The following is a 57,671-nucleotide window of genomic DNA, read 5'->3' on the forward strand; positions in this document are numbered from 1 at the left end:
TTGGAACACTTAGAAGAACTTTGGGCTAAAGTTCTCTCTGAAGTAGAAAAGAAAACATCTAAACCAAGTTTTGAAACTTGGCTGAAGTCGACCAAACTACTTTCATATAAAGGAGAAACTGTTACGATAGCTGCACCTAACTCATTTGCTAGAGATTGGTTAGAAAATCATTATGTTCACCTAATAGCTGGCATATTAACCGAGTTAACTGGAAACGAACTATTAATATCTTTCGTTGTCCCGAAAAATCTAGACATGGATGATTTCGACATGCCTAAACCAAAAATCTCTGCAAATAATGGAGATCAACCAGATTTTTCACCTGGAATGTTAAATTCCAAGAATACATTTGACACGTTTGTCATTGGATCTGGGAATCGCTTCGCCCATGCAGCCTCTTTAGCTGTTGCCGAGGCCCCTGCTAAAGCTTACAATCCACTTTTCATATATGGAGGAGTTGGACTAGGAAAAACCCACTTAATGCATGCGATTGGTCATTATGTACAAGAACACAATCCAAATGCTAAAGTGGTTTATTTATCTTCTGAAAAGTTTACAAATGAGTTTATCAACTCTATAAGAGATAATAAAGCAGTCAATTTCCGCAATAAGTATAGAAATGTAGATGTGTTATTAATAGATGATATTCAGTTCCTTGCAGGAAAAGAATCAACTCAAGAAGAATTTTTTCATACATTTAATGCTCTGCATGAAGAATCTAAGCAAATTGTCATTTCAAGTGACCGTCCGCCAAAAGAAATTCCTACTTTAGAGGATCGTTTGCGTTCTCGCTTTGAATGGGGATTAATCACGGATATTGCACCACCAGATTTAGAAACTCGTATTGCTATTTTACGCAAAAAAGCTCGTGCTGATGGATTAGATATCTCAGATGACGTGATGGCATATATAGCAAACCAAATAGACTCTAATATTCGTGAGTTAGAAGGTGCTCTCATCCGAGTAGTAGCCTATTCTTCTCTTATAAATAAGGATATTAATATCGACTTGGCAGCAGAAGCTCTTAAAGATATCTTGCCCAATGCTCGTCCAAGAATTATCACGATTTTAGATATTCAAAAGGTTGTTGGGGAGCATTTTCATATTAGATTAGAAGATTTTGTTGCAAAAAAACGTACAAAGTCCATAGCATTCCCACGCCAAGTAGCTATGTATCTTTCACGAGAGCTGACTGATTTTTCGTTGCCTAAAATTGGAGAAGAATTTGGTGGACGTGATCATACGACCGTTATTCATGCACACGAAAAAATATCCAGAATGCTAAAAGATGATGCAAATCTTCAAGACGATGTAAAACAAATCAAATCTATTTTAGGTAGGTAAAAAAGATTTTGTGGATAAATGCATAGTTTACTAGATTACTTAGACACAACTTATGCACATGTGGACAAGTAGGTATACGTTAAGAAAAAGATACTTATCAACATATCCACAAGCCCTAGTACTATATCTATTATTCTTTTAAATAAATATAATTATATAAGTGAGGTATAAAAATGAAATTCGAAGTAATGAGAGATAGTTTATTAGAGGGATTAAGCGATGTTATAAAAGCAGTAAGTTCCAAAACAACAATTCCAATTCTGACTGGATTGAAATTAGAAATTACTAATAAAGGACTTTATATTACTGGTAGTGATTCAGATATTACTATTCAAACTTTTATACCTGTTGAAAAAAATGGAGAACAAGTTATTAGTATTACAGAACCTGGCTCTATCGTCCTACAAGCAAGAGTATTCAATGAAATTGTACGGAAGTTGCCTACCAATAATGTAGAAATTGAAGTTACCAATCAATTTCAAACACATATTAGATCAGGAAAATCAGAATTTAATCTTATTGGATTAGATGCATCGGAATATCCAATGCTTCCTGAAATAGAAGAAGAAAGACAATTCTTCATTCCATCTGATTTACTTAAGTCAATTATTAAAGAAACAGTATTTGCAGTATCGACTTCAGAAAGTCGTCCAGTCCTTACTGGTGTCAATTGGCAAGTTAAGGATGGGGAACTTCACTGTATAGCTACTGATAGTCATAGATTAGCTAAGAGAAAAACAGCTATTAAAGATTTACCAGAGGAAGAATATAGTATCGTTATTCCTGGGAAAAGCTTAAATGAATTAAATAAAATTTTAGAGGAAACATCATCAGAAGTTGCGATTGTGATGACTCAACAACAAGTTTTATTTAAAACAGGAAACGTGCTATTTTACTCTCGATTATTAGAAGGTAATTATCCGGATACTTCAAGATTAATCCCAAATGAAAGTAAAACAACTATCTTGGTTAACAGTAAATCTTTACTGCAAGCAATTGATAGAGCTTCTTTACTTGCACGTGAAGAAAGAAACAATGTTGTTCGTTTTTCCACTTTAGGAAATGGATTTATAGAAGTTTCTTCTAACTCACCAGAAATAGGTAATGTCGAAGAACAAATTCAAGCTGAAGAAATAGATGGCGAAGAATTGAAGATTTCATTTAGCGCCAAATATATGATGGATGCTTTAAAAGCTATTGATGGTCAAGATGTTAAGATCTTATTCACAGGGGCTATGAGACCATTTATATTGAAATCTGTGCATGATGATTCCATACTACAACTAATTTTGCCAGTTAGAACTTACTAATATTCATGAGGTAGTCACATTTGTGGCTACCTTTTTTTTTAGGGATTTTTTCCTTACATATTGTCCGCGTTGGTTGGGTAGATGCTTGAGTTACTTCAAGATATCGATAAAAGCTAAGGCGACCTTTTCCTAGAATTCTTCCAGCAATTGATACTCTGATAAGCTCAACGAGGAAGACCATTGTCGGAGCATATATAGGGGCTCACGCTTTTCTTTGCTTATTTCGGTATTTGAGGTAAAATGAAGGGATAATGAAAATGAGAAGAGGTTGAGTTATTGATGGAAGAAATTCGATTTGACTCAGAATATATAACACTTGGGCAATTATTAAAAATGACAGATACAATTAGCTCTGGCGGAATGGCCAAATGGTTTTTAAGTGAGCATGAAGTATTTGTTAACGGAGAAGTAGATCAACGAAGAGGTCGTAAATTACGTCATAATGACGTCGTAAATATTCCGGAAGTAGGAAGATATAAATTGGTTGGACCTGAGAACGGGGCTTGACATGTATATTGAACGTTTAGAGTTAAAAGATTTCCGTAATTATGATTCAATTGAAATGAATTTTTCCTCTAAGATCAATGTATTAATAGGTGAAAATGCGCAAGGTAAAACAAATTTGATGGAGTCTCTCTATGTATTATCCATGGCCAAGTCTCATAGGACCTCAAACGATAAAGAATTGATACGTTGGGACGCAGACTATGGTAAAATAAAAGGGGATATTCAAAAAAAATATGGACACTTACCTTTGGAATTAATTCTTTCCAAAAAAGGGAAAAAGGCCAAGGTGAACCATTTAGAACAAACACGGTTAAGCGATTATATAGGTCAGCTTAATGTCGTAATGTTTGCTCCAGAAGATTTATATTTAGTAAAAGGTAGTCCACAAGTGAGAAGACGATTTCTTGATATGGAAATCGGTCAAATTTCCCCTATTTATTTACATGATTTACTTCAATTCCAAAAAATAATGAAACAGCGAAATCATATTTTAAAACAACATCAAGGGAAGTCGATGTTAAATGATGTGATGTTCGATGTTTATACAGAACAATATATAGAATCCGCTGTAAAAGTGATTCAAAAGAGATTTCACTTTATGCAATTGCTACAACAATGGGCAGAACCCATTCACTTTGGGATTTCTAGAGGTTTAGAAAAATTGCGAATTACCTATAACTCTTCAACTGGGATTCAACCAGAATGGTCAACAAATGAAATGAAAAATCATCTCGAAAAAAAAATAGCAGAAAGTCAGAGTAGAGAACTCTACCGTGGTGTATCCTTAATCGGACCACATCGTGATGATTTACAATTTTTTGTAAATGACTATGACGTTCAAACTTATGGATCTCAAGGACAGCAGCGAACAACAGCATTATCTTTAAAACTTGCTGAAATTGAATTAATAAAACAGGAGGTTGGTGAATCTCCTGTTTTATTACTGGATGATGTTCTATCTGAACTAGATGATTACCGACAATCTCACTTGTTGAATACAATTCAAGGAGATGTACAAACATTTGTAACGACTACAAGTGTAGAAGGAATTGCACATGAAACGATTCAGCAGGCCGAGTTGTTTCATGTGGAACAAGGGACAATAGTAGACCCGTAAAAATTAGTGACGAATATAAATGGTAAACAAAATAATTATTAAATGATTCACCATTATTGAAGGAATGAAAGAGTGGGTGAGCAAGTTGGCTATGGAAGAAAAAGACCTAGAGCAATCTTATGATGCTGATCAGATACAAGTATTAGAAGGATTAGAAGCTGTTCGAAAGCGTCCAGGAATGTATATTGGTACAACAAGTTCAAGAGGGCTTCATCATCTTGTTTGGGAAATTGTTGATAATAGTATTGATGAAGCATTAGCAGGACACTGTGATCATATTATTGTCACTATCGAAAAAGATGATTGGATACGAGTAGAAGACAATGGTCGTGGTATACCAGTCGATAATCAAGAAAAAATGGGTAAACCAGCAGTAGAAGTAATTATGACAATTCTACATGCAGGTGGTAAATTTGGCGGTGGCGGATATAAAGTATCCGGAGGACTACATGGTGTAGGTGCCTCAGTAGTAAACGCCCTATCCGAATATACAGAAGTATATGTTAAACGTGATGAAAAAATTCATCTTATCAAATTTGAACGTGGAGCAGTTTCCGCTCCTTTAGAAGTTATTGGAGAAACAGATGTTACTGGAACAACTACAAGATTCAAAGCTGATAGCGAGATATTCACAGAAACTACAGTATATGAATACGAGATACTTGAACATCGTGTTCGTGAACTTGCGTATTTAAACCGTGGGTTGTCTATAACACTTGCTGATGAAAGAGAAGGAAAAGAAAAAACGATTAAGTATTACTACGAGGGTGGTATTAAATCATACGTAGAAGATTTGAACGAGTCCAAAGAACCTATAACAGAAGAGGCTATCTTCGTTGAAGGCGAAAAGGATGGAATCTCTGTAGAAATTGCAATGCAATACAATTCAGGATACTCTTCTAACATTTTATCTTTTGCTAATAACATAAGTACCTACGAAGGTGGTACGCATGAATCAGGCTTCAAGACAGCATTAACTCGTGTCATAAATGACTATGCAAGAAAAAATGGTTTGTTAAAAGAGGCAGACACCAACTTATCAGGGGATGATGTGCGAGAAGGCTTAACTGCAATTGTGTCCATCAAACATCCAAACCCTCAATTTGAAGGACAAACAAAAACAAAGTTAGGTAACTCCGAAGTAAGTACTATTACTAATAGTCTTTTCTCCGAAGGATTTGATCGATTTTTATTAGAAAATCCTCAAATTTCAAGAAAAGTAGTGGAAAAAGGATTGATGGCTGCTAGAGCTCGGGTTGCTGCTAAGAAAGCTCGTGAATTTACACGACGAAAATCTGCATTAGAGGTTTCTAGCTTACCAGGTAAGTTAGCAGACTGTTCTTCACGTGTTCCCGCAGAAAGTGAACTATATATCGTAGAGGGTGACTCTGCCGGTGGTTCTGCTAAATCTGGCCGAGATCGTCATTTCCAAGCAATATTACCTTTACGTGGGAAAATCCTGAATGTGGAAAAAGCACGTTTAGATAGAATTTTAGGAAATGCTGAGATTCGTGCAATGATCACTGCACTTGGAACTGGTATTGGAGAAGAGTTTACATTAGAAAAAGCTCGTTACCATAAAATTATCATTATGACAGATGCTGACGTAGATGGAGCGCATATTCGGACATTGTTACTTACTTTCTTCTTCCGTTTCATGAGACCATTAATAGAAGCTGGCTATGTATATGCAGCCCAACCACCATTGTATCAAGTGAAACAAGGAAAGCATGTAGAGTATTGTTACAACGATGAACAATTAAAAGAAATATTAGATCGTTTACCTAAAACCTCAAAACCAAATATTCAACGTTATAAAGGGTTAGGAGAAATGGATGCAGATCAACTTTGGGATACTACTATGGATCCTGAAGAACGTACATTACTACAAGTAAATTTAGATAATGCAATGGAAGCAGATAAAGTCTTTGAGCAATTAATGGGCGAAGAAGTAGAACCAAGACGTCTTTTTATTGAAGAGAATGCTGTATACGTGAAAAACTTAGATATATAAGAAAGTGTGTGACTGGAGGTCTTTAGGATGTCAGAAATACCGAATAAAGGCGTTAAAGGGATTAATATTAGTACAGAAATGAGAACCTCATTTCTAGACTATGCAATGAGTGTTATTGTATCCCGTGCCTTACCAGACGTTCGTGACGGGCTAAAACCTGTACATCGTCGAATTTTATATGGTATGCAAGAGTTGGGGAATACGCCTGATAAACCTCATAAGAAATCGGCTCGTATTGTAGGAGACGTAATGGGGAAATATCATCCACATGGTGACTCATCTATTTATGATGCAATGGTCCGTATGGCGCAAGATTTTAGTTATCGTTATATGCTAGTAGATGGTCATGGAAACTTTGGTTCTGTAGATGGTGACGGAGCAGCGGCAATGCGTTATACAGAATCACGTATGTCTAAAATTGCTTTAGAATTATTGCGAGATATCAATAAAAACACCATCGATTATAAAGATAACTATGACGGACAAGAAAAAGAACCAGTTGTATTACCTAGTAGATATCCTAACTTACTTGTAAATGGTGCTTCTGGAATTGCTGTTGGGATGGCTACGAACATTCCATCACATAATCTAGGAGAAGTAATTGACGGAGTGTTAGCTCTAGCTGAAAATCCTGCTATTACGATTGAAGAGTTAATGTCGATTATACCTGGACCAGATTTTCCAACGGGTGGTATTATTTTAGGCCGAAGTGGAATTCGTCGAGCTTATGAAACAGGTAGAGGCTCTATATTAATACGTGCAAAAGTGGAAATTGAAGTAAAATCAAGTGGTAAAGAAGTTATTCTTGTTAAAGAATTACCATATCAAGTAAACAAAGCTCGTTTAATAGAAAAAATCGCAGAATTAGTACGCGATAAAAAAATCGATGGAATTACGCATTTAGCAGATGAATCTGATCGTAATGGAATGCGAATTGTCATTGAAGTACGGAAGGATGCAAATTCTCACGTATTATTAAATAATTTATATAAACAAACTGCATTACAGTCAAGCTTTGGGGTTAATATGCTTGCATTAGTAGATAACCAACCAAAAGTTTTGAATATAAAAGAAATGCTTTATCATTACTTAGAACATCAAAAAGTAGTAATACGTCGTCGCACACAGTTTGAACTGAACAAGGCTCAAGACCGAGCACATATTTTAGAGGGACTTCGAATTGCTTTAGACCATATCGACGAAATTATTAAGTTAATCCGTGCTTCACAAACAGGCGAAGAAGCCAAAAATGGATTGATAGAGACTTTCAATTTATCAGAAAGACAAGCACAAGCTATATTAGATATGCGTTTACAACGTCTAACTGGTTTAGAACGTGATAAAATTGAAGAAGAATATAAAAACTTAATGACACTAATTGAAGAACTAAAATTCATTTTGGCAAATGAGTATCGTGTAGTGGAAATAATTAAAGAAGAAATCTCTGAGATTAGAGATCGCTACGCAGACAAACGCCGAACTGAAATTGTTGCTGGAGGAGCAGAAGTTTTAGAGGATGAAGATTTAATCCCTGTAGAAAATTCTGTGCTTACTTTAACAAACAAAGGATATATTAAACGACTACCTGCTAATACGTATAAGAGCCAAAAAAGAGGTGGACGTGGTGTACAAGGAATGGGTACAAATGAAGATGACTTTGTAGAACATTTATTGTACACATCAACACATGACACAATTCTCTTCTTTACAAACAAAGGGAAAGTTTATCGAGCTCGAGGATTTGAAATTCCAGAATACGGTCGTACAGCTAAAGGCTTGCCAATTATAAACCTATTAGGTGTAGAAAAAGACGAACAGGTTACTGCTATGATTCCAATGGCATCATTTGAAGAGGAAAATTACTTTATCTTCACAACGAAGTATGGGATAACAAAACGTTCTCCTGTTACTGGATTTGCACATATTCGTGCAAATGGGTTGATTGCTATTTCATTGCGTGAGGAAGATGAACTTATTGCTGTACGCTTAACTAATGGTGAGAAACAAATCATTATTGGGACAAGACAAGGTAAATTAGTTCGATTCGAAGAAACCGATATACGTTCGATGGGTAGAACTGCCGGAGGAGTAAGAGGGATTCGTCTGAAAGACGATGACTATGTAGTTGGTATGGAAATTATCGAACCTGAGCAAGAGATTTTAGTTGTTACAGAAAATGGATACGGCAAACGAACTCCAGAGTCGGAATATCGCCTGCAAAGTCGCGGTGGTATGGGTGTTAAAACTTGCCAAATCACCGACAAAAATGGTCCTTTATCAGCTGTTAAGGCGGTTAACGGAACAGAAGACTTAATGCTAATTACGATTAATGGAATGCTTATCCGTATGGATGTAAAAGACATTTCTAAAACAGGCCGTAGTACACAGGGCGTTCGCTTAATGAGGTTATCAGGAGATGAATTAATTTCTACTGTAGCTAAAGTTGAAAAAGAAGATGATGACGAAGATATTTTAGAAAATTTAGAAGAAGATTCTACATTGGAAGAAATTGAAACACCATCAACGGAAGAACAATCTGAATAAAAAGTAAAAACACACCCTTAAATAATTTTATTTAAGGGTGTGTTTTTGTATCTAGTTTAAATTCCATATACTTTCATGATGAATATTTAGTATAATAAATGAAATATTAGGAAAGAAGGAATACTTTATGAACCAAAGCCTCATTAACTTAGAGGAATTAAAATTAGGTACGATAATTGCAGAAGATATATTAGTAAACACTAATTCACCTATCATTCATAAAGAGGCAAAGGTAACTAGAGAACTTATTCAAGTGTTGCGAGCTTTTAATATAACTAAAGTACCCGTTGTTCTAGAAAATGTTTTTAATAGATCAGATGAAGAGATTAAAAAGTTAAATGAGGATAGAGTAGAATCTCTTCCAATAGATGAAAAACCGATAGTGACTACGAGTTTTGTTCAATTATATAAAGATGCTGTAGATAGCTTCTATAAAGAATTCATGGGCTGGGAATCAGGCATGAAAGTAGATGTAGCAAAACTAAGGAACATTATTATGCCTTTAGTTGAAAAAGCAATGGTAGAAAAACAAGTATTTTCTCTCTTAAATATGTATTCTAAAATGGATAAATATATAGCACATCATTCTATAGCAGTTGGAATTATTTCAGGAGCAATAGCGAAAAAGTTGAATTACTCTTCTGGTCAAATAACGCAAATGGCTACGGCCGGTCTAATGGCTGATATAGGTATGGCAAAAGTAGATTCCAAAATAAGAGATAAAAAGTCTGCCCTAACTGAATTCGACTTTTCGGAGATAAAAAAACATACCATTTATAGTTTTCAAATGATAAAAGATAGTCCTTTATTAAAACCTGAAATGAAGTTAGCAATTTTCCAACATCATGAACGTTTAGACGGAAGTGGATATCCGAAAAGTGATAAATTGGATAATGTTTCTGTTTACTCACAAATAATAGCAGTAGCTGATGTCTATCATGCGATGACTTCAGAACGAGTTTACCGTGCCAAGAGTTCCTCTTTTAAAGTATTAGAAATGATTCGAGAAGAAGGATTTGGAAAGTATAATATAGAAGTCGTAAACAAATTAATAGAATTAGTAGGGTCTTTACCAATTTCAACGCGGGTTCTTCTATCAAATGGAGAAAAAGGAGAAGTAATTTTCTTACATAGAGATTCTCCTATGCGCCCAATGATTCGATTATCTGATAGTGGACAAATAATAGATTTAGCTGCTAAAAGAACTCTTCATATAGAAAGTGTTATTAGTTAAAGTAACCTAAACTCTTTCTTCTATTGTTAGGAGAGGAAAGAGTTTAATATTATTTTACAATAAAGTGTTGACATACTTCCGAAAGCTTGATATTATATAGAAGTCGCCAAAACGACATTACAACAACATGAACATTGAAAACTGAACATGCAAAACGTTAAGAAACATAGCTTTCAACTAACTTGTTAGGATGATAGCAAAACAATTTTGGACATCATTTAATGATGATGCCAGCAAAACAAAATGAGCTTTTAAACTAGTTCTAATTTGTTCGCTTTCAATGTGCTCTGCATACTGGAAGTGAACTATTATGGAGAGTTTGATCCTGGCTCAGGACGAACGCTGGCGGCATGCCTAATACATGCAAGTCGAGCGAATGACGAAGAAGCTTGCTTCTTCTGATTTAGCGGCGGACGGGTGAGTAACACGTGGGCAACCTGCCCTGTAGATTGGGATAACTCCGGGAAACCGGGGCTAATACCGAATAATCCATTTCCTCTCATGGGGAGATGTTAAAAGACGGTTTCGGCTGTCACTACAGGATGGGCCCGCGGCGCATTAGCTAGTTGGTGAGGTAACGGCTCACCAAGGCGACGATGCGTAGCCGACCTGAGAGGGTGATCGGCCACACTGGGACTGAGACACGGCCCAGACTCCTACGGGAGGCAGCAGTAGGGAATCTTCCACAATGGACGAAAGTCTGATGGAGCAATGCCGCGTGAGTGAAGAAGGTTTTCGGATCGTAAAACTCTGTTGTGAGGGAAGAACAAGTATGAGAGTAACTGCTCGTACCTTGACGGTACCTCATTAGAAAGCCACGGCTAACTACGTGCCAGCAGCCGCGGTAATACGTAGGTGGCAAGCGTTGTCCGGAATTATTGGGCGTAAAGCGCGCGCAGGCGGTCCTTTAAGTCTGATGTGAAATCCCACGGCTCAACCGTGGAAGGTCATTGGAAACTGGGGGACTTGAGTACAGAAGAGGAAAGCGGAATTCCAAGTGTAGCGGTGAAATGCGTAGAGATTTGGAGGAACACCAGTGGCGAAGGCGGCTTTCTGGTCTGTAACTGACGCTGAGGCGCGAAAGCGTGGGGAGCAAACAGGATTAGATACCCTGGTAGTCCACGCCGTAAACGATGAGTGCTAAGTGTTAGGGGGTTTCCGCCCCTTAGTGCTGCAGCTAACGCATTAAGCACTCCGCCTGGGGAGTACGGTCGCAAGACTGAAACTCAAAGGAATTGACGGGGGCCCGCACAAGCGGTGGAGCATGTGGTTTAATTCGAAGCAACGCGAAGAACCTTACCAGGTCTTGACATCCCGCTGACCGGCCTAGAGATAGGCTTTTCCCTTCGGGGACAGCGGTGACAGGTGGTGCATGGTTGTCGTCAGCTCGTGTCGTGAGATGTTGGGTTAAGTCCCGCAACGAGCGCAACCCTTGATCTTAGTTGCCAGCATTCAGTTGGGCACTCTAAGGTGACTGCCGGTGATAAACCGGAGGAAGGTGGGGATGACGTCAAATCATCATGCCCCTTATGACCTGGGCTACACACGTGCTACAATGGACGGTACAGAGGGTCGCAACCCCGCGAGGGTGAGCAAATCCCATAAAACCGTTCTCAGTTCGGATTGTAGGCTGCAACTCGCCTACATGAAGCCGGAATCGCTAGTAATCGTGGATCAGCATGCCACGGTGAATACGTTCCCGGGCCTTGTACACACCGCCCGTCACACCACGAGAGTTTGTAACACCCGAAGTCGGTGGGGTAACCCTTACGGGAGCCAGCCGCCGAAGGTGGGACAGATGATTGGGGTGAAGTCGTAACAAGGTAGCCGTATCGGAAGGTGCGGCTGGATCACCTCCTTTCTAAGGATAATATCGGAATACGAATTTTTATTCGTATCTTAACGTTTTGCAGTTCAGTTTTGAATGTTCATTTTATATGAAGATTCAACGCTTGTTCTTTGAAAACTGGATAAAACGACATTGAAACAATAAACAACAAGAAATTCTGTTGTGATTATTTACGTAATCACGACGTGTAAGACTTTTTAACTTTTAGGTTAAGTTAATAAGGGCGCACGGTGAATGCCTTGGCACTAGGAGTCGACGAAGGACGGCACTAACACCGATATGCTTCGGGGAGCTGTAAGTGAGCTTTGATCCGGAGATTTCCGAATGGGGAAACCCACTGTTCGTAATGGAGCAGTACATTTGCGTGAATACATAGCGCATCTGAGACACACCCAGGGAACTGAAACATCTAAGTACCTGGAGGAAGAGAAAGAAAATTCGATTCCCTGAGTAGCGGCGAGCGAAACGGGAATAGCCCAAACCAAAAGGCTTGCCTTTTGGGGTTGTAGGACACTCTACATAGAGTTACAAAGGAATGAGTTAGACGAAGCGATCTGGAAAGGTCCGCAGGATAGGGTAAAAGCCCCGTAGTCTAAAATTCATTCTCTCTTGAGTGTATCCTGAGTACGGCGGAACACGTGAAATTCCGTCGGAATCTGGGAGGACCATCTCCCAAGGCTAAATACTACCTAGTGACCGATAGTGAACCAGTACCGTGAGGGAAAGGTGAAAAGCACCCCGGAAGGGGAGTGAAATAGATCCTGAAACCGTGTGCCTACAAGTAGTTAGAGCCCGTTAATGGGTGATAGCGTGCCTTTTGTAGAATGAACCGGCGAGTTACGATCCCATGCAAGGTTAAGTCGAGAAGACGGAGCCGCAGCGAAAGCGAGTCTGAATAGGGCGAATGAGTATGTGGTCGTAGACCCGAAACCAGGTGATCTACCCATGTCCAGGATGAAGGTAAGGTAACACTTACTGGAGGTCCGAACCCACGCACGTTGAAAAGTGCGGGGATGAGGTGTGGGTAGCGGAGAAATTCCAATCGAACCTGGAGATAGCTGGTTCTCTCCGAAATAGCTTTAGGGCTAGCCTCAAACGTTAGAATCTTGGAGGTAGAGCACTGTTTGGACTAGGGGCCCATCCCGGGTTACCGAATTCAGACAAACTCCGAATGCCAATGATTTATGTTTGGGAGTCAGACTGCGAGTGATAAGATCCGTAGTCAAGAGGGAAACAGCCCAGACCACCAGCTAAGGTCCCAAAGTATTTGTTAAGTGGAAAAGGATGTGGCGTTGCTTAGACAACCAGGATGTTGGCTTAGAAGCAGCCATCATTTAAAGAGTGCGTAATAGCTCACTGGTCGAGTGACGCTGCGCCGAAAATGTATCGGGGCTAAACAAATCACCGAAGCTGTGGATTGATACCTTTGGTATCAGTGGTAGGAGAGCGTTCTAAGGGCGTTGAAGTCAGACCGGAAGGACTGGTGGAGCGCTTAGAAGTGAGAATGCCGGTATGAGTAGCGAAAGACGGGTGAGAATCCCGTCCACCGTATGACTAAGGTTTCCTGAGGAAGGCTCGTCCGCTCAGGGTTAGTCGGGACCTAAGCCGAGGCCGATAGGCGTAGGCGATGGATAACAGGTTGATATTCCTGTACCACCAAACCACCGTTTGAGTAATGGGGGGACGCAGAAGGATAGGGTAAGCATGCTGTTGGTTATGCATGTCCAAGCAGTAAGGTGTGAATGTAGGCAAATCCGCATTCTTTAACATTGAGCTGTGATGGCGAGGACGTATGTCTAGAGTTCCTGATTTCACACTGCCAAGAAAAGCCTCTAGCGAGGTGAAAGGTGCCCGTACCGCAAACCGACACAGGTAGTCGAGGAGAGAATCCTAAGGTGAGCGAGAGAACTCTCGTTAAGGAACTCGGCAAAATGACCCCGTAACTTCGGGAGAAGGGGTGCTCTTTTGGGTTCATAGCCTAGAAGAGCCGCAGTGAATAGGCCCAGGCGACTGTTTAGCAAAAACACAGGTCTATGCAAAACCGTAAGGTGAAGTATATGGGCTGACGCCTGCCCGGTGCTGGAAGGTTAAGAGGAGTGCTTAGCGCAAGCGAAGGTGCGAATTGAAGCCCCAGTAAACGGCGGCCGTAACTATAACGGTCCTAAGGTAGCGAAATTCCTTGTCGGGTAAGTTCCGACCCGCACGAAAGGCGTAACGATCTGGGCACTGTCTCAACGAGAGACTCGGTGAAATTATAGTACCTGTGAAGATGCAGGTTACCCGCGACAGGACGGAAAGACCCCGTGGAGCTTTACTATAGCTTGATATTGAATTTTGGTGCAACTTGTACAGGATAGGCAGGAGCCTTAGAGCCCGGAGCGCCAGCTTCGGAGGAGGCGTCGGTGGGATACTGCCCTGGTTGTATTGAAATTCTAACCCATACCCGTAACCCGGGTAGGAGACAGTGTCAGGCGGGTAGTTTGACTGGGGCGGTCGCCTCCTAAAGTGTAACGGAGGCGCCCAAAGGTTCCCTCAGAATGGTTGGAAATCATTCGAAGAGTGTAAAGGCAGAAGGGAGCTTGACTGCGAGACCTACAAGTCGAGCAGGGTCGAAAGACGGGCTTAGTGATCCGGTGGTTCCGCATGGAAGGGCCATCGCTCAACGGATAAAAGCTACCCCGGGGATAACAGGCTTATCTCCCCCAAGAGTCCACATCGACGGGGAGGTTTGGCACCTCGATGTCGGCTCATCGCATCCTGGGGCTGTAGTCGGTCCCAAGGGTTGGGCTGTTCGCCCATTAAAGCGGTACGCGAGCTGGGTTCAGAACGTCGTGAGACAGTTCGGTCCCTATCCGTCGTGGGCGTAGGAAATTTGAGAGGAGCTGTCCTTAGTACGAGAGGACCGGGATGGACACACCGCTGGTGTACCAGTTGTTCTGCCAAGAGCATCGCTGGGTAGCTATGTGTGGACGGGATAAGTGCTGAAAGCATCTAAGCACGAAGCCCCCCTCAAGATGAGATTTCCCATTACGCAAGTAAGTAAGATCCCTCAAAGACGATGAGGTAGATAGGTTCGGGGTGGAAGCGTGGCGACACGTGCAGCTGACGAATACTAATCGATCGAGGACTTAACCAAATTTTGTTTAACGTAACAATGTCGTTTATCCAGTTTTGAGTGAACAAGCACTCTATTTATGAGGGTTTCAAGACACAAGCAGTGCTAGGAAACAAGTGAGAGAAGGAAGGAACGTACTAACGTACGTGACTGACAGATCGAATGAAGTTGACAACGCAATGCGCCGTATATTGGAAGCCGAAAGAGTCTAGTGATGATGGCGAAGAGGTCACACCCGTTCCCATACCGAACACGGAAGTTAAGCTCTTCAGCGCCGATGGTAGTTGGGGGTCTCCCCCTGTGAGAGTAGGACGTCGCTGGGCACCAAAAAGAAGTCGTTACCGAGTTATATCGGTAACGACTTTTTTTATTCTATTCAATACTAAAAAATCTTAATCCTCAGCAGATAGAATAATCTCTTAAAGTATATACCTATCGATAAAATGAAAACTCCACTAAGTCTAACATCTATAAAGCACCGCATTTGAACTGGTTAAAATAAGTAATCTTATATAATTGCTCGAACATTAATCATATTTCTACTTTATATATACATATTAAGAAAATTAAGCATTAGTAGTTGATTTAAATAATATAGAAAGAAAAATCCGAATAAACATATTATTTGCGGATTCTTGACACTTACAAGAAGCGCTGATAACCTTGTAATAATATTCATTTAACGAGGAGGAATTTTGAAAAATGTGGGAGTCTAAATTTCAAAAAGAAGGATTAACATTTGATGATGTTTTATTAGTTCCAGCTCAATCGGAAGTTTTACCAAAAGATATCAATTTATCTGTGCAATTAACGGATAAAATTAAATTAAATATACCAATGATTAGTGCAGGAATGGACACAGTAACAGAAGCTAAAATGGCAATAGCAATGGCACGTCAGGGCGGACTTGGAATTATTCATAAAAATATGAGTATTGAAGAACAATCTGAACAAGTACTAACAGTTAAACGTTCAGAAAATGGAGTTATTACAGATCCTTTCTTTTTAACTCCAACTCATCAAGTATATGATGCAGAGCATTTGATGGGGAAATATAGAATTTCCGGTGTCCCTATTGTAAATAATGAAGAAGATTTACAATTAGTCGGCATTATCACAAACCGTGATTTACGTTTTATTCAAGATTACTCTTTAAAAATTGATGATGTAATGACAAAGGAACAACTAGTTACAGCTTCTGTTGGAACCACTCTTGAGGATGCAGAGAAAATTCTTCAACAATATAAAATTGAAAAGTTACCTATCGTTGATGAAAATGGAAAACTAAAAGGATTAATCACTATTAAAGATATTGAAAAAGTGATTGAATTTCCTAATGCTGCAAAGGATCATCATGGACGCTTGTTAGTTGGCGCTGCAGTAGGTGTTACAAAAGATACGATGCTTAGAGTGCAAAAACTTGTAGAAGCACAAGTAGATGTGATTGTTATTGATACAGCACATGGTCATTCTCAAGGGGTTATGGATACGGTAAAAGAAATTCGCAACACTTATCCAGATTTAGATATCGTAGCTGGTAACGTTGCTACTGGTGAAGCAACTAAGGCTTTATTTGAAGCAGGAGCTGATGTTGTCAAAGTTGGTATCGGCCCTGGTTCTATTTGTACTACTCGTGTTGTAGCGGGTGTTGGGGTTCCTCAAATTACAGCTATATACGATTGTGCTACAGAGGCTCGCAAAGCAGGTAAAACAATAATTGCTGATGGTGGTATTAAGTATTCAGGTGATATTGTAAAAGCTTTAGCTGCTGGTGGACATGTTGTTATGTTAGGAAGTTTACTTGCTGGTACGACAGAGAGTCCTGGAGAAACAGAAATTTTCCAAGGCAGACGTTTTAAAACTTATCGCGGAATGGGATCAATTGCAGCTATGGAAAAAGGCTCAAAAGACCGTTACTTCCAAGAAGATGCAAAAAAATTAGTTCCAGAAGGCATTGAAGGCCGTCTTCCTTATAAAGGACCACTTTCTGATACTGTGCACCAATTACTAGGTGGTGTTCGTGCAGGAATGGGGTATTGTGGAACAGGTACACTTGAAGCGCTAAGAGAGAATGCACAATTTATCCGCATGACTGGTGCTGGATTACGTGAAAGTCATCCTCATGATGTTCAAATTACGAAAGAAGCTCCAAACTACTCTATATCGTAAGTAATTGCACTAGATAGAAACTTTTGCACCCATTTGTCGTCTTAAACTAGGACGAATGGGTGCTTTTTTGTATACAAGTGTCCTACCTTGCTAAAGTATGATAAAATGAGCAATGATAAAACCAAAAGGTGGAGGTACGATAGTGAAGAAGGTATGGATGACATCAATGATAAAGTGGCTTGTACTTCCGATGTTTCTTGTGTCAGTAGTATGTAGTATGCCTGCTGCTACAAAAGCAGAGGAAAGCTTGAATTTAAATGTAGATGCAGCAATTTTAATCGATGCAGAGACAGGAAAAATTTTATATGAAAAGAATTCTGAGACAGCGCTTGGAATAGCAAGTATGACGAAAATGATGACGGAGTATTTGTTATTTGAAGCAATAGCAGAAGGTAAAGTAACATGGGATCAACAATATAATGTTACTGAATATACATACAAAATCTCTCAGGATCGTCGTTTAAGTAATGTACCACTACGTGAAGATGGTAGCTATTCTATTCAAGAGCTTTATGAAGCAATGGCCATATATTCTGCAAATGCTGCTACTATAGCAATTGCTGAAACAATTGCAGGTACTGAAGATAATTTTATAAAGCTAATGAATGAAAAAGCAGCAGAGATGGGACTAGAAGGATATAAATTCGTCAATTCTTCAGGTCTAAATAATGAAGATTTACAAGGTATGCACCCAGCGAGTACTAATGCTTCTGATGAAAACGTAATGCCTGCCAAATCAGTGGCAATTCTTGCATATTATTTGATGAAAGATTTCCCTGAAGTTTTAGAAACTACAAAGATTCCTAAGAAAATATTCCGTGAAGGAACTTCTGATGCAATAGAGATGAGTAACTGGAACTGGATGTTACCAGGTTTAGTATATGAATATGAAGGCGTAGATGGATTGAAAACCGGAACAACAGAATTTGCAGGTCATTCCTTTACTGCAACTGCTCAAAAGAACGGAATGCGTGTTATTTCTGTCGTAATGAAAGCAGTGGGTGCAGATGGAAAAGGTTCGTACAAAGCACGTTTTGATGCAACAAGAGCTCTATTAGATTATGGGTTCTCCCAGTTTTCTAAAGAAGAGATTGTTCCAGCAGGATTTAAAATTCCAAAACAAGCCACATTAAAAGTAGAAAAAGGGAAAGAGGACACAGTTGCAATTGCTGTGAAGGAACCCATTTCTATGATTATTAAGACAAATGAAAAAGAATTGTACAAGCCTGTATTTACACCAACTAAAGAGACGCTTGAAGCAGCTATTAAAAAAGACACAGTTGTAGGTAAAGTTCACTTAGAGAAATCTGAAGGAACTGACTATGGCTATATAACTGATCAAGCGGCAGAAACAGATGTAGTAACTACTGAAGCGGTAGAACGTTCTAGTTGGATAAGCTTAATGTTCCAAGGGATCGGTAAATTTTTCGGTAATTTATGGAACAGCACAACAGACTTTATAGGTGGATTATTTTAAATAGCAGAAGCACCGTAGCTCATCAAGAGTTACGGTGCTTTTTAATTTCTAGTGCTTTCATCAGTTGATGAATAGAAGAAGCAACTTGTTCCATTTTTAGGCCACCAAAACCTAGTACAAGCTTTGGAAAAGTTTGCTCATCTAAATTCGATGAAATGTAATCCTGAAGACCATAAATCCGAATGTCCGCTTGCTCAGCAAGTTTCACTAGTTCTGTCTCTGTTTTAGTTGTACGAATGGTCAGTAAAATATGCATTCCCGCCTGTTCTCCAGAAATACTAACCGTGGGATGGTATTGTAAAATAGTTTTTGTAATAATTTCTAACTTACGTTTATAAATTTTTCTCATTCTATTTAAATGTTTTGCGAAGTAACCATCTTCCATAAAGTTTGCTAGTATATGCTGATCCATTCGAGGAACTGTAGCTGCATAATAAGAAAATCTTTGTTTATATTGTAAGATTAGAGACTTTGGTAGAACTGCATAGGCTATTCGCAAAGAAGGCATTAGTGACTTAGAAAATGTACTCAAATAGATGACCCGTTCATTTTGATCTATACCTTGTAGGGATGGAATAGGCTTACCCGTGTATCTAAACTCGCTATCGTAATCATCTTCAATAATGTATCTATTATCCTGCTGATATGCCCACGCTAGTAACTGGCTGCGGCGGGTTGCAGACAATACTGCTCCTGTCGGAAACTGGTGAGAGGGAGTCACATACATCACATTTGCAAAAGATTGCTCTAGTTTAGAAACTATGACCCCATCATTATCTACTGCTATAGGTACAGACATCCTACTATCATTAAAAAATAAGTGATGTGTAAGTGGATACCCAGGGTTTTCAAATCCATACACTGCCTTTTCACCAAGCAAATGAATAATGAGCGGCATAATTTGTTCAGTACCTGAGCCTAGAATAATTTGTTCAGGTGTACTCTTTACTCCCCTAGATTGGAATAAGTAAGAAGAAATTTGCTGTCTTAATAAATAATCTCCTTGGGGATGACCTAACTGTAGTAACTCCCCATTTTCTTCATTTACAATGTCCTTCGCATATCTTCTCCAAGTCTTAAAAGGAAAAGAGTCTGTATCAATTTTACCTGTAGAAAGATCGACCGAAAAGGAAGGTGTATCAGTCGATTCCGGCACGATAGAAGCAATACCTTGTTCAATGATCGCTAATTCTTCTAAATTTTGAACAAAGTATCCACGTCGAGGTTCAGATACTATAAACCCTTCAGCAACTAACTGGCTATAGGCAAACTCAATCGTTGTCTGACTGACTGCTAAATATTCGGCAAGCTTTCTTTTAGAGGGAAGCTTAATACCTTCTTCAATTGTTCCGTTTATTATGGCTTTCTTTATGGATTGATATAATTGTTCATATAGTGGGGTTTTTGAATTATGTATTAACTGAAACATTAGGAAATCCATTATTTCTCCCATCTGACCACTTCTTTTGATTTATTTTAGAAACTTATAGTATGGTCATATTTTATTATACTAAATTTAATAAAAATAATGGAGCACTTGCATAAACAATTGGAAATCCTTTCACAAACTCTCGTCATGTAGGAAGGCAATGTTATATTGTAGAGAAGATATAGGAAAGTCTTGCAAAAGAAGTTCACGTATAGTAAAGTATGAGTAATTTCATGAATCAAAAACGATGATAGGAAGCAGTAACAAGCTCGTTTTTTATAGAGAGTCAGCGGTTGGTGAAAGCTGATATAAACACTTGTGAATCCGTCCTTTGAGTTGTGCGGCTGAATGATTAGTAGGTCGTGCCGGTTGAAAAGCCGTTAGAGTACAAGTAAGTGGATTCTGTCTATGACAGGATCAATCAGGGTGGCAACGCGGGTATGCTCTCGTCCCTTTTTCATGGGATGGGGGCTTTTTTGTGTTTTCAAAATTTTAAGGAGGAATATTATATGTTGGATGTAAAATTTGTACGTGATAATTATGAAACAGTTAAAGCAAAACTTGCTAAGCGTGGGGAAGATATTTCAGAATTTGATCAATTCCAACCTTTAGATCAAAAGCGTCGTGAATTGATTGCGAAAACAGAAGTGTTAAAGGCTGAAAGAAACGAGTTTTCTCAAAAAATATCTCTGATGAAACGAAACAAAGAAAATGCGGATGAACTTATCGCACGTATGCGTGAAGTAGGCGATGCAATAAAATCATTAGACGATGAGCTTCGGGATGTAGAAGAAAAATTTGAACATATGATGATGCGAATCCCCAATATTCCGCATGATAGTGTACCGATTGGTGATTCTGAAGATGATAACGTAGAAATACTTAAATGGGGAGAAGTTCCGTCATTTGATTTTGAAACGAAAGCACATTGGGATATTGCGACAGATTTAAAATTAGTAGATTTTGAACGAGCGGCAAAAGTAACAGGAAGTCGTTTTGCATTTTATCGTGGACTAGGAGCAAGACTGGAACGTGGATTATTAAACTTCATGATGGACCTACATGCTGAAGAGCATGGCTATGAAGAAATGCTTCCTCCTTATTTAGCAAATCGTGCAAGTCTTACAGGCACTGGGCAACTTCCAAAGTTTGAAGAGGATGCTTTCCTAATTGGAGAAGAGGATTATTTCTTAATACCAACGGCAGAAGTACCTGTAACAAATTTTTATAGAGACGAAATATTAGATGGAGCGGAACTTCCACAAGCGTTCACTGCTTATAGTGCTTGTTTCCGTTCTGAAGCTGGATCAGCAGGTCGCGATACTCGTGGGTTAATACGTCAACATCAATTTAACAAAGTCGAGTTAGTTCGTTTTGTAAAGCCAGAGGATTCTTATGAGCAGTTAGAACTTTTAACTGGACATGCAGAAAAAGTATTACAATTGTTAGGTCTGCCATATCGTAAACTTCATATGTGTACAGCAGATCTAGGCTTTACAGCTGCAAAGAAATACGATTTAGAGGTTTGGCTACCAAGCTATGGTGAATACAAAGAAATTTCTTCATGTAGTAACTTTGAAGATTTCCAAGCTAGACGTGCAGGAATTCGTTTTCGTCGTGAAGCTGGAGGAAAACCTGAGTATGTGCATACTTTAAATGGCAGTGGATTAGCACTGGGACGAACAGTAGCGGCTATATTAGAAAATTACCAACAAGCAGATGGAACAGTTATAGTTCCAGAAGTTCTTGTTCCATATATGGGTGGAAAAACTGTTATTAAATAAAAAAAGGACCAGATTCGCTATAAACCGCGTTTCTGGTTCTTTTTTTGTTCACGAAGGTTACGGAAAAATTGAGTGAGTATACTGCCGCATTCTTCTGCTAAAATGCCTTCTGTGACGTCACAGCAATGGTTAAATCTATCGTCATTTAATAGTCTGTACAGGGAATCTACACAGCCGGCTTTGGTATCTCTTGCTCCGTAAACTACTCGAGGAATTCGTGACTGTAAAATTGCTCCTGCACACATAGGGCAAGGCTCCAAGGTAACATATAAAGTTGTTTCTTCTAATCTCCAATTATTAAGTGCTGCACAGGCCTCTTGAATAGCGAGCAGTTCTGCATGGGTTGTGGCATTTAGGCTTGTTTCTCTTAAGTTGTAAGCCGATGCAATAACTTGATCATTATGTACTATTACAGCACCTATAGGAACTTCTCCAATGGCTGCTGCCTTCTTTGCTTCTTCTATGGCTAAATTCATATAATATTCATCCATTTTTCATCGACTCCTTCTTCTTAGTTTAGCATGTTTTTTTGAGAACTTGCATACTCTAAGATGAAGGAGTGATGCATTGATCCATATAGTTAAACAAGGAGATAGTTTATATGCAATCGCCAAACGGTTCGGAACAACAGTGGAAAGTATTGTCTCTATAAATGAAATTCCTGACCCTGATGTATTAGTAATAGGCCAGGCGCTGGTACTACCATCAAATCCAAGTCCAAACAGACCTACCATTGAAACAAATTTGTATGTTGAATGGTATACAGAAGTACCTGCGGAACGTGTGCTAGAGCAAGTAGAGAAGGTAGCCTCCAATTTAACGTATATGATGCCTTTTTCGTATGAAGTACTACGAGACGGCTCATTGACGGAGATGAATTGGGGGACGTTAAGTGAAATTGCTAAAGAGCAACAGGTAGAAACAGTGATTGTCATAGCGAATATTGAAGATTATGGGTTTAATGCTTCTCTAGCTCATACCATTTTCACCGATGAAGCAGTGAAGACCAATTTGTTTAAACAAGCAGTGGCAGAGGCTGAAAAAAGAGGAACGAAGCATATTCATATAGATTTTGAATATATGGAAGCGACGGATAGAGAAAACTACGTGAACTTTATAAAGGAATTTAAAGAATTTGCTAAAGGATATGTTATATCCGTAACACTTCCGCCTAAGACTAGTGCCGATCAACCAGGAAGATGGTATGAAGCTTTTGACTATAAGGCAATAGGAGAAGTAGCAGATTTTGTTGTTATTATGACCTATGAATGGGGATATAGTGGTGGGCCACCGATGGCTGTCTCTCCAATTGGACCAGTTCGTAGAGTATTGGAATATGCAAAGACAGAAATACTGCCAAGTAAAATTATGATGGGGCAGAATTTGTATGGATATGATTGGACATTACCTTATAAGGTAGGAAACCCAAATGCTAGGGCATTAAGTCCACAACAGGCTATTCAACTAGCAAAGGATCGAAATGCCGCAATCGAGTACGATCAAAATGCACAGGCTCCTTTCTTTCACTATTGGCAGAATGGTATCGAACACGAGGTTTGGTTTGAAGATGCACGTTCTATTCAAGCTAAATTCAAACTTTTAATAGAACTGCAGCTGCTAGGAATAGCATATTGGCATAGTGGATTTGACTTTCCACAAAATTGGTACTTACTTCATGAAATGTTCCAAGTGAAGAAAAAATAGAGCAAATTAGCCTTTCCTTGGAAAGGTGGATTTGCTCTATTTTTCGTTTTCAGCGTGTGCTAAAATAGATGATACGACTTGAAATCTTAGAGTGAGGTTAAAACTTATGTCCATTCCATTTATAACAGTAGAAGGTCCAATAGGGGTTGGGAAGACTTCCCTGGCGAAAGCTATTTCGGCCAAATATCAATTTGCATTACTGAAAGAAATTGTGGATGAGAATCCTTTTTTAAACAAGTTTTACGAGGATATAGCAGAGTGGAGTTTCCAAACAGAGATGTTTTTTCTGTGTAATCGTTATAAACAATTAAGTGATATAGAGAAAAAATATTTATCAAAAGAAAATCCAGTTGTGGCTGATTATCATATTTTCAAAAATCTAATTTTCGCGAAACGTACATTGAGTGAAGTAGAATATGAAAAGTATGAATCAATATATCAAATCCTAACAAAGGATATGCCTGTTCCTAATATGGTCATATATATAGATGCAAGTATAGATGTACTTCTTAGTCGAATTGATATGCGAGGAAGGGATTTCGAGAAAAAAATTAGCCCTGACTACTTGGAGCAGCTCTCAGCAGATTATCGAATGTTTATCGATGACTTCGAACAAAAGCATCCTGAAGTACCAGTTCTTCGAATAAGTGGAAACGAGATAGATTTTGTTCAAAATGGTAAGGACCTACAAATAATACTAGAAAAAGTAGATGCAACATTGCATAAAAGGAGTTATTAATAATGAGTTTAAGAGAGAAATATGGCATCCCTTCAAATGCAGTCATTACAATTGCAGGAACTGTTGGAGTGGGTAAATCAACAATGACTAAAGCATTAGCAGAAGCATTACATTTTAAAACGTCTTTTGAAAAAGTAGATACAAACCCTTATTTAGATCGTTTTTACGAAGACTTTTCTAAGTGGAGCTTTCATTTACAAATCTACTTCCTAGCTGAACGTTTTAAAGAGCAAAAAAGAATGTTTGAGTATGGCGGTGGCTTTATACAAGACCGTTCTATTTATGAAGATACTGGTATATTTGCACAAATGCATAAAGAAAAAGGTACGATGGATCCTGTAGATCATGAAACCTATACGAGCTTGTTTGAAGCTATGGTAATGACTCCATATTTCCCACATCCAAACTTACTAATATATTTAGAAGGATCAATGGATGACATTATCGATCGAATTCACGATAGAGGTCGCCCAATGGAGCAGCAAACCCCTATCTCTTACTGGGAAGAAATGCATGGACGCTATGAGCGATGGATTGATGCATTCAATGGTTGTCCAGTACTTCGTTTGAATATTAATGATTATGATATTATGACAAACCCGAATGACGTAGAAACAATTTTAGAACGCGTTGGTCAATTCATGGAACAAACTGCTATTATTCGTAAATAAATAAAATCCTCCTGTGATTATTTACAGGAGGATTTTTATATAAGTAAGTTATTTTGGCGTAAAAAAAGAAGCTAACGGATATCGCTACCTTCTTAATATTCTGAACACAATGTTTTAAGAAAAATTCGTTACCTATGTAACGAATTCAATCTCAAATTTATGCGTGTGTATATAAAATGGAGGAGGAAGAGGGATTCGAACCCCCGCGCGGTATGACCCGCCTGTCGGTTTTCAAGACCGATCCCTTCAGCCAGACTTGGGTATTCCTCCGAAGTACATCAACTAATTTATCATAGAAGAAAATGAATGTCAACATATTTTTAGTCAAATGAGTGTGAGAAACTATATATGACCATTGTGAAAAGAAACGAGCCAATATTATCTCTATTTTTTAAAAAATCTTTATGTTATTACTATAAAATAGTAAATGTATATAAATTTACTTGTGCTTTATCATTGATTTTTGTCTATAAAAAAAGTATACTTGTAAATGCCGTGCTAGGTGGGAAGGTAGCGGTGTCTTGTAACTCGCAATCCGCTCTAGCGAGACTGAACTCCTTCTCTGAGGTTGAATACATGTAGGGTCTGGTATTTGCACGTGACGTTGACGTTTGGGTCCTGCGCAATGGGTACCCATGAACCATGTCAGGTCCGGAAGGAAGCAGCATTAAGTGGTGTTTTCTCATGTGCCGCGGGGTAGCCTAAACTGAGTTAACGACAAAGGTGCCGCTTATGTGTTTCAATCGAAGGAAGGTGCACGGCATTTAATATTAAACTTCAACTCATTTGTCTAATAGACAGATGAGTTTTTTATTTGGAAAAAAGATTTACTATACATAAATAAGCGAAGTCTAGTTAGCTTTATGGTATAATAGAAACCATTAACAATTAGAAATGAGAAGGAGGGAAATGATTGTCGTATCAAGCTTTTTACCGTGCTTATAGGCCACAATCGTTTGCGGAAATGTCCGGTCAAACTCATATTAAGCAAACTCTTCAAAATGCCCTCCTTTACAACAAAACAACACATGCTTATTTATTTTCTGGTCCTCGAGGTACAGGTAAAACTAGTGCAGCGAAAATATTTGCAAAGGCTTTGAATTGTGAAAATGGTCCAGCAAAAGAGCCTTGTAATACATGTGAAACTTGTAAAAGTATAACAGAAGGCTCAAATACAGATGTGATTGAATTTGACGCAGCTTCTAACTCTCGAGTAGAAGAAATGCGTGATATTATCGAAAAAGTACGATTTGCACCTTCTAATGCTAAATATAAAGTGTATATTATCGATGAAGTGCATATGCTTTCCACGAGTGCATTCAATGCATTACTGAAGACACTAGAAGAACCACCAGCCCATGCTGTGTTCATCTTAGCAACAACAGAACCACATAAAATACCATTAACTATTATCTCTAGGTGTCAGCGTTTTGATTTTAAACGAATTACATCCAGTGATATTGTCTCTCGCATGGAAGAGGTATTAACGGATGCAAAAATTGAATACGATGAAGATGTACTGAAAATCATTGCGCAATCAGCCGCCGGCGGTATGCGTGATGCACTTAGTATGCTCGATCAAGTTGTATCCTTTAGTGCTGATAAAATGACCATTGAAGATGCATTACTGGTAACTGGTTCAATCGGGCAGGAAGTCTTTTTTCAATTAGCAGATGCATTGATAGACAAAGATATAGCCAAGGCCTTAGCTTGTATAGAAAAGTTAATCGAAGATGGCAAAGATCCAGTTCGATTAACAGAGGATTTTATAACTTTCTATAGAGACTTACTTGTCCTGCTTGTTGCTCCTGAGCAAACTGAATTACTAGAAATAGCGACAGGAGACTCTATGTTTTTAGAGCTTGCTTCCAAGTTTCAAGTAGATACCTTATACAAAGGCATTTCTATCTTGACAAATACACAACAAGAAATGCGTTTTTCTAATCATGCGAAAGTATATCTAGAAACAGCAATAATTCGATTGGCACACGTACCAAAAGAAGGAACCGTATCAAGTGAGAGTAACTCGGAGTTAGAAACAAAGGTACGAGTACTTGAAACACAATTACAACAACTACAACAGCAATTAAGCCAAGGGATGACATTGCAAGCTACTACTGGAACGCAAGATCAACCAAAGCGTCAAAGACAAAAGTCCTCTGGAGGCGTCAAAGTATCGAGTGGTCGGATATCAGAAATTTTGAAGACCGCCACAAAAACCGATATCCAGGTGATTAAATCTCAGTGGGCAAGTATTTTACAACAATTGCAAAAATCTCATGCTGCTTTATTAAATGATGCAGAGCCTGTAGCAGCATCTTCTAATGCATTTGTGTTAAAATTCAAGTATGATATTCATTGTCAAATGGCTATGGAGAACAAAACATTTTCTACTTCGTTTCCCCAGTTAATTGCTAACTTAACAGGGACTATGTATGAAGTGTTATATGTGCCTGAAGAAAATTGGTTAAAGATTCGAGAAGACTTTATTAAGCAAAACGGTTTAAAACAAAGCGCTCCAGAAACTGATGGAAATTCCTCTGAGCCAAATGACTCAATGGAACTATTACAGGCGATGGAACAAGTATCAGAGGATCCGTTGATAGTAGAGGCGGAGAAATTATTCGGAAAAGAATTTGTAGAAGTACAAGATAACTAAGGAGGAAAATTATTATGCGTGGAATGGGAAATATGCAAGGTATGATGAAACAAATGCAAAAAATGCAAAAGAAGATGGAAGAGGCACAAGAAGAACTAGCTACTCAACGTTTTGAAGCAGTAGCCGGTGGTGGCATGGTGAAAGTTATAGTTTCAGGACAAAAGGAAGTACTAGAAGTAGAACTAGATCCAGCAGTAGTAGATCCAGATGATATTGAAATGCTTCAAGATTTAATCGTTATTGCTACAAATGATGCTATTAAAAAAGCAGAAGAAACAGCGAACTCCACAATGGGTCAATTCACGAAAGGGTTGAACCTTCCTGGCATGTTCTAGGAGGAATAATAGATGCATTATCCTGAACCGATATCAAAACTAATTGATAGTTTTATGAAATTGCCGGGAATAGGGCCGAAAACAGCGGCCCGTCTGGCTTTTTTTGTCTTAACCATGAAAGAAGATACTGTTTTAGATTTTGCAAAAGCTTTAGTTGATGCAAAACGAAATTTAAGTTTTTGTTCTGTATGTGGGCATATAACCGATATTGATCCTTGTCATATTTGTCAGGATCAACAAAGAGATGCATCTTTAATCTGTGTGGTTCAAGATACAAAAGATGTAATTGCCTTGGAAAAGATGAGAGATTATAACGGACGATACCACGTACTTCATGGAGCAATTTCACCAATGGATGGAATTGGCCCAGAAGATATCAATGTACCTTCGCTTTTGAAAAGATTGCAAAATACAGAAATCGAAGAACTAATACTAGCTACCAATCCTACTATAGAAGGAGAAGCAACGGCGATGTATATTTCACGTCTTGTTAAACCGTCTGGTATTAAAACAACTAGAATTGCTCATGGATTACCTGTAGGTGGAGATTTAGAGTATGCAGATGAAGTAACTCTCTCTAAAGCTCTAGAAGGTCGCCGAGAGTTGTAGGAGGATGTGTTGGTGTGATGTTTTCTAAAAAAGGGAAAATGAAAAAGGAATTCGATAAGCAATTCATTACACTCATGAAAGAAACAAAGTCAGAGTGGCATCAGGCCCAGTTAATAGAGGATTACTTAAATGACTACGATTTAGATGCAGTTGCTAAAAGGAAAATGGCAGAAAGTATCCACTTCTATCTATATAAAGAAGCAAGGATCAGAAATGTCATCCTCAAATAGAATAACAAGAGCAATAGTTACATATAATGATAGATATGATTTTATGGAGGGTGTAACTCATGAAGTTTGTTATCATTATATGTTCACTATTACTTTTATCTTTTTTGTTATTTCGTAATTCATTCCCAAAGTTTTTTGAAGGACTATCTATCTTGTTGTTTCGTTTAGGTTTTTCCATACTCTTATTATATGGTGTACATTTATTGGTGGGGTCAATGGGTTATGCAATACCGGTGAATTTGTTTACAGGTACTGTAGCGGCAGTGTTAGGTATACCCGGAATCATCTCTGTTGTAGCGATTTCTATATTAATTTAAAAAAGTTTGCAAAAAGTGTTGACTTTATCATGAGAAGCGAGTAATATTGTAGAAGTCGCCAAGAGGTAATACATTATGGCAGACAACATGAACATTGAAAACTGAACATGCAAAACGTTAAGAAACATAGCTTTCAACTAACTTGTTAGGATGATAGCAAAACAATTTTGGACATCATTTAATGATGATGCCAGCAAAACAAAATGAGCTTTTAAACTAGTTCTAATTTGTTCGCTTTCAATGTGCTCTGCATACTGGAAGTGAACTATTATGGAGAGTTTGATCCTGGCTCAGGACGAACGCTGGCGGCATGCCTAATACATGCAAGTCGAGCGAATGACGAAGAAGCTTGCTTCTTCTGATTTAGCGGCGGACGGGTGAGTAACACGTGGGCAACCTGCCCTGTAGATTGGGATAACTCCGGGAAACCGGGGCTAATACCGAATAATCCATTTCCTCACATGGGGAGATGTTAAAAGACGGCATCTCGCTGTCACTACAGGATGGGCCCGCGGCGCATTAGCTAGTTGGTGAGGTAACGGCTCACCAAGGCGACGATGCGTAGCCGACCTGAGAGGGTGATCGGCCACACTGGGACTGAGACACGGCCCAGACTCCTACGGGAGGCAGCAGTAGGGAATCTTCCACAATGGACGAAAGTCTGATGGAGCAATGCCGCGTGAGTGAAGAAGGTTTTCGGATCGTAAAACTCTGTTGTGAGGGAAGAACAAGTATGAGAGTAACTGCTCGTACCTTGACGGTACCTCATTAGAAAGCCACGGCTAACTACGTGCCAGCAGCCGCGGTAATACGTAGGTGGCAAGCGTTGTCCGGAATTATTGGGCGTAAAGCGCGCGCAGGCGGTCCTTTAAGTCTGATGTGAAATCCCACGGCTCAACCGTGGAAGGTCATTGGAAACTGGGGGACTTGAGTACAGAAGAGGAAAGCGGAATTCCAAGTGTAGCGGTGAAATGCGTAGAGATTTGGAGGAACACCAGTGGCGAAGGCGGCTTTCTGGTCTGTAACTGACGCTGAGGCGCGAAAGCGTGGGGAGCAAACAGGATTAGATACCCTGGTAGTCCACGCCGTAAACGATGAGTGCTAAGTGTTAGGGGGTTTCCGCCCCTTAGTGCTGCAGCTAACGCATTAAGCACTCCGCCTGGGGAGTACGGTCGCAAGACTGAAACTCAAAGGAATTGACGGGGGCCCGCACAAGCGGTGGAGCATGTGGTTTAATTCGAAGCAACGCGAAGAACCTTACCAGGTCTTGACATCCCGCTGACCGGCCTAGAGATAGGCTTTTCCCTTCGGGGACAGCGGTGACAGGTGGTGCATGGTTGTCGTCAGCTCGTGTCGTGAGATGTTGGGTTAAGTCCCGCAACGAGCGCAACCCTTGATCTTAGTTGCCAGCATTCAGTTGGGCACTCTAAGGTGACTGCCGGTGATAAACCGGAGGAAGGTGGGGATGACGTCAAATCATCATGCCCCTTATGACCTGGGCTACACACGTGCTACAATGGACGGTACAGAGGGTCGCAACCCCGCGAGGGTGAGCAAATCCCATAAAACCGTTCTCAGTTCGGATTGTAGGCTGCAACTCGCCTACATGAAGCCGGAATCGCTAGTAATCGTGGATCAGCATGCCACGGTGAATACGTTCCCGGGCCTTGTACACACCGCCCGTCACACCACGAGAGTTTGTAACACCCGAAGTCGGTGGGGTAACCCTTACGGGAGCCAGCCGCCGAAGGTGGGACAGATGATTGGGGTGAAGTCGTAACAAGGTAGCCGTATCGGAAGGTGCGGCTGGATCACCTCCTTTCTAAGGATAATATCGGAATACGAATTTTTATTCGTATCTTAACGTTTTGCAGTTCAGTTTTGAATGTTCATTTTATATGAAGATTCAACGCTTGTTCTTTGAAAACTGGATAAAACGACATTGAAACAATAAACAACAAGAAATTCTGTTGTGATTATTTACGTAATCACGACGTGTAAGACTTTTTAACTTTTAGGTTAAGTTAATAAGGGCGCACGGTGAATGCCTTGGCACTAGGAGTCGACGAAGGACGGCACTAACACCGATATGCTTCGGGGAGCTGTAAGTGAGCTTTGATCCGGAGATTTCCGAATGGGGAAACCCACTGTTCGTAATGGAGCAGTACATTTGCGTGAATACATAGCGCATCTGAGACACACCCAGGGAACTGAAACATCTAAGTACCTGGAGGAAGAGAAAGAAAATTCGATTCCCTGAGTAGCGGCGAGCGAAACGGGAATAGCCCAAACCAAAAGGCTTGCCTTTTGGGGTTGTAGGACACTCTACATAGAGTTACAAAGGAATGAGTTAGACGAAGCGATCTGGAAAGGTCCGCAGGATAGGGTAAAAGCCCCGTAGTCTAAAATTCATTCTCTCTTGAGTGTATCCTGAGTACGGCGGAACACGTGAAATTCCGTCGGAATCTGGGAGGACCATCTCCCAAGGCTAAATACTACCTAGTGACCGATAGTGAACCAGTACCGTGAGGGAAAGGTGAAAAGCACCCCGGAAGGGGAGTGAAATAGATCCTGAAACCGTGTGCCTACAAGTAGTTAGAGCCCGTTAATGGGTGATAGCGTGCCTTTTGTAGAATGAACCGGCGAGTTACGATCCCATGCAAGGTTAAGTCGAGAAGACGGAGCCGCAGCGAAAGCGAGTCTGAATAGGGCGAATGAGTATGTGGTCGTAGACCCGAAACCAGGTGATCTACCCATGTCCAGGATGAAGGTAAGGTAACACTTACTGGAGGTCCGAACCCACGCACGTTGAAAAGTGCGGGGATGAGGTGTGGGTAGCGGAGAAATTCCAATCGAACCTGGAGATAGCTGGTTCTCTCCGAAATAGCTTTAGGGCTAGCCTCAAACGTTAGAATCTTGGAGGTAGAGCACTGTTTGGACTAGGGGCCCATCCCGGGTTACCGAATTCAGACAAACTCCGAATGCCAATGATTTATGTTTGGGAGTCAGACTGCGAGTGATAAGATCCGTAGTCAAGAGGGAAACAGCCCAGACCACCAGCTAAGGTCCCAAAGTATTTGTTAAGTGGAAAAGGATGTGGCGTTGCTTAGACAACCAGGATGTTGGCTTAGAAGCAGCCATCATTTAAAGAGTGCGTAATAGCTCACTGGTCGAGTGACGCTGCGCCGAAAATGTATCGGGGCTAAACAAATCACCGAAGCTGTGGATTGATACCTTTGGTATCAGTGGTAGGAGAGCGTTCTAAGGGCGTTGAAGTCAGACCGGAAGGACTGGTGGAGCGCTTAGAAGTGAGAATGCCGGTATGAGTAGCGAAAGACGGGTGAGAATCCCGTCCACCGTATGACTAAGGTTTCCTGAGGAAGGCTCGTCCGCTCAGGGTTAGTCGGGACCTAAGCCGAGGCCGATAGGCGTAGGCGATGGATAACAGGTTGATATTCCTGTACCACCAAACCACCGTTTGAGTAATGGGGGGACGCAGAAGGATAGGGTAAGCATGCTGTTGGTTATGCATGTCCAAGCAGTAAGGTGTGAATGTAGGCAAATCCGCATTCTTTAACATTGAGCTGTGATGGCGAGGACGTATGTCTAGAGTTCCTGATTTCACACTGCCAAGAAAAGCCTCTAGCGAGGTGAAAGGTGCCCGTACCGCAAACCGACACAGGTAGTCGAGGAGAGAATCCTAAGGTGAGCGAGAGAACTCTCGTTAAGGAACTCGGCAAAATGACCCCGTAACTTCGGGAGAAGGGGTGCTCTTTTGGGTTCATAGCCTAGAAGAGCCGCAGTGAATAGGCCCAGGCGACTGTTTAGCAAAAACACAGGTCTATGCAAAACCGTAAGGTGAAGTATATGGGCTGACGCCTGCCCGGTGCTGGAAGGTTAAGAGGAGTGCTTAGCGCAAGCGAAGGTGCGAATTGAAGCCCCAGTAAACGGCGGCCGTAACTATAACGGTCCTAAGGTAGCGAAATTCCTTGTCGGGTAAGTTCCGACCCGCACGAAAGGCGTAACGATCTGGGCACTGTCTCAACGAGAGACTCGGTGAAATTATAGTACCTGTGAAGATGCAGGTTACCCGCGACAGGACGGAAAGACCCCGTGGAGCTTTACTATAGCTTGATATTGAATTTTGGTGCAACTTGTACAGGATAGGCAGGAGCCTTAGAGCCCGGAGCGCCAGCTTCGGAGGAGGCGTCGGTGGGATACTGCCCTGGTTGTATTGAAATTCTAACCCATACCCGTAACCCGGGTAGGAGACAGTGTCAGGCGGGTAGTTTGACTGGGGCGGTCGCCTCCTAAAGTGTAACGGAGGCGCCCAAAGGTTCCCTCAGAATGGTTGGAAATCATTCGAAGAGTGTAAAGGCAGAAGGGAGCTTGACTGCGAGACCTACAAGTCGAGCAGGGTCGAAAGACGGGCTTAGTGATCCGGTGGTTCCGCATGGAAGGGCCATCGCTCAACGGATAAAAGCTACCCCGGGGATAACAGGCTTATCTCCCCCAAGAGTCCACATCGACGGGGAGGTTTGGCACCTCGATGTCGGCTCATCGCATCCTGGGGCTGTAGTCGGTCCCAAGGGTTGGGCTGTTCGCCCATTAAAGCGGTACGCGAGCTGGGTTCAGAACGTCGTGAGACAGTTCGGTCCCTATCCGTCGTGGGCGTAGGAAATTTGAGAGGAGCTGTCCTTAGTACGAGAGGACCGGGATGGACACACCGCTGGTGTACCAGTTGTTCTGCCAAGAGCATCGCTGGGTAGCTATGTGTGGACGGGATAAGTGCTGAAAGCATCTAAGCACGAAGCCCCCCTCAAGATGAGATTTCCCATTACGCAAGTAAGTAAGATCCCTCAAAGACGATGAGGTAGATAGGTTCGGGGTGGAAGCGTGGCGACACGTGCAGCTGACGAATACTAATCGATCGAGGACTTAACCAAATTTTGTTTAACGTAACAATGTCGTTTATCCAGTTTTGAGTGAACAAGCACTCTATTATGAGGGTTTCAAGATACAAGCAGTGCTAGGAAACAAGTGAGAGAAGGAAGGAACGTACTAACGTACGTGACTGACAGATCGAATGAAGTTGACAACGCAATGCGCCGTATATTGGAAGCCAAAAGAGTCTAGTGATGATGGCGAAGAGGTCACACCCGTTCCCATACCGAACACGGAAGTTAAGCTCTTCAGCGCCGATGGTAGTTGGGGGTTTCCCCCTGTGAGAGTAGGACGTCGCTGGGCACCAAAAAGAAGTCGTTACCGAGTTATATCGGTAACGACTTCTTTTTTCTATACTGAGTCAAAAAAATAGACGACCATGCTCCAACCTTCACTAACGGAGTACTATACCCTGTATTCATTGGAGTGCCCGTGGAAGCGTCCACCTACTTGTATATCGCTCTACACTACCTTCAAAGAATGAAAGTGTGTTGAAAGGGAAACAAGGAGTATTTTTCATTCTTTCCTCTCTTATGAATCCAGTGTTTGCAGGACACTTTTTAAACTTAAGGACAATTCATGTATAATAGAGAAAGAAATTAGAACGTATTGTGAGGTAAATATGATGCAAGAAAAAAGACCATTAGTTGAGGCATTGGAGCAATTTCATAAGAAAAAGTCGATTTCTTTTCATGTGCCTGGACATAAACATGGACTTTTATCCAATCTACCACAACTTATTAGCAATTCGATGCAATATGATTTAACTGAGTTAGATGGATTAGATGATTATCACCATCCAAAAGAAGCAATTAAAGAAGCAGAAGAGTTACTTACTAGACTATATAACACCGATGACAGTTTCTTTTTAGTGAATGGAACGACTATTGGAAATATAGCTATGATATATGCGACTTGCCAGTACGGTGAACAAATTATTGTGCAACGGAATGCGCACAAATCTATTTTTCATGCAATTGAACTGGTGGGCGCAGAGCCAATTTATGTATCACCTATATGGGATGAACATAGTAAGACGGCATCTTATGTACCGTTAGAGGTGATTGAAGAAGCAATTCAACAGTATCCTTTTGCTAAAGCAGTTGTCCTAACCTATCCAAACTATTATGGAGTTTGTTCTCGGGACTTAGAGGAGATCATTAACCTTTGTCATAGTCTGGAAATGCCTGTGCTAGTAGATGAGGCACATGGCGCACACTTCCAGTCACATAAAGAGTTTCCAAAGTCAGCTTTGTTATATGGAGCTGATGTGGTTGTCCAATCAGCTCATAAAACACTACCTTCGCTAACAATGGGTTCATATATACATATTCGCTCTCACTTGATTGAAAGTAAGAGAGTTAATAAATACTTAAGAATGTTACAATCCAGTAGTCCTTCTTATCTAATCTTAGCCTCTCTTGATGATGCAAGAAGTTATGTGGAAAGATATAGCCCGATGGATTATAAACAGTTGTTGGATAGAAGAGAAGTGTTTATAGATGCATTAGAAACTATTCCATTAATAGAGGTAGTCCAAGTAGACGATCCTTTAAAACTGTTAATACGAGTCGGAAAATATTCTGGGTTTCAAGTGCAGCAAGCTTTTGAAAAACAAAATATATATGTTGAGCTTGCTGATATATATCAAGTCTTACTCATTCTCCCTTTACTAAAAGTAGAACATGAATTTCCGTTTGCAGAGATTAGAAAACGAATGAAATATGCTATAGAGGACTTAAAAAAAGAGACTCCAGAGTATACGAGTAGCACACTTTACATGGAACAAAAAAATATTTCTACCTTACAGATGCATTTAGAACTAGTCAATGAGAAACAAGGAGAATGGATTCCTTATGCAAGGTCAATCGGTAGGATAGCCAAGGGGATGATTGTTCCCTATCCCCCTGGGATTCCACTACTTCTACCAGGGGAAAAAATTACTGTTCCCATTCTAACCGAATTAGAGGCATGGATTGAAAAAGGTGCTTCATTTCAAGGGGAACATCAATTAGAGGAAAAGTTAATATATGTTGTGGAGGAGTAACTGTGCAAAAAAAAGGGTATTTTATAACAAGTGAAGGTCCAGAAGGTGCAGGAAAAACAACTGTTATGAATTTATTGGGTGAACGACTAATAGATGAAGGCTACGAGGTAGTAATGACTCGGGAGCCTGGTGGTATTATGATTTCTGAAAAGATTCGGGACATAATCTTGAATAATGAGCATACAATGATGGAAAGCCGTACAGAAGCACTATTATATGCTGCGGCTAGGAGACAACATTTAGTAGAGAAGGTTCTTCCAGCGTTAGCAGCTGGGAAAATTGTGATTTGTGATCGATTTATTGATAGTTCCTTGGCATATCAAGGGTTTGCTCGTGGTATTGGCGTAGAAGAGATATGGGCAATTAATAAGTTTGCTATCGGAGACACAATGCCAGAAAAAACATTGCTATTTGATATTGATCCAGCAGTAGGACTAGCTAGAATAAATGCTCATAAGGAACGAGAAAAAAATCGATTAGATGTAGAAAATTTAGCATTCCATCAAAAAGTACGAGCAGGTTATTTGTCATTAGTTGAAAAATACCCGGAACGTATACAAGTAATCGATGCCTCTCAAACAATTGAGAACGTTTTAGACGAAACATATGTAATCATCAAACGCGAGTTAGAAATAATTAGATAATTCGTGGTATAATAAAGAAAAAATATTAATAGGGGTGAGTATCGATGAAATTGATAGTAGCGGTAGTTCAAGATCAGGATAGTAATAGGTTGTCTAATGCATTAACAAAGGCAAAGTTTAGAGCAACAAAACTGGCAAGTACAGGTGGTTTCTTAAGATCTGGGAATACTACATTTCTAATCGGTACCGATGATTCTCTAGTTGCTTCAGCTTTAGAGCTTATAAGAGATAATTGTAGAGCTAGAGAGCAGATGGTAGCGCCTGTATCTCCAATGGGAGGAAATGCAGATTCGTATATTCCATATCCGGTTGAGGTTGAGGTTGGAGGGGCTACAGTATTCGTACTCCCAATTGAACAATTCCATCATTTTTAATAATGAAGGAAGGAGTAGTAAACAGTGAAGATTAACCAAGATATGCGTGTCGGCATAGATAATATACGAAAAGACGCTATGCAGAATGGAAATCAGTCAGTAAAATTTGGCCAAATGGTTATAAAACAAGAACAACGCATGCAGACAGATACGATGACAAGGCTACTAGGAGACATTTCCACAGCTGGAGATCGTCTCGCACGTTCCCGCAACCTACGTGATATGGCCAAATTTAAAATGCTTATCCGAAAATTTTTACACGAAGCCGTAGATTTTGGAATGGGGTTAAAGCAGTCCCATACATGGAATCGTTTCGGTGAAGGTAGAAAATTGAAACTTGTAGAAACAATCGACGAAAAATTAGTGGAATTGGCAGAAGAAATCTTAAACCAAGAAAAAAGTTCAATAGATTTGTTGGATAAAATTGGGGAGATAAAAGGATTACTGATCAATTTATACACGTAAGTTTCCCGTGTTTTCGCTTACTGCGAAACGCGGGATTTTTCACAAGAAAGTATATGCTTACACGAAGATTGCTGCAGAAGAACAGGTTGTTTCTTACATAAGTAATTTTTCTTTTCTATAGAAAGAGGTGAAAGTTATGGAAAACTGGTCGATAGAGGATGTAGACAGATTACAACCTACCGTAGTTAAACAAATTCAAACAATTGTCTCTAAAAACCGAATTGGACATGCCTATATTCTAGAAGGGGCTAAAGGAACTGGGAAAGTGAAAGTAATGCAATTTTTCGTTCAGCTTCTTTTTTGTGAAAGTCCCGTAAATAATGTTCCATGTGAAACATGTCGATCATGTAAAAGATTAAAATCCTTCAATCACCTTAACTATATGCAACTAGAACCGGATGGTCAGTTTATAAAAAAGGGACAAGTAGATGAACTGGTTCATGCTCTAAGTAAAACAACTATTGAAAAGCAAAGAAAAATATATGTAATACATCATGCAGATCAACTAAATGTAAGTGCTGCAAACACATTATTAAAGTTTTTAGAGGAACCTCAAAGCGAGATAACGGCGATTCTATTAACAGATAAAATGCATGCATTACTTCCAACTATTCGATCAAGATGTCAGCATTTAAGTTTATCTCCAATGCCAACTGCTATCTTAAAACAGAAGTTAATACAAGAGGGAATCACTGACTCCATGGCATCTACAGTTTCTAAAATGACGAATCAAGTAGAAGAAGCAATTAACTTGGCGAAAGATGAGCAGTTTGGACTTGTAAGGAAATCAGTGTTAAAATTGGTTGAAGCGAATGGAAGAAGTGTTCAGGATGCATTGATGTGTATTCATGAAGATTTTGGACCTTTGCTCAAAGAGAAAGAGCAGGCTGAACAAGCGTTAGATTTACTACTATTTGCATATCGTGATATAGTAGCTATAAAAGCAAGTCCCATCGCAGATTGTACTTTTCCAGATATGATTTCTTATTGGAAACAAATTGCTCTGCAAACAACGTATGAGCAATTATCAAAGCAATTAGAAATGATTTTACATGCAAAACAAAACTTGCATAAAAATATGAACCGGACACTGATGATGGAGCAGTTAATGCTTAACCTGCAGGAGGGATTTACTTTTGTATAATGTTGTAGGAGTCCGTTTTAAAAAAGCGGGTAAAATATATTATTTTGATCCAGTAGAATTTGCTTTAGTGAAAGATGATTATGTAATCGTCGAAACAGCTAGAGGCGTAGAGTATGGTAAAGTTGTAGTTCCGATTAAGCAAGTTGAGGAACATGACGTTGTGCTTCCTCTAAAACAAGTAGTTAGGCCTTCTACTGATAAAGATCGCATCCAAGTAGAAGAAAATAGATTAGAGTCAGCCCAAGCCCTTGCACTAGGGACGGAAAAGATTATCGAAAGAAACCTAGAAATGAAGCTGGTAGATGTTGAGTATACATTCGACCGAAATAAGATTATTTTTTATTTTACCGCAGAAGGTCGCGTAGACTTCCGAGATTTGGTTAAGGATTTAGCATCCGTATTTAGAACTCGTATTGAGCTTAGACAAATTGGAGTTCGTGATGAAGCGAAAATGTTAGGTGGCATAGGTCCTTGTGGCCGAATGCTTTGCTGTTCAACATTTTTAGGTGATTTCGAGCCGGTTTCTATAAAAATGGCAAAAGATCAAAACTTATCACTTAATCCATCTAAGATTTCTGGATTATGTGGACGTCTGATGTGCTGCTTAAAGTATGAGAACGATGAATATGAAACTGCTAGAGAACAGATGCCGGATATTGGAGATAAAGTTGAAACTCCTGATGGCTTAGGTCGAGTAGTAAGTATGAATATTTTAGAGCGAGTTTTACGTATAGAGTTACCTGATCCACAACGTGTTCTAGATTATACGTTAGAAGAAATTACAAACCATGCGACAAATCAAGTGCAATGGTCGGGGCAATGAGGTGAATGTGTGATGGACCGCAATTTTTTTGATACAATTATAGATTTTGAAAAACAATTAGAGTCCACGCAGCTGCAATTTCGCGCTTTAAAAGAATTTGTGGCGATAATGGTTGAAGAACGTGAAGCGCTACAACAAGAGAATAATCATTTAAGACAACGACTCGATGAAATACATGAAAAAGAAGCAATGATTGAGAAATTACGAGATGAGAAATTGCATAAACTTGATGTAGGAGAGGGCCATGATAATCTAGCTCGACTATACCAAGAAGGCTACCATGTGTGTCACGTTCATTTTGGGAGTTCTCGTAAAGAAGAAGATTGTCTATTTTGTCTTTCATTTTTAAACAAACAAAACATTTAAACAATTGACTGATGCCACTCCATAAGTGGGTGTCAGTCTTTTGTTTTGCTTGGGGGTAATAAATATGGAACAATGGTTAAAGGATGACGAACGACTAGATTATTTGTTGGCAGAAGATTTACGTATTATTCAAAGTCCTTCTGTCTTCTCTTTTTCTTTAGATGCAGTGTTGCTAGCAAGGTTTGCATATGTACCGATGAAAAGAGGTAAAATCATCGATATTTGTTCAGGAAATGGAGCAATTCCATTATTTTTAAGCGGGCGAACAAATGTAGAAATTATTGGAGTGGAATTACAAGAAAGATTAGCAGATATGGCTACGAGAAGTGTTCAATTTAATAATCTGACCAACCAGATTACTATTGTGGAAGCTGACGTTAAAGGGATTGCGAGAGAGCTTGGTTCAGAAAAGTTTGATGTTGTTACTTGTAATCCACCTTATTTTCCAGCTCATGAGGCAAGTGAGAAAAACTTAAAAGAGCATTTAGCAATTGCCCGACATGAAATTCACCTTACTCTAGATGAAGCGGTTCAATCTGCTAGTGAATTATTAAAACAAGGTGGAAAAGCTGCTTTTGTTCATCGTCCCGGGAGACTTTTAGATATCGTCACTGCAATGAGAGCGAATCGTTTAGAACCAAAGCGAATCCGCTTCGTCTATCCAAAAGAAGGAAAAGAAGCTAATACGTTGTTAATAGAAGGTATAAAGGATGGAAAACCTGATTTGAAAGTACTAGCGCCTCTATACGTGTATGGAGACGATGGTAAATACACGCAAGAAGTTAAAGAGATGTTGTATGGAAAAGAGTGAAAAACAGCATACTTTTTACGTCTTGGAATGCAAAGATGGATCTTATTATGCCGGTTATACAAATGACCTAGCGAAAAGAGTGAAGGTACATAATGAAGGCAAGGGAGCAAAATATACTCGAGCCAAACGGCCAGTCACTTGTATATACAGTGAATTGTATGAAACTAAGCAAGAGGCTATGCAAGCTGAATATGCATTTAAGCAGCTGACGAGAAAACAAAAAATAACATATATGGGGGCAAGTAAATGATTAAATCTCAGAAATCGACCGAACATGAACAGGGCAGCTGCTTGTATTTAGTTGCAACACCCATTGGTAACTTAGAAGATATGACGATGAGGGCTATTCGCATATTAAAAGAGGTAGATATTATTGCAGCAGAGGATACAAGAAATACCAAGAAACTGTGTAACTACTTTGAAATTTCTACACCACTGCTAAGTTATCATGATCATAACTTACAAGTTGGTGGAGAAAAATTATTAGAATTATTAAGAGAAGGTAAAAGCATAGCATTGGTTAGTGATGCGGGTCTTCCTTGTATTTCTGATCCTGGAGCAGATATTGTTGCTAAAGCAGTTCAAGAAGGTTTTGCGGTTGTACCAATCCCGGGTGCAAACGCTGCATTAAGTGCACTTATAGCATCCGGACTTTCGACACAGCCCTTTTTCTTTTATGGCTTTTTAAGTCGCAATAAAAAAGAAAGAAAAGCAGAAATTGAAAAGTTGCAAAAAAGACAGGAATCCGTGATTTTATATGAGTCACCACACCGTTTAAAAGAATCATTACGGGATATGCAATCTATAATGGAAGGAACTCGCAAAATCGTATTAGCACGCGAGCTAACAAAGAAGTTTGAAGAGTTTTTAAGAGGTACAATTGACGAGGCTGTTGAGTGGGTGGAGCAGGCAGAGATACGTGGAGAATTCTGTATTGTTTTAGAAGGGAACGAAGAGGTTTCAGAAACAAGTGATGAAGCACAATGGTGGTCAGAACTAACCTTAGAAGAGCATGTGGATCGATTAATAGCAGAGAAACAATGTACTTCAAAAGAAGCTATTAAAGAAGTTGCGATTCAAAGAGGACTGTCTAAACGAGAAGTATATCAAAACTACCATGTAGAATAGAAAATTGTACGCCTAGGTGAGCCCCCGATGTTCTTCTGAGGAGAGTTTTGTGGAGGAATAAGATCATAGGATCTACTCTTTATTCTATTTAATTATAAAAAAACCGCAAACTTAGTTAAGTTTGCGGTTTTTACAAAAATTATATGTAACTATTGAAATTTCAAAATTACTTAATGTTATTTTGAATCTCTTTAATTAGTAATTCTGCACCTTCTGGGCTTAAAATCAGTTTTCCACCAACTAGACGTAGGTTGTCATCTGATACTTCACCAGTTACAGCACAAGTCATATTTGGCATATATTTTTTTAGAATGATTTTATCATCATCTACGTAAATCTCTAATGCGTCTTTTTCAGCAATACCAAGCGTGCGACGTAATTCAATTGGAATAACTACACGACCTAATTCATCAACCTTACGTACAATACCTGTAGATTTCATATGAAAATTATTCTCCTCTCAAGAGTGCATATTTTTCGCCAAGATTCGACATAAACCTCTTTTATGTAATATATCATACCAAGTACTCCCATTTCCGTCAATAATTAATGCTTTAGCGAAAGAGAGAGCAATGATATAAATTTGATAATAAGTCGATTTTTTGTTAAAAAAATGATTATTTATTGTGTAAATAGGAATTATTTTGATATATTATCTATTTTTTTGAAATTAATTATTTTATAATTTTCGTTCGACAAGACTGTATAAATGAATTGATTGAAACAAACTCTTCATTTAGATAGAATAAAGAATAAAGAGAATCAACATTGGAGGCATCTTTACATTGAAAGATCAACAGAAAACATTCTATTTAACAACGCCGATTTATTATCCGAGTGGAAAATTTCATATTGGCACCGCATATACAACCGTTGCTTCCGATGCGATGGCAAGATATAAAAGACTTAGAGGGTATGAAGTTCGTTTCTTAACCGGAATGGATGAGCACGGTCAAAAAATCCAAGAAAAAGCTCAAGAAGCGGGAAAAGAACCTCAAATTTATGTAAATGAAATTGCAGAGGCTGCAAAAAAGGTTTGGGCTTTAATGGATATTTCCTATGATGATTTTATCCAAACAACGGAAGAACGCCATACAAAAGTAGTAGAGAAAATATTCCAGAAGTTCTTGGATAATGGAGATATTTACAAGGGAGAATATGAAGGATGGTATTGTACACCTTGTGAGTCCTTTTTCACTGAGACTCAGTTAGTAGAAGGAAACTGTCCAGATTGCGGTCGTCCAGTTCAAAAAGTAAAGGAAGAATCATACTTCTTTAATATGAAAAAGTATGCTGACCGTTTGTTGAAGTATTATGAGGAAAATGTAGATTTTATAGAGCCAGAATCTAGAAAAAATGAAATGATCAATAACTTCATTAAACCAGGTTTAGAAGATTTATCGGTATCAAGAACATCCTTCGATTGGGGTATAAAAGTACCTAGCGATCCAAGACATGTAATCTATGTGTGGGTAGATGCTTTAACTAATTATATTACTTCATTAGGTTATCTATCAGATGATGATTCCTTATTCCAAAAGTTCTGGCCTGCGGATGTTCATGTAGTAGGTAAAGACATTGTCCGTTTCCACACAATCTATTGGCCAATATTCCTAATGGCTTTAGATTTACCGCTACCTAAAAAGATTTTTGCGCATGGATTTATCATGATGAAGGACGGTAAAATGTCTAAATCCAAAGGAAATGTCGTTTATCCAGAAGTGTTAGTGGAACGTTATGGATTAGATGCAACACGCTATTTCCTATTGCGCGAACTTCCTTTTGGTCAAGATGGGGTATTTTCTCCAGAGTCTTTCGTAGAGAGAACAAACTTTGACCTTGCAAATGACTTAGGAAATTTGTTGAATAGAACCGTTTCGATGATCAATAAATACTTTGATGGTAAAATTCCAGTAAATCTAAGTGAAACAACCGAGTTTGATGCAACTCTCCAGAACTTTGCCAAAAGCACAATAGATAAATATCAGGAAAATATGGAGAATATGCAGTTTAGCTTAGTACTTGGAGATTTATGGGCTTTAGTTTCACGCACTAATAAGTATATTGATGAAACTCAACCTTGGGTACTTGCAAAAGATGAAACTACTCGAGGACAATTAGCATCTGTTATGACTCATTTGGCAGAAAGTCTTCGTCAAATTGCAACACTAGCTCAACCATTTATGACCAATAGTCCAAAACAAATTGCAGAGCAACTTGGTTTTACTGAGGATTATTTAAAATGGGACAATTTAGGATCATTTAATGTTATTAATGACGGTATAACAGTTATAAAAACAGGGGTTCCTATTTTCCCGAGACTAGATGTTGAAGTTGAAGTAGCTTATATTCGTGAACAAATGCTAGGTTCGGTTCAAACTCCTCAGGAAGAAGAAAAAGAAGAGGAACCTCAGGTAGAAGAAATAACAATTGATGACTTTTTTAAAGTAGACTTACGCGTTGCAACCGTATTATCTTGTGAAGCAGTGCCTAAAGCTGATAAATTATTAAAGTTGCAATTAGATATGGGGTATGAAAAGCGTCAAGTAATTTCAGGTATTGCACAGCATTTTAAACCGGATGAGGTTATTGGTAAAAAAGTAATCGTAGTAGCAAATCTCAAACCAGTGAAGTTAAGAGGAGAGTTATCTCAAGGAATGATTCTTGCTGGTGAAAAAAATGGTTATCTGACTTTAGCTACAGTAGATGAAAATCTTGAAAATGGCGCTCAAGTGAAATAAATTTCTAAATAGACCTGTCATTTTTAGACAGGTCTATTTTTATTCATATAATATTTTGAAATACTATTTAAAATATTGCATATTACTGCAACCCTTATTAGAGTAAAGGAAGATTTGAAGAAAGTATTACTAAAATAGTATTAAAAAGAGTGTAATTTAACCTATAAAAGGCAGGGAGTAGTTCATATGTTTATCGATACACATGTACATTTAAATGCAGATCAGTATGAAGAAGATTTACAGGAAGTGATTGATCGTGCTTTGGAAGCTAATGTAAAAAAAATGGTCGTTATTGGGTTCGATCGTATCACAATTGAAAGAGCTATGAAGTTAGTGGAAGAATATTCTTTTATCTATGCTGTAGTTGGATGGCATCCTGTCGATGCTATTGATTGTACAGAAGAAGATTTAAGATGGATTGAAGAACTTGCGGCACATGAAAAGGTTGTAGGCATAGGGGAAATGGGACTGGATTATCATTGGGATAAATCTCCTAAAGATATTCAACAAGAGGTATTTCGGAAACAAATAAGGTTGGCTCAAAAAGTAAAATTACCAATTATTATTCATAATCGCGACGCAACAGAAGATGTGATTCGTATTTTACAAGAAGAAGAAGCGTATCTTACAGGAGGTATCATGCATTGTTTTGGGGGAAGTGTTGAAACAGCAAAGCAATGTATAGATATGAATTTTATGATATCACTTGGAGGGCCTGTAACGTTTAAAAATGCAAAGAAACCTAAAGAGGTTGCAGCAGAAATTCCACTGGAGTATTTGTTGATCGAAACAGATGCACCATATTTAGCTCCGCATCCACATCGAGGAAAAAGAAATGAACCCGCACTTGTACCACTTGTTGCCGAGGAAATAGCGCGGTTAAAAGGAATTTCAATTGAAGAGGTCGCTGAAGCAACCACCAAAAATGCAGAAAGGTTCTTTAATTTAGCAAAGTAAAAAAGCGTTAATTAAGAGGTGTATAATTTATACCTTTTAATTAACAAGTTAACCTAATCGGTTGACAAGCTCTTTGGGACTCTATATAATCACTTCAGTGAACAAGGAGGCGTTTTTCATGTTACATAATCCCATGAAAAATCTGTTCTTTAATTCATTGAGGAGCAAGCAAACCTTAGTAAGTATAGTATCTTTACTATTGTTTCTTGCAGTGATTTCTTTCGTTTTATTCGAAGGAACAAAGAAAACTGTTGCTTTAACAGTTGATGGCAAACAACAAGAAATATTAACGCATGCAAATACAGTTGGTGAATTATTAAAGGATCACAAAATAGTAGTAGCCAATGAAGACTTTTTACATCCCTCAGTGAACACTTCAATCGAAAATAATTTATCGATTGAGTGGGAGCAGGCAAGACAGATAAAAATATCAGTAGACGGAGAAATTCAAACTCTTACAACTACTGAAGATTTAGTTTCAGAAATACTCGCGAAGGCTAATGTTGCAGTTACTGAACATGATGCAATAACACCTGCTGCAGATGCAGAGGTTGGACCTGATAACAATATTGCTATTGAAAAAGCATTTGAAATAACGCTTTTAGATGGTGGTGAAGAGAAGAAGGTACGGTCCACTTCGACTACGGTCGCTGACTTTTTAAAACAACAAAACATTCAATTGAGTGAATTCGACCGAGTAGAACAGAAAATGGATGAATCAATAGTTCCTAATTCTATAATACAAGTAGTGCGAGTAGAAAAGGTCACCGATGTAGTTGAGGAAGCAACAAACTTTGCTGTAGAAACGAAAAAAGAAGACTCGCTACTAAAAGGGAAAGAAAAAGTAGTACAACAAGGTGTAAATGGAACGGTTTCACGGACTTATGAAGTAGTGAAAGAAAATGGTAAAGAGATTTCTCGTAATATGATGAGTGAGAAGATAATTAAAGAACCCACTAAAAAAGTAGTGGCAGTTGGAACGAAAGTAATGACTGCTAGTGTTTCGCGTGGAACAAACTCAGCGGCAGCTCCATCTGGAGGGAAAGAGTTTTATGTAACTGCGACGGCATATACTGCTTATTGTAATGGATGTTCTGGCGTAACTGCGACAGGGATGAATTTGAAGACTAATCCTAATTTGAAGGTTATTGCCGTAGACCCTAGTGTTATTCCACTGGGTTCAAAAGTATGGGTAGAGGGCTATGGTCATGCGGTAGCTGGGGATACTGGGGGAGCTATCAAAGGGAATAAGATTGACCTTTTCATGGCTTCTAAATCACAGGCATATGACTTCGGTCGTAAAAAAGTACGTGTAAAAGTTTTAAACTAATCGTTATAGCTTTCCCTTTCATTGATTGGGAGAGCTTTTTTGCGTTATGATAGCTATAGCAAAAAGAAAGAAAAGAGGAAAACCGGTTGCAAATAAAAGAAATAATAGTTGTAGAAGGAAAAGATGATACAACTGCCATAAAACGTGCTGTAGAAGCAGATACTATTGAAACGAATGGTTCAGCCATTTCTAAAGAAACGCTTATGAAAATAAGTCATGCTCAAGATAAACGTGGCGTCATTGTCTTTACTGATCCTGATTATCCAGGAAGACGTATTCGTGCTATTATCGAAGAACAGGTTCCGGGTGTAAAACATGCATTTTTATCCAAGGAAAAAACGATTGCGAAAAACGGCAAGGGTTTAGGGATTGAACACGCGAAAGATGAAGATATTCGTACTGCTCTTTCTAATGTTTATACCCCAAAATCAGACACAGAAACGTTTTTAGAAATCCCGTTGTCTATTTTAATAGACGGACAACTAATAGGTCATCCCCATTCGAAGGAAAGAAGAACAAGATTGGGTGAACTATTGAAAATAGGCTACACTAATGGAAAACAGCTACAGAAACGACTATCTATTTTTCAGATTAGCCAACAGCAAGTGGAAGAAGCGATAGCACAACTTAATATGGAGGAAAAATAAAATATGCAAAAAGATATAGCTACACCAATACGGACACAAGAGATATTAAAGAAATATGGTTTCTCATTCAAAAAAAGCTTAGGGCAAAACTTTTTAATAGATCCAAATATATTACGTAATATTGTCAGTCATGCAGATCTTACGAAGGATTCCGCAGCAATTGAAATTGGGCCTGGAATTGGAGCATTAACCGAGCATCTAGCAAGAGCAGCAGGAAAAGTGGTTGCATTTGAAATCGACCAAAGGCTGCTACCAGTTTTAGCAGATACTTTATCTCCATATGACAACGTAGATGTTATTCATGCAGATATTTTAGAAGTAGATGTGAAACAAATTTTTGAAGAACAGCTTAAAGATTACAAAGACGTTATGGTGGTTGCCAATTTACCTTACTACGTTACAACTCCAATATTATTGAAACTGTTAATGGATCGTCTCCCTATCCGTGGGTTGGTGGTCATGATGCAAAAGGAAGTAGCTGATCGAATCACGGCATCTCCGGGAACGAAAGCATACGGATCACTATCTATTGCTATTCAGTACTATATGCAAACAGAAATCGCAATGATTGTTCCAAAAGCAGTGTTTATGCCACAACCAAATGTTGACTCAGCGGTTATAAAACTTACTCGACGTGAAGCGCCACCGGTTCAAGTCATTGATGAAGAGTTTTTATTTAAAGTTTCTCGTGGTTCTTTTGTTCAACGAAGAAAAACGATTATTAACAATCTACAATCATCCCTTCCTAATGGGAAAGCTAAGAAGGATTTAATCATCCAAGCGCTAGAAAAAGTAGGGGTGGATCCAACGAGACGTGGAGAAACTTTAAGTATTGAAGAGTTCGGGAAATTATCCAATGAACTATATGCAGAATTTCATTAATGCTACTTGTTACAAAATAAGTAATATTTATAAAAAAAATGAGTACCCCAAACAAATAAAAACGTTGACAAGTATGCATAATGATTGTTAAAATATTTTGTTTGACAAAAATATAAATAGGTGGTAAGATAGGTATTAGTGAGGTGTATGCGAAATGACAAAAACTTTAGCTGATATTAAGAAGTCATTAGATCATCATTTAGGCAAACGTTTGCAATTAAAAGCAAACGGAGGACGTAAGAAAACAATTGAGCGTGCAGGTGTACTTAGAGAGACATATCATGCAGTATTTGTTATCGATTTAGATCAAGATGAAAACTCTTTTGAACGTGTATCTTATAGTTATGCAGATGTTTTGACTGAAGCAGTAGAAATCACTATTTTTGACGAAGCAAATAATTTAATAGTTGTAAAATGATATTTAGAACTTTTATTTTTTTATAATTTTAAAAACCCCTTTTCTATTTTATTAAATAGAAAAGGGGTTTTCTTTTGATTTGTGGACATACTAAAAAAGCTAGTTGTTCCAAAGGAGGATTCACCTATGTCTAGAAAAGGGATAATGTCTAAAGAATTAAAAGAAGAGATAGCCAAAGATCTTGGATTTTATGATGTAGTCAAAACCGAGGGCTGGGGAGGAATTAAATCACGTGATGCAGGTAATATGGTAAAACGAGCAATTGAAATGGCCGAACAGCAAGCAAGATCACCAAAGTAAATAATCATTTACCGAAATTAACGTAAAAATGCGCACGAGAAGAAACTAAAGAGCAACTAGCAAAAAGAAAAGGCGGAGCAATCCGTCTTTTCTTTTAATGTATAAGCACATTTAAGAGGGTTAGATCTAATGTGCTTACCCTTTTAAATGTCTATTGTGGAATCCACATTGATAGAAGAAGTAAGTAATCTCATAGATTATAAATAAGCTTCACTTCCCTTCTGCTCCTTCCCTATGTTCTATCAAAGAAGAGAAGCTTAATCTCACTTCCGTATTCCTTATACACTGTGTTAAAATAGGGGACAACATATTTGGGGGAAGGAGCAGATGGAATGTATTACGTAAAAGCACCTGCTAAAATAAACTTAACATTAGATGTATTACATAAGCGTCCAGATGGTTACCATGAAGTTGAAATGATAATGACTACTGTGGATTTAGCAGACCGTATAGGACTAGAGGTAAGAGAAGATGGAGCAATACATATATTATCAGTAGATCGCTTTGTTCCAAACGATCATCGGAATCTAGCATATCAAGCTGCAAAGATTCTAAAAGAAACCTATCGAGTGAAAAAGGGAGTTTCTATAACAATCGAAAAGAATATACCTGTAGCCGCTGGTCTAGCGGGTGGTAGTAGTGATGCAGCTGCCACTTTAAAAGGGCTCAATATTATTTGGGAATTAGGTCTTTCCCTGGACGAGCTTGCTCAAATTGGCACCAAAATAGGTTCAGATGTGCCGTTTTGTGTGTATGGAGGTACTGCTTTAGCTACCGGAAGAGGAGAGCGAATACAAGAACTTCCTTCGCCTGCTAATTGCTGGATCATTCTTGCTAAGCCGACGCTAGGGGTATCTACTGCAGATATTTACGGTAATTTAAAAGTAAATGAAATAAAACATCCGAATACTACTAAAATGATAGAATCTATTCATCAAAAAGACTTTGATCTAATGTGCTCTTCCGTCGGAAATGTATTGGAGGATGTAACACTCAAGCTATATCCAGAGGTTGCTGTTTTAAAAGAGCAAATGAAAAGATTTGGAGCGGACGCTGTATTAATGAGTGGAAGTGGTCCAACTGTATTTGGAATAGTTGATCATGAGACTAGAGTCCAGAGAATATATAATGGTCTTCGCGGATTTTGCGATGAAGTATATGCAGTTCGATTAATGGGAGATCGGGAACCGCTTGCTTAAAACCGGATGTTTGTGTTAAGTTTTCTATAAAACATTCGTCTTTGGAGGTGATAGTATGAAATGGAAAAGAAGTGAACGGCTTGTAGATATGACTCAATATCTTATGGAGCATCCACATAAATTAATCCCTTTGACATTCTTTGCTAATTTATATCAATCTGCTAAGTCTTCTATAAGTGAAGATTTAACCATTGTAAAAGAAACATTTGAAGCGAGAGGTAGAGGCTTGCTTGTCACTGTTCCTGGAGCGGCAGGTGGAGTCAAGTTTATCCCAACAGTAGCAGAAGAAGATGTGCTAGAAATAGCAGAAGATTTGATGACACAACTTTCTAAAGTGGATCGGTTGTTACCGGGTGGTTATTTATATATGACGGACCTGTTAGGAAACCCGTCACTCATGAATAAGATCGGTAAAGTATTCGCATCTGCATTTGCGAATTCGAAAATTGATGCCATCATGACGGTAGCTACTAAAGGTATTCCAATTGCACATGCTATAGCAAGACATTTAAATGTACCTGTAGTCATTGTACGAAGAGATAGTAAAGTAACAGAGGGTCCAACGGTAAGTATTAATTATGTATCTGGCTCAGCACGACGTATTCAAACAATGGTTCTTTCTAAAAGAAGTATGGAAAAAGGGCGACGTGTATTAATCACGGATGACTTCATGAAAGTCGGAGGAACGATTAATGGCATGAAGAGCTTGCTAGAGGAATTCAATTGTGAGTTAGCTGGTATAGCTGTACTAGTAGAGGCAGAGCATCAAGGGGAACAATTAGTTGATGATTATTTATCTCTAGTAAAGCTTCACGAGGTAAATGAAAAAGATGGAACAATTGCTTTAACACAAGGAAATTACTTTGAGAAAGGTGGCAAATTAAATGAAAGCAGTATCAACAACTAATGCACCTGCAGCGATCGGTCCATATGTACAAGGGATGGTTGTGAATGGAATGTTTTACAGTTCAGGTCAAATTCCGTTAACATCTGCAGGAGAAGTGGTAGAGGGCTCTATTACAGAGCAAACAGCTCAAGTATTTGCTAATTTAGAGGCAGTTTTAACAGAAGCAGGCTCTTCCTTGTCTCAAGTAGTAAAGACGCTTGTCTTTTTAAAAGATATGAATGATTTTGCGGAATTTAACGAAGCTTATGAGAAGCATTTTAACGGTCACAAGCCTGCACGTTCTGCGGTAGAAGTTGCGAGACTACCAAAAGACGTAAAGGTAGAAATAGAAGTAATTGCAGTAGTATAAAAGTAGATGAAAGGTGTTTCCTCGGAAACGCCTTTTTTGATATAGGAAAACACCATAATATTACTGAAAAAGGGATGCTAGTTGGTTGTGACGATAGTCGCATCCAACTAGCATCCCTAAGTTCTATTTCGAAATGGTTGTCTAAAGTACCTCGAAAAAGGGGATAAACTGGTTTCGCTCTAATAAGAATGAACAATTAGATGACTGTTATTCCGTTCAGGTAGATTCTTTCCTTGAGAGGTGCCTAAGTCTCTTCGATTTGCTGCGGATTCTTTGCTTAACGCTTTTTTCACTTCTGAATTTTTCTTACTGGTTTGATTATAATCCCCATTTGTATCGTTTTAGAATTAATAATTTAAAATATTTAAAATATTTCTTGTAAAAAGAAGGAATTCAGAAGTTTTTGTGGAATAACAAATGAAAGAGATATTTGCAACTTTGAAAAAGGGTGGTGAGAGAATGGAAGTAACAGACGTAAGATTACGAAAAGTGACTACTGATGGTCGTATGAGGGCTATCGCTTCCATTACACTGGACAATGAGTTCGTTGTCCATGATATTCGTGTAATAGATGGAAATAATGGTTTGTTTGTAGCAATGCCAAGCAAAAGGACAACAGAAGGTGAGTTTAGAGATATTGCTCACCCTATTAACGTAGGAACACGTACAAAAATTCAAGATGCTATTCTTTATGCCTATCATTTAAGTAATGAAGTAGAAGAAAAAGTTGGAGAGCCAACTGTATAAGGGCAAATAAAACCATTTCTCTGAGAGATGGTTTTTTTATGTCGATTTCTCAAACATTAGCAAAACTAGTATAGATTAGTCGATTCTTTAAGAAATTCAAATATATTACTTGTTTTGTCATGTATTTGTCAAGAGATATTTCCTTGAAATCTTGCTTCATTTCGGCTATAGTCAAAAGAGTAAATTAGCCCACTGGAGGGAACTTGAAAAATGACAAATACTTATGCGGTTGTATTAGCAGCTGGTAAAGGTACACGTATGAAGTCTAGTTTATATAAAGTATTACATCCTGTATGTGGGAAGCCAATGGTAGAACATGTAGTAACAAACATGGAACTACTAGGTGTAAAAAAAATCGTCACAATCGTAGGGCACGGAGCAGAAGAAGTACAACGTCGACTAGGCGAAAGAAGTGAATATGCTTTACAAGAAGAACAGTTAGGAACTGCTCATGCAGTCTTACAGGCAGAAGAAGTGTTAAAGAACTTATCTGGAACAACTATTGTTATCTGTGGTGATACGCCACTAATTACAGCAAAAACAATGAGTGATTTGTTGGAGCATCATAAATCTACAGGAGCAAAAGCAACAATTTTAACAGCTATTGCAGAAAATCCAACAGGTTACGGTAGAGTTATTCGTTCTGTAGATGGGAATGTTCAAAGTATTGTAGAGCAAAAAGATGCTTCAGCAGAGGAACAACTTGTACGTGAGATTAACTCGGGAACATATTGTTTTGACAATGAAGCACTATTTAAATCATTAAAGCTAGTTAATAATAATAATTCTCAAGGCGAATACTATTTGCCGGATGTCATAGAAATCTTACAAAAAGAAAACGAAATCATCTCAGCGTATGCGGCAGATGAATTTGAAGAAATATTAGGCGTGAATGATCGCATCGCATTATCTCAAGCAGAAGAGACTATGCGTTTACGTATTGCCCAACACCATATGCGTGAAGGGGTTACAATCATCGATCCTAGAAATACATATATCAGCAGTGAAGCTATAATTGGACCAGACACTGTCATTCAACCTGGAGTTATCATTGAAGGTAAAACAACCATTGGCATGAACTGTACGGTTGGTCCGAATAGCCATATAGTATCAAGTACAATAGGTGATGAAACGACAATACATTCGTCAGTGGTATTATCCAGCGAAGTTGGGGACCATACCTCTATCGGTCCGTTTGCTCATATTCGACCGCAATCAGATGTCGGCAATGACGTGAAGATTGGTAACTTTGTTGAAGTGAAAAAGTCAACAGTAGGAAACGGAAGTAAAATCTCTCATTTAAGTTATATGGGTGACGCTTCAATTGGAACTAATGTTAATGTGGGTTGTGGAACAATTACAGTGAATTATGATGGAAAAAATAAATTTACCACAACAATTGAAGATGATGCATTTGTTGGATGTAATTCAAACTTAATAGCACCAGTGACTATTGGAAAAAAAGCTTATGTTGCAGCGGGTTCCACTATTACAAAGGATGTACCTGGTGAAGCACTTGCAATTGGAAGAGCACGACAAGAGAACAAAGATGGCTATGTGAACAAACTAAACATAAAATAACCCATTATCCAGGAGGACAATCATGCCAGAACAATATGCAAATTCGAAGTTGAAAATTTTCACACTAAATTCCAATAGGGAATTAGCGGAAGAAATCGCAAAAGAAGTAGGAGTACCTCTAGGTAAAAGTACAGTTACTAGATTTAGTGATGGTGAAGTACAAATCAATATCGAAGAAAGTATTCGTGGATGCGATGTATTCATTGTTCAGTCAACTTCAGGTCCTGTAAACGAACATATTATGGAACTATTAATAATGCTTGATGCTCTAAAACGTGCTTCAGCTCGTACAATTAGTGTAGTGATTCCATATTACGGATATGCACGTCAAGACAGAAAAGCACGTGCTCGTGAACCAATCACTGCTAAACTTGTAGCGGATCTATTAACAACTGCAGGTGCAACTCGTGCAATTGTACTTGATTTACATGCTCCACAAATCCAAGGATTCTTTAATATTCCAATTGATCATCTAGTTGCAGCACCAATTTTATCTGACTACTTCCTAGGTAAAAACTTTGACCCGGCAGAATTGGTAATCGTGTCTCCTGATCACGGTGGTGTTACTCGTGCTCGTAAGATGGCAGATCGCCTTAAAGCACCAATTGCTATTATTGATAAACGTCGTCCTCGTCCGAATGTGGCAGAGGTTATGAATATCGTAGGTAATGTTGAAGGGAAAACGGCTATTCTAATAGACGATATTATTGATACAGCTGGAACTATCTCTATTGCAGCAGCAGCATTGATGGAAAGTGGAGCGAAAGAAGTTTATGCTTGCTGTACGCATCCAGTATTATCAGGTCCTGCTATTGAACGTATAGATAACTCAGTTATTAAAGAACTAGTTATTACAAACTCAATCCAATTAGCGGATGATAAAATGTCACCGAAGATTAAAGAATTGTCAGTTGCTAAATTACTGGGCGATGCAATTGTACGTGTTTTCGAACAAAAGTCAGTTAGTACATTGTTTGATTAATTTCTAAAATGTTTGAACTTTCCTGAAGATGGGTATTTATATTTATAGAACGCAATTCAGGAGGATGAAGAATATTATGAGTACAGTAGTGAAAACACAAAAACGAGATAAAAAAGAAAATGCAAAACTTCGAAATAGTGGGTTTATACCTGCAATAGTATACGGTTATGAAGTGGAATCTCAGTCTATCGCTGTTAGTGAAAAGGACTTTACAAAAACACTTCGTGAAGTTGGTCGTAATGGTGTCATGAAATTAGACATTGATGGTAAATCAGTAAACGTTGTATTGAGTGACTATCAGACGAATATTCTAAAAGGGCAAATGATACATGCCGACTTTTTAGCGATCAACATGAAAGAAGAGTTAGAAGTAAATGTTGCAGTTAATGTTACTGGAACTTCCGTTGGTGTTTCTGAAGGTGGTATGCTTCAACAGCCAAATCGCGAACTTACAGTTACAGTGAAACCTTCAGATATTCCAGATAGTATTGATATAGATGTATCTGGAATGGCTATCGGGGATACATTGACCGTAGCAGATATTAGAGAAAAAGTGGATTATCCAATTACAAACGAAGATGACTATACATTGGTTACAGTATCGGCACCTCGAGTAGAAGAGGAAACAGAGGATACTGAGGAAGAGCCAGAAACACCAACAACAACAACAGAAGAATAATAAAACAAAAGAGGTTGTCTTTAGGCAACCTCTTTTGTTTTATATATGGTAAAATTAATTAAAACTTGTAATAAGGGAATGGAACGAATGAAAATTATCGTTGGTCTTGGAAATCCAGGGAAACAATATGAGGCTACGCGTCACAATATTGGTTTCCATGTAATCGATGAACTTTCTAAGAGATTAGATATACCACTTACACAGTCTAAATTTAATGGGATGTACGGTATTGGGCATGTTGGTACTGAAAAAATTATGCTTTTAAAACCATTAACGTATATGAATCTATCTGGGGAATGTATTGTACCAATGATGGATTACTATGAAGTAAATGATGATGAAATAGTTGTTATTTATGATGATTTAGACTTACAGGTAGGGAAATTACGACTTCGACAAAAAGGTAGTGCTGGTGGACACAATGGTATTAAGTCAATTATCCAACACTTAGGCTCACAGGAATTCAACCGCATTCGAATTGGTGTAGACCGCCCTAAAAATGGTATGAAAGTTCCGGACTATGTGTTATCAAATTTTAGTGAAGATGAAAAAATAGAAATGATACATGCTGTAAAGAATAGTGCAAATGCATGTGAAGATTGGGTAACGAAAAAATTTCTAGATGTAATGAATACATACAATGGTGCATAAAAAGTAAAGAAAAAGCCTATACTTCCTAAAAAGGAGGTTTTATGGCTATGCCAATTCGTTATAAATGTCGCCATTGTGAAACAGAAATTGGGCAGTTGCCATTCGATCACATAGATGACCAGTTTCTACAAAAACACGAGCTTACACAAGAAGATCAACATATATACATTAAAAATGGAGCAGAGGGCGAATACACTGTGCAGTGTATTTGTGAAGAGTGCCAGGAGTCCCTTCAAAAGTTCCCAAATTACTATGCGTTAAAAAAATGGATACAGTAGATGCTTTGGCACGAATTTCGTGCACAAAGCCTTTTTCTATTTAGATTGGAGGTATACAGATGGAACCTTTAAGTAACTTATTGATGGAAGACACACAAATACAAAAGCTAGTAAAAGAATTAGAGAGTGGTAGAGACCAACAGTTATTAACCGGTCTTACTCCTAGTGCTAGAGCTGTCTTTACTAATATGCTTTATAACACAAGGCAGGGAGCTATACTAATCGTAACGCCTAACCTTTTGCATGCTCAAAAACTAACAGAGGATCTAGTAAAACTAATTGGGGAGGACCATGTACGTTTATATCCTGCGGATGAGTTAATTGCAGCTGATATATCTGTTGCCAGTCCAGAACTTCGTGCACAAAGACTAGAAGCAATAGATCATATGTTAACACATGATAAAGGTGTTTATATCGTTCCTATTGCGGGGTTAAAAAAACATATGCCCTCCAAAAAAGATTGGCAAGCTAGTAGCATATCGATTGCAGAAGGGGAAGAGATCAGTTTAGATTCCTTTTTACAAAGGCTTGTAAATATGGGATATGTACGCCAGTCTATGGTGACAGCACCTGGAGAGTTCGCATTACGCGGCGGAATAATCGATATTTATCCACTATATCTAGAAAATCCTATTCGTATAGAACTATTTGATACAGAAGTGGATTCTATTCGCACCTTTTCTGCAGAAGACCAACGCTCGTTGGAAAAACGAAAAGATATACGAATTTTACCCGCTACAGAATTTGTGTTAACTGAAGAGAAAAAAATGCTGTTAGCAGAGAAATTAGAAGAGGCATTAGCCGAAAGTCTAGAAAAAGTTAAAATACCAGAAGTAAGGGATCTCTTCTACCAAAATATTCAGCAAGATATTGAGTTGTTAAAGCAAGGCGAACAACCGCAAGAGTATATGAAATATGTTTCCTTGCTGGAAGAGACTAGTAGTTTTTTAGGGAACTACTTTAACAAAAATGGAACCGTTTTATTTGATGAGCTTGGAAGAATTCAAGAAGTAACAGAGACTTTAGAAAGAGAGGAAAATGATTGGATTCTTTCATTATTAGAAGAAGGTAAAACTGTACACCGTGTAAAACCCTCTTTTAATCTAAAAGAAATCATCCA

General features: G+C 38.8%; 48 protein-coding genes, 1 tRNA gene, 6 rRNA genes, 1 other RNA gene and 1 other annotated feature (1 of these 57 running past the window's edge). Of the genes, 52 read left to right on the top strand and 4 right to left on the bottom strand.

What is annotated here, in order from left to right:
• From dnaA to MKX39_RS00060, 12 genes are all read left to right on the top strand, one after another.
• Positions 1–1,344, top strand: a complete 1,344-nt coding sequence (gene dnaA, locus MKX39_RS00005; RefSeq protein WP_093538017.1) for a chromosomal replication initiator protein DnaA — start codon at positions 1–3, stop codon at positions 1,342–1,344.
• Between the two features lie 173 nt (positions 1,345–1,517).
• The gene (gene dnaN, locus MKX39_RS00010; protein WP_093538018.1) at positions 1,518–2,654 is read left to right on the top strand and encodes a DNA polymerase III subunit beta; all 1,137 of its coding nucleotides are present in this window, start codon (positions 1,518–1,520) and stop codon (positions 2,652–2,654) included.
• Positions 2,655–2,933: 279 nt separating this feature from the next.
• Positions 2,934–3,161 (top strand): S4 domain-containing protein YaaA, encoded by a 228-nt coding sequence (gene yaaA, locus MKX39_RS00015; protein ID WP_093538030.1) that lies wholly within the window; start codon positions 2,934–2,936, stop codon positions 3,159–3,161.
• 1 nt (position 3,162) lies between these two features.
• On the top strand, positions 3,163–4,278 hold the full coding sequence (gene recF / locus MKX39_RS00020) for a DNA replication/repair protein RecF (protein ID WP_340761058.1): 1,116 nt from the start codon (positions 3,163–3,165) through the stop codon (positions 4,276–4,278).
• 91 nt (positions 4,279–4,369) lie between these two features.
• Positions 4,370–6,292, top strand: coding sequence for a DNA topoisomerase (ATP-hydrolyzing) subunit B (gene gyrB / locus MKX39_RS00025; RefSeq protein WP_175496307.1), 1,923 nt, complete (start codon positions 4,370–4,372; stop codon positions 6,290–6,292).
• Positions 6,293–6,319: 27 nt separating this feature from the next.
• Positions 6,320–8,836 (top strand): DNA gyrase subunit A, encoded by a 2,517-nt coding sequence (gene gyrA, locus MKX39_RS00030; protein ID WP_093538021.1) that lies wholly within the window; start codon positions 6,320–6,322, stop codon positions 8,834–8,836.
• Between the two features lie 127 nt (positions 8,837–8,963).
• The gene (locus MKX39_RS00035; RefSeq protein WP_340761060.1) at positions 8,964–10,070 is read left to right on the top strand and encodes an HD-GYP domain-containing protein; all 1,107 of its coding nucleotides are present in this window, start codon (positions 8,964–8,966) and stop codon (positions 10,068–10,070) included.
• A gap of 307 nt (positions 10,071–10,377) precedes the next feature.
• A 16S ribosomal RNA gene (locus MKX39_RS00040) occupies positions 10,378–11,931 on the top strand.
• A 195-nt stretch (positions 11,932–12,126) separates the two neighbouring features.
• A 23S ribosomal RNA gene (locus tag MKX39_RS00045) occupies positions 12,127–15,055 on the top strand.
• A gap of 186 nt (positions 15,056–15,241) precedes the next feature.
• A 5S ribosomal RNA gene (gene rrf, locus MKX39_RS00050) occupies positions 15,242–15,357 on the top strand.
• Together the 16S, 23S and 5S rRNA genes form the textbook arrangement of a ribosomal RNA operon.
• Positions 15,358–15,736: 379 nt before the next feature.
• The gene (gene guaB / locus MKX39_RS00055) at positions 15,737–17,203 is read left to right on the top strand and encodes an IMP dehydrogenase (RefSeq protein WP_093538730.1); all 1,467 of its coding nucleotides are present in this window, start codon (positions 15,737–15,739) and stop codon (positions 17,201–17,203) included.
• 142 nt (positions 17,204–17,345) lie between these two features.
• The gene (locus tag MKX39_RS00060; protein WP_419957682.1) at positions 17,346–18,680 is read left to right on the top strand and encodes a serine hydrolase; all 1,335 of its coding nucleotides are present in this window, start codon (positions 17,346–17,348) and stop codon (positions 18,678–18,680) included.
• A gap of 22 nt (positions 18,681–18,702) precedes the next feature.
• Here MKX39_RS00060 and pdxR read toward each other — a convergent pair whose 3' ends face one another.
• Positions 18,703–20,121 carry a MocR-like pyridoxine biosynthesis transcription factor PdxR gene (gene pdxR / locus MKX39_RS00065; RefSeq protein ID WP_445678039.1) on the bottom strand — a complete coding sequence of 473 codons (1,419 nt, stop codon included), beginning with the start codon at positions 20,119–20,121 and terminating at the stop codon, positions 18,703–18,705.
• Positions 20,122–20,347: 226 nt separating this feature from the next.
• Positions 20,348–20,566: a binding site (T-box leader), on the top strand.
• A 52-nt stretch (positions 20,567–20,618) separates the two neighbouring features.
• Between pdxR and serS the strand changes: the two genes are divergently transcribed.
• On the top strand, positions 20,619–21,893 hold the full coding sequence (gene serS / locus MKX39_RS00070; RefSeq protein WP_340761063.1) for a serine--tRNA ligase: 1,275 nt from the start codon (positions 20,619–20,621) through the stop codon (positions 21,891–21,893).
• Positions 21,894–21,910: 17 nt separating this feature from the next.
• On the opposite strand, the gene tadA is transcribed toward serS, so the two are convergent.
• Positions 21,911–22,384 carry a tRNA adenosine(34) deaminase TadA gene (tadA, locus tag MKX39_RS00075; RefSeq protein ID WP_093538733.1) on the bottom strand — a complete coding sequence of 158 codons (474 nt, stop codon included), beginning with the start codon at positions 22,382–22,384 and terminating at the stop codon, positions 21,911–21,913.
• A 76-nt stretch (positions 22,385–22,460) separates the two neighbouring features.
• Between tadA and MKX39_RS00080 the strand changes: the two genes are divergently transcribed.
• The 3 genes from MKX39_RS00080 (at position 22,461) to MKX39_RS00090 (ending at position 25,007) form a co-directional block, all read left to right on the top strand.
• Positions 22,461–23,597 (top strand): glycosyl hydrolase family 18 protein, encoded by a 1,137-nt coding sequence (locus tag MKX39_RS00080; RefSeq protein WP_340767845.1) that lies wholly within the window; start codon positions 22,461–22,463, stop codon positions 23,595–23,597.
• A gap of 106 nt (positions 23,598–23,703) precedes the next feature.
• A complete protein-coding gene (locus MKX39_RS00085) occupies positions 23,704–24,336 on the top strand; it encodes a deoxynucleoside kinase (RefSeq protein ID WP_093538735.1) in 633 nt (210 codons plus the stop codon).
• A gap of 2 nt (positions 24,337–24,338) precedes the next feature.
• Positions 24,339–25,007: a deoxynucleoside kinase gene (locus tag MKX39_RS00090; RefSeq protein ID WP_093538736.1), complete on the top strand. Its 669-nt coding sequence runs from the start codon at positions 24,339–24,341 to the stop codon at positions 25,005–25,007.
• Positions 25,008–25,184: 177 nt separating this feature from the next.
• Here MKX39_RS00090 and MKX39_RS00095 read toward each other — a convergent pair.
• Positions 25,185–25,277, bottom strand: a tRNA-Ser gene (locus MKX39_RS00095).
• Positions 25,278–25,500: 223 nt separating this feature from the next.
• On the opposite strand from MKX39_RS00095, the gene ffs reads away from it, so the two are divergent.
• The 19 genes from ffs (at position 25,501) to rsmI (ending at position 41,903) form a co-directional block, all read left to right on the top strand.
• Positions 25,501–25,768: signal recognition particle sRNA large type (gene ffs, locus MKX39_RS00100), an RNA gene on the top strand.
• Positions 25,769–25,920: 152 nt separating this feature from the next.
• On the top strand, positions 25,921–27,666 hold the full coding sequence (gene dnaX / locus MKX39_RS00105) for a DNA polymerase III subunit gamma/tau (protein WP_340767846.1): 1,746 nt from the start codon (positions 25,921–25,923) through the stop codon (positions 27,664–27,666).
• 14 nt (positions 27,667–27,680) lie between these two features.
• On the top strand, positions 27,681–28,001 hold the full coding sequence (locus MKX39_RS00110) for a YbaB/EbfC family nucleoid-associated protein (RefSeq protein WP_093538738.1): 321 nt from the start codon (positions 27,681–27,683) through the stop codon (positions 27,999–28,001).
• A 12-nt stretch (positions 28,002–28,013) separates the two neighbouring features.
• Entirely contained in the window at positions 28,014–28,610 is a 597-nt protein-coding gene (recR, locus tag MKX39_RS00115) for a recombination mediator RecR (protein WP_093538739.1), read from the top strand.
• Between the two features lie 17 nt (positions 28,611–28,627).
• Positions 28,628–28,840: a YaaL family protein gene (locus tag MKX39_RS00120; protein ID WP_340771269.1), complete on the top strand. Its 213-nt coding sequence runs from the start codon at positions 28,628–28,630 to the stop codon at positions 28,838–28,840.
• Between the two features lie 59 nt (positions 28,841–28,899).
• Positions 28,900–29,157, top strand: a complete 258-nt coding sequence (locus MKX39_RS00125; RefSeq protein WP_093538741.1) for a pro-sigmaK processing inhibitor BofA family protein — start codon at positions 28,900–28,902, stop codon at positions 29,155–29,157.
• Positions 29,158–29,424: 267 nt separating this feature from the next.
• Positions 29,425–30,979: ribosomal RNA gene (locus tag MKX39_RS00130) — 16S ribosomal RNA — on the top strand.
• Between the two features lie 195 nt (positions 30,980–31,174).
• A 23S ribosomal RNA gene (locus tag MKX39_RS00135) occupies positions 31,175–34,103 on the top strand.
• A gap of 185 nt (positions 34,104–34,288) precedes the next feature.
• Positions 34,289–34,404, top strand: a 5S ribosomal RNA gene (gene rrf, locus MKX39_RS00140).
• A 319-nt stretch (positions 34,405–34,723) separates the two neighbouring features.
• Positions 34,724–36,148, top strand: a complete 1,425-nt coding sequence (locus tag MKX39_RS00145; protein ID WP_340761066.1) for an aminotransferase class I/II-fold pyridoxal phosphate-dependent enzyme — start codon at positions 34,724–34,726, stop codon at positions 36,146–36,148.
• A gap of 2 nt (positions 36,149–36,150) precedes the next feature.
• The gene (gene tmk, locus MKX39_RS00150) at positions 36,151–36,792 is read left to right on the top strand and encodes a dTMP kinase (RefSeq protein ID WP_093538621.1); all 642 of its coding nucleotides are present in this window, start codon (positions 36,151–36,153) and stop codon (positions 36,790–36,792) included.
• A gap of 44 nt (positions 36,793–36,836) precedes the next feature.
• Positions 36,837–37,166, top strand: coding sequence for a cyclic-di-AMP receptor (locus MKX39_RS00155; protein ID WP_093276576.1), 330 nt, complete (start codon positions 36,837–36,839; stop codon positions 37,164–37,166).
• Between the two features lie 24 nt (positions 37,167–37,190).
• On the top strand, positions 37,191–37,631 hold the full coding sequence (locus MKX39_RS00160) for a YaaR family protein (protein ID WP_340761067.1): 441 nt from the start codon (positions 37,191–37,193) through the stop codon (positions 37,629–37,631).
• 136 nt (positions 37,632–37,767) lie between these two features.
• On the top strand, positions 37,768–38,775 hold the full coding sequence (holB, locus tag MKX39_RS00165) for a DNA polymerase III subunit delta' (protein WP_340767849.1): 1,008 nt from the start codon (positions 37,768–37,770) through the stop codon (positions 38,773–38,775).
• Positions 38,768–39,598 (top strand): PSP1 domain-containing protein, encoded by an 831-nt coding sequence (locus tag MKX39_RS00170; protein WP_093538624.1) that lies wholly within the window; start codon positions 38,768–38,770, stop codon positions 39,596–39,598. Before holB ends, MKX39_RS00170 begins: the two co-directional genes overlap by 8 nt.
• Before the next feature lie 12 nt (positions 39,599–39,610).
• Positions 39,611–39,964 (top strand): DNA replication initiation control protein YabA, encoded by a 354-nt coding sequence (gene yabA / locus MKX39_RS00175; RefSeq protein ID WP_175496343.1) that lies wholly within the window; start codon positions 39,611–39,613, stop codon positions 39,962–39,964.
• A 64-nt stretch (positions 39,965–40,028) separates the two neighbouring features.
• Positions 40,029–40,775 (top strand): tRNA1(Val) (adenine(37)-N6)-methyltransferase, encoded by a 747-nt coding sequence (locus MKX39_RS00180; RefSeq protein ID WP_340767850.1) that lies wholly within the window; start codon positions 40,029–40,031, stop codon positions 40,773–40,775.
• On the top strand, positions 40,762–41,025 hold the full coding sequence (locus MKX39_RS00185) for a GIY-YIG nuclease family protein (protein WP_093538627.1): 264 nt from the start codon (positions 40,762–40,764) through the stop codon (positions 41,023–41,025). The genes MKX39_RS00180 and MKX39_RS00185 overlap by 14 nt, the downstream gene beginning before the upstream one ends.
• The gene (gene rsmI, locus MKX39_RS00190) at positions 41,025–41,903 is read left to right on the top strand and encodes a 16S rRNA (cytidine(1402)-2'-O)-methyltransferase (RefSeq protein ID WP_340771271.1); all 879 of its coding nucleotides are present in this window, start codon (positions 41,025–41,027) and stop codon (positions 41,901–41,903) included. The genes MKX39_RS00185 and rsmI overlap by 1 nt, the downstream gene beginning before the upstream one ends.
• Positions 41,904–42,069: 166 nt before the next feature.
• On the opposite strand, the gene MKX39_RS00195 is transcribed toward rsmI, so the two are convergent.
• Positions 42,070–42,345, bottom strand: a complete 276-nt coding sequence (locus MKX39_RS00195) for an AbrB/MazE/SpoVT family DNA-binding domain-containing protein (RefSeq protein WP_093538628.1) — start codon at positions 42,343–42,345, stop codon at positions 42,070–42,072.
• A gap of 343 nt (positions 42,346–42,688) precedes the next feature.
• Here MKX39_RS00195 and metG point away from each other — a divergent pair, with 343 nt between their 5' ends.
• The 17 genes from metG to mfd form a co-directional block, all read left to right on the top strand.
• Positions 42,689–44,644, top strand: coding sequence for a methionine--tRNA ligase (gene metG / locus MKX39_RS00200; RefSeq protein WP_093538629.1), 1,956 nt, complete (start codon positions 42,689–42,691; stop codon positions 44,642–44,644).
• Between the two features lie 186 nt (positions 44,645–44,830).
• Positions 44,831–45,601, top strand: a complete 771-nt coding sequence (locus MKX39_RS00205) for a TatD family hydrolase (protein WP_093538630.1) — start codon at positions 44,831–44,833, stop codon at positions 45,599–45,601.
• Positions 45,602–45,719: 118 nt separating this feature from the next.
• The gene (locus tag MKX39_RS00210) at positions 45,720–46,931 is read left to right on the top strand and encodes a G5 and 3D domain-containing protein (protein ID WP_093538631.1); all 1,212 of its coding nucleotides are present in this window, start codon (positions 45,720–45,722) and stop codon (positions 46,929–46,931) included.
• Between the two features lie 86 nt (positions 46,932–47,017).
• Positions 47,018–47,578 carry a ribonuclease M5 gene (gene rnmV / locus MKX39_RS00215; RefSeq protein WP_093538632.1) on the top strand — a complete coding sequence of 187 codons (561 nt, stop codon included), beginning with the start codon at positions 47,018–47,020 and terminating at the stop codon, positions 47,576–47,578.
• A 3-nt stretch (positions 47,579–47,581) separates the two neighbouring features.
• The gene (gene rsmA, locus MKX39_RS00220) at positions 47,582–48,460 is read left to right on the top strand and encodes a 16S rRNA (adenine(1518)-N(6)/adenine(1519)-N(6))-dimethyltransferase RsmA (RefSeq protein ID WP_340767851.1); all 879 of its coding nucleotides are present in this window, start codon (positions 47,582–47,584) and stop codon (positions 48,458–48,460) included.
• Between the two features lie 154 nt (positions 48,461–48,614).
• Positions 48,615–48,878, top strand: a complete 264-nt coding sequence (veg, locus tag MKX39_RS00225; protein WP_093538634.1) for a biofilm formation stimulator Veg — start codon at positions 48,615–48,617, stop codon at positions 48,876–48,878.
• Positions 48,879–49,004: 126 nt separating this feature from the next.
• Positions 49,005–49,178, top strand: a complete 174-nt coding sequence (locus MKX39_RS00230; protein WP_093538635.1) for a small, acid-soluble spore protein, alpha/beta type — start codon at positions 49,005–49,007, stop codon at positions 49,176–49,178.
• A 332-nt stretch (positions 49,179–49,510) separates the two neighbouring features.
• Positions 49,511–50,377 carry a 4-(cytidine 5'-diphospho)-2-C-methyl-D-erythritol kinase gene (ispE, locus tag MKX39_RS00235; protein WP_340771273.1) on the top strand — a complete coding sequence of 289 codons (867 nt, stop codon included), beginning with the start codon at positions 49,511–49,513 and terminating at the stop codon, positions 50,375–50,377.
• A 55-nt stretch (positions 50,378–50,432) separates the two neighbouring features.
• A complete protein-coding gene (gene purR, locus MKX39_RS00240) occupies positions 50,433–51,284 on the top strand; it encodes a pur operon repressor (RefSeq protein ID WP_093538636.1) in 852 nt (283 codons plus the stop codon).
• Positions 51,262–51,633, top strand: a complete 372-nt coding sequence (locus tag MKX39_RS00245; RefSeq protein ID WP_093538637.1) for a RidA family protein — start codon at positions 51,262–51,264, stop codon at positions 51,631–51,633. Before purR ends, MKX39_RS00245 begins: the two co-directional genes overlap by 23 nt.
• 459 nt (positions 51,634–52,092) lie before the next feature.
• Entirely contained in the window at positions 52,093–52,380 is a 288-nt protein-coding gene (spoVG, locus tag MKX39_RS00250; RefSeq protein WP_093538668.1) for a septation regulator SpoVG, read from the top strand.
• 210 nt (positions 52,381–52,590) lie between these two features.
• On the top strand, positions 52,591–53,961 hold the full coding sequence (gene glmU, locus MKX39_RS00255; protein ID WP_340767853.1) for a bifunctional UDP-N-acetylglucosamine diphosphorylase/glucosamine-1-phosphate N-acetyltransferase GlmU: 1,371 nt from the start codon (positions 52,591–52,593) through the stop codon (positions 53,959–53,961).
• 22 nt (positions 53,962–53,983) lie between these two features.
• Positions 53,984–54,943 (top strand): ribose-phosphate diphosphokinase, encoded by a 960-nt coding sequence (locus MKX39_RS00260; RefSeq protein ID WP_340767854.1) that lies wholly within the window; start codon positions 53,984–53,986, stop codon positions 54,941–54,943.
• Positions 54,944–55,019: 76 nt separating this feature from the next.
• Positions 55,020–55,622, top strand: a complete 603-nt coding sequence (locus MKX39_RS00265) for a 50S ribosomal protein L25/general stress protein Ctc (RefSeq protein WP_340767855.1) — start codon at positions 55,020–55,022, stop codon at positions 55,620–55,622.
• Between the two features lie 87 nt (positions 55,623–55,709).
• Positions 55,710–56,273, top strand: coding sequence for an aminoacyl-tRNA hydrolase (gene pth / locus MKX39_RS00270; RefSeq protein ID WP_340764317.1), 564 nt, complete (start codon positions 55,710–55,712; stop codon positions 56,271–56,273).
• A gap of 41 nt (positions 56,274–56,314) precedes the next feature.
• On the top strand, positions 56,315–56,551 hold the full coding sequence (locus MKX39_RS00275) for an anti-sigma-F factor Fin (protein ID WP_340767856.1): 237 nt from the start codon (positions 56,315–56,317) through the stop codon (positions 56,549–56,551).
• Between the two features lie 59 nt (positions 56,552–56,610).
• Positions 56,611–57,671: the 5' end (the start) of a transcription-repair coupling factor gene (gene mfd, locus MKX39_RS00280; protein WP_340767857.1), read on the top strand. It continues 2,473 nt past the right edge of the window; 1,061 of the gene's 3,534 nt are visible here — the first part of the coding sequence; its start codon is at positions 56,611–56,613; the stop codon falls past the right edge of the window.

It is taken from the genome of Psychrobacillus sp. FSL K6-1464 (assembly GCF_038003145.1).
Lineage (GTDB): Bacteria > Bacillota > Bacilli > Bacillales_A > Planococcaceae > Psychrobacillus > Psychrobacillus psychrotolerans.

What these genes read in the sequence shown, in the direction of transcription:
- dnaN (WP_093538018.1), top strand. Translation starts at nt 1,518, where the DNA reads ATGAAATTCGAAGTAATGAGAGATAGTTTATTAGAGGGATTAAGCGAT.
- purR (WP_093538636.1), top strand. Translation starts at nt 50,433, where the DNA reads ATGAAATGGAAAAGAAGTGAACGGCTTGTAGATATGACTCAATATCTT.
- MKX39_RS00145 (WP_340761066.1), top strand. Translation starts at nt 34,724, where the DNA reads ATGATGCAAGAAAAAAGACCATTAGTTGAGGCATTGGAGCAATTTCAT.
- MKX39_RS00205 (WP_093538630.1), top strand. Translation starts at nt 44,831, where the DNA reads ATGTTTATCGATACACATGTACATTTAAATGCAGATCAGTATGAAGAA.
- MKX39_RS00265 (WP_340767855.1), top strand. Translation starts at nt 55,020, where the DNA reads ATGAGTACAGTAGTGAAAACACAAAAACGAGATAAAAAAGAAAATGCA.
- MKX39_RS00245 (WP_093538637.1), top strand. Translation starts at nt 51,262, where the DNA reads ATGAAAGCAGTATCAACAACTAATGCACCTGCAGCGATCGGTCCATAT.
- pdxR (WP_445678039.1), bottom strand. Translation starts at nt 20,121, where the DNA reads ATGGATTTCCTAATGTTTCAGTTAATACATAATTCAAAAACCCCACTA.
- spoVG (WP_093538668.1), top strand. Translation starts at nt 52,093, where the DNA reads ATGGAAGTAACAGACGTAAGATTACGAAAAGTGACTACTGATGGTCGT.
- glmU (WP_340767853.1), top strand. Translation starts at nt 52,591, where the DNA reads ATGACAAATACTTATGCGGTTGTATTAGCAGCTGGTAAAGGTACACGT.
- pth (WP_340764317.1), top strand. Translation starts at nt 55,710, where the DNA reads ATGAAAATTATCGTTGGTCTTGGAAATCCAGGGAAACAATATGAGGCT.
- yaaA (WP_093538030.1), top strand. Translation starts at nt 2,934, where the DNA reads ATGGAAGAAATTCGATTTGACTCAGAATATATAACACTTGGGCAATTA.
- MKX39_RS00090 (WP_093538736.1), top strand. Translation starts at nt 24,339, where the DNA reads ATGAGTTTAAGAGAGAAATATGGCATCCCTTCAAATGCAGTCATTACA.
- gyrA (WP_093538021.1), top strand. Translation starts at nt 6,320, where the DNA reads ATGTCAGAAATACCGAATAAAGGCGTTAAAGGGATTAATATTAGTACA.
- MKX39_RS00155 (WP_093276576.1), top strand. Translation starts at nt 36,837, where the DNA reads ATGAAATTGATAGTAGCGGTAGTTCAAGATCAGGATAGTAATAGGTTG.
- MKX39_RS00120 (WP_340771269.1), top strand. Translation starts at nt 28,628, where the DNA reads ATGTTTTCTAAAAAAGGGAAAATGAAAAAGGAATTCGATAAGCAATTC.
- recR (WP_093538739.1), top strand. Translation starts at nt 28,014, where the DNA reads ATGCATTATCCTGAACCGATATCAAAACTAATTGATAGTTTTATGAAA.
- MKX39_RS00230 (WP_093538635.1), top strand. Translation starts at nt 49,005, where the DNA reads ATGTCTAGAAAAGGGATAATGTCTAAAGAATTAAAAGAAGAGATAGCC.
- gyrB (WP_175496307.1), top strand. Translation starts at nt 4,370, where the DNA reads ATGGAAGAAAAAGACCTAGAGCAATCTTATGATGCTGATCAGATACAA.
- recF (WP_340761058.1), top strand. Translation starts at nt 3,163, where the DNA reads ATGTATATTGAACGTTTAGAGTTAAAAGATTTCCGTAATTATGATTCA.
- tadA (WP_093538733.1), bottom strand. Translation starts at nt 22,384, where the DNA reads ATGGATGAATATTATATGAATTTAGCCATAGAAGAAGCAAAGAAGGCA.
- MKX39_RS00180 (WP_340767850.1), top strand. Translation starts at nt 40,029, where the DNA reads ATGGAACAATGGTTAAAGGATGACGAACGACTAGATTATTTGTTGGCA.
- MKX39_RS00185 (WP_093538627.1), top strand. Translation starts at nt 40,762, where the DNA reads ATGGAAAAGAGTGAAAAACAGCATACTTTTTACGTCTTGGAATGCAAA.
- MKX39_RS00110 (WP_093538738.1), top strand. Translation starts at nt 27,681, where the DNA reads ATGCGTGGAATGGGAAATATGCAAGGTATGATGAAACAAATGCAAAAA.
- guaB (WP_093538730.1), top strand. Translation starts at nt 15,737, where the DNA reads ATGTGGGAGTCTAAATTTCAAAAAGAAGGATTAACATTTGATGATGTT.
- serS (WP_340761063.1), top strand. Translation starts at nt 20,619, where the DNA reads ATGTTGGATGTAAAATTTGTACGTGATAATTATGAAACAGTTAAAGCA.
- MKX39_RS00275 (WP_340767856.1), top strand. Translation starts at nt 56,315, where the DNA reads ATGGCTATGCCAATTCGTTATAAATGTCGCCATTGTGAAACAGAAATT.
- ispE (WP_340771273.1), top strand. Translation starts at nt 49,511, where the DNA reads ATGTATTACGTAAAAGCACCTGCTAAAATAAACTTAACATTAGATGTA.
- holB (WP_340767849.1), top strand. Translation starts at nt 37,768, where the DNA reads ATGGAAAACTGGTCGATAGAGGATGTAGACAGATTACAACCTACCGTA.
- MKX39_RS00210 (WP_093538631.1), top strand. Translation starts at nt 45,720, where the DNA reads ATGTTACATAATCCCATGAAAAATCTGTTCTTTAATTCATTGAGGAGC.
- MKX39_RS00035 (WP_340761060.1), top strand. Translation starts at nt 8,964, where the DNA reads ATGAACCAAAGCCTCATTAACTTAGAGGAATTAAAATTAGGTACGATA.
- veg (WP_093538634.1), top strand. Translation starts at nt 48,615, where the DNA reads ATGACAAAAACTTTAGCTGATATTAAGAAGTCATTAGATCATCATTTA.
- MKX39_RS00195 (WP_093538628.1), bottom strand. Translation starts at nt 42,345, where the DNA reads ATGAAATCTACAGGTATTGTACGTAAGGTTGATGAATTAGGTCGTGTA.
- MKX39_RS00085 (WP_093538735.1), top strand. Translation starts at nt 23,704, where the DNA reads ATGTCCATTCCATTTATAACAGTAGAAGGTCCAATAGGGGTTGGGAAG.
- MKX39_RS00260 (WP_340767854.1), top strand. Translation starts at nt 53,984, where the DNA reads ATGCCAGAACAATATGCAAATTCGAAGTTGAAAATTTTCACACTAAAT.
- rsmA (WP_340767851.1), top strand. Translation starts at nt 47,582, where the DNA reads ATGCAAAAAGATATAGCTACACCAATACGGACACAAGAGATATTAAAG.
- yabA (WP_175496343.1), top strand. Translation starts at nt 39,611, where the DNA reads ATGGACCGCAATTTTTTTGATACAATTATAGATTTTGAAAAACAATTA.
- MKX39_RS00125 (WP_093538741.1), top strand. Translation starts at nt 28,900, where the DNA reads ATGAAGTTTGTTATCATTATATGTTCACTATTACTTTTATCTTTTTTG.